The organism is Cyclobacterium roseum (genome assembly GCF_010119225.1).
Lineage (GTDB): Bacteria > Bacteroidota > Bacteroidia > Cytophagales > Cyclobacteriaceae > Cyclobacterium > Cyclobacterium roseum.
Genome location: NZ_WNKF01000016.1, coordinates 1 through 57,671 on the forward strand (window position 1 = coordinate 1; position 57,671 = coordinate 57,671).

Below are 57,671 nucleotides of genomic sequence, written 5' to 3' on the forward strand. Positions count from 1 at the left end.
AAACATTACCTGCTATAATTCCTACCTAATTCTAATGGGTTCCTCGGATGGATACATTTATGGGAGCGATCAGCTAAAATGAGTAGGTGCTACATCGGGCAGCTCTAAAAAAAATTGAATTTAGTAAACACATTTAAAATTGCTCTTTGTGATGGAACACCAGATTTAATTGTTATGGGACGTTAAACAGTTATCTATGCGACTTCTTGTCGCACCTTGGTGGTGTGAGAGCCTCAACCTGAGCTATTTGGCTCAGGTCGGGCTCGATTGTGGCACGTTGTTGATTATGAAACTTTCTCTGCCGTAATTGTTACGTCAGGGTCTGATAGTTTAAGCCCTTTAACTTTGCCATCCTGAATATCAAAAGTTATGATGACAGAAGGTGCTCCATTATAAGTAAATCTGTTATCTCCTATTTTATATAATGCTCCGCCAAATCCGCCAATTGGGCCTAGCGAAAGCAATTTCCTCATATTTACATCAATAGTAAAACCTTCTTTTTCTCCATACCCATATTTGTAATCACCAAGGTATTTCTTTTGTTCTTCTGGACTTACTTCGATATATTTTTCACCGTCTGCGTTTCCTAATGAGGTTAAATAATCAATGGTTTTTTCCAAGTTTTCAATTTCGGATTTGGTCATTTTGTCTTTCATACGTCTCCCCGCATAAGCGTGGTCCAACAGGCTAATTCCGTGTGGTCCTGTAACTTCTTGTATTCCTTTTGACGCTTCTGCAATAGACTTAATGACTTGAAAGTGTCCTAACATTGCAAAAGTAAAAACTGTTGGTCGTGCACCTTTGCTCATAAGGTATAACGCTATATCTCTTCGCCCTACGTGCGATGCAGCACCAATAGCCGATTCAAAATCACCAAATCGCCATTCCCAAACAGACCTAGAAAGTTCGGGTCGTTTTTCTACAAGTTCTTTTACACGGTCTAAATCAAAGTGAGATTTGCCTACAACCTCTTCTATAATTTCAGGCGTAATATTTGGGAATTGTTCAGGTACAGTATCGTTTTCTGTCAGTTTCAAAACCCTATTTGTACTTTGACTTGCTAATGAAAAATTGGGGATAGCTAAACCTAATGCTGCCAATGAACCAATCTTTAATGAAGTTCTTCTATCAATGTTATTGTTTTTTTTCATTGGATTTTGTTTTTAATGTGCCACAACGGTGGCGGTATGAGTAGTGCGGGATTTCGAAGCACTTACCTACCAAACCGTTGCAATGTTTACTAATTGTACTCATGTTCAAATTACCACATCACCCCGCATTACTTATGACCGCGTGTTGTGCGTAGCCATCTATTAAGCAACTTCAATTTCTTCAATTTTCATTTTGACCTCAGCGATATTATTCCTCGTTTGTTCCAATAAAGTAAAGGATGGATTTATAGAGTTTTCTTTTAAAAGCTTAGATTGTTTTAATAATATATTCTTATTAAAAGTTATATTATTTAATACCTTAGAACATATAGACTTGTATTTATTTAGAGCTTCGCTATATTGTAATAAATACTGTTTAAATTCTTTCTCCTTGTTTACTAAAGTCTTATGTAAAGAATAATTATTAACGTTGAATTTTTCGGATAAAATCATTGTCAAGATCTCATTTGATTGAGACTGTAAATATTGAAAAATTTCATCTTTATGGTCACTTGATAGTTTGACTTTGAATTCTTCAAAATCATTCTTAAGTTGTTTAATTACAATATCCTTTTTACTACTATTTAACTTATTTTTTGCCTCTTCTTGTTTTAGATCATGCTTATCTCTCTTTATGCTAATAAATGCACTAATCAAAAAACTAGACACGTTAATTAACAAGCCAAGTAACCATTGAAGACCTACTGTTAAATTGTTGGTTAAGTTGTATTTAGGCAAAAAATAAAACAACAATACTGTAATAATTAAAATCAAACCAAAAGGCACAAACTTTTTTAAATAATAAAACATTCGTTGTCGTTTTAACTCTTTTAAAACATTCTCTTTTTCAATTTCAAGTATTGCTAAATTTGAGTTTATGGATTGAATCTTTTCCGAATAATAGTTTTTTACTTTATGTTTAATCTCTTGACTTAATGCTTCAAACTTTAAACTGTAAGAATCTAATATTTTTTTCTCATCATTTTTAATATGGACTGAGTCTATACTAATATCAATGATAGGGTTATCATAAGTTATCATATTTAGTTTCTCGAAGACCTGTGAGCATACTTGTTCAAAATCTTTACTTGCATCATTATATTCCAAAAAAATCTCATATTCTGCATCTTTTAAATATGATTCGATATTGGGTTCTTCAATATCGATTAAATCAAGTTGGTCACTTAATCCCAAATTTTTAATGTAACTTTTTGCTTCAACTGAAAATGCTGCGACTGTATATATTTTAACTGCATTTTTATAGGTTTCAAATATCTCGCTCAAAGCCTGCTTTCCTTCAATAATAAGCTTAGAAGTTGAATCAATAGGGTTATGATTCTTGGTTCTACTTTTGAGTGAATCTATTTGTCTTTTTAATTCAGAATAGGGAAAGAAATCTAAGTATTCAAAAGTATTTTGGATATTTTTTGAATATACTTCAACTATATCATTTTCAATATTATTATTAAAAATAAATTTCTCCATTTGAGAATCAATAAGTTTATGTATCGCTTCTGCACTTATCGATTCATTGTTATCAATTAGCTTATAAATGCTTGTTTGAATAGTTTCTTTTAAATCTATTAGTTCTGATTTAATTTGAAGTTGGTATTCATTTACCTTTTGTTTATTAGTGGAGGATCTTAAGTCCAATTGTGTTTTCCGGAAATCTTTTATCGGACTGAGATCTACAAATTCAAAGGGTGTACTAATACTTTTATGGACTATATTATTTTGATTTATTGAACCATCAAATACTTGTTTTATTTTATCATCTATGGTTCTCCATGAGTTAACCATTTTATCAGTTCCTATTATTGTTTTTTGTTCATATTCTTCAAGCTTGACTTTTGCCTGTTTGAAATATTTCTCAATAGTATCCAGCTTGGTTTTTATTAACTGCATAAAATACATTTTGATCTCCTTTGAAGTTTTCGTAAAGAAATCAATTTTATGATCGTGTAATCTTAATATATTGTCATAGTTTTTAGGATTACAATATTTGTCGATTTCTGTCTCCAATAAATTAATATTAAATTGTTCTTTATTGTCAATTAAAATAAAATCTTCGTAATCCAAGCTAATTGTTTCTATAACTTGATTTATTCTTGCAGCAAGTTGCGCTGCAAATTTTTCATATTTTGGTTTATTGAAATTAGATTTATCCAACTCCTTCAAATCATCTGCTTTAAATTCATTGCCTCTTGTTATTAAAAATACTGTTGGAATATTTGAAAGATGTTTTTCTTTTTCTTGTAATAACGGTATGTCCGAATTTGTAAATGGATGAGTCGCAGCCATACAATAAATAATTAAATCACAAAGAGGTAAAGAGTCCCTTACAATTTCTTCATATGTTGAAGGATCTCCAGATCCAGGAGTGTCCATAATTACTTTGTCTTTTAATGCTCCATTACCCTCGATTTGTGATATAACGACGGGTACCTTTCCGCTTCGAGTTAATTTAATTACATCATTATTGTTGTTAATACTTGTAATTAAAGTTATTTGATCATCTGTAGGATTATGATCGGATAACTTTTCATCTATAGTTCCATGGAGCTTCAATATTGAATTAATTGTACTACTTTTTCCAGATGAAAAGTGACCGAGAAAACCTATGTAAAAAAGATTGTTTGTTCTTTTTCGATATTGGTCTGTAGTTCTTTCTATTCTTTCAAGTTGGTTAAAATATTCTATACTTTTAAAATTTGTTGATAATTCTAAAACCTTTTCAGCCAAATCATGTTGAAACTCTTTTTTTAATTTCTTTATTCCTTCGAGTAATTGACTACTTCTTAAGTCTTTTATTTCTTCACTCATGTTTCTTCGATCTAGTATTCTATTTGGTTATGGAGTAGTTTCTCTGGTTACGCACAACTTGTTTATTGTTACTATTTTATCTGCCTTATTTTCAAAATAGGGTTGCATAAAAACCAGTTTATCGTCCTTATTTTAAACTAGCCTATCAGGTATAAATTACTTCCGGGATACCGTACATGGCGCCAACTTCTTTCGATCCCTTTTGCTTACTAATACCTACTGTAGGTTTGGATAGTGCTGTTCCCCTTTGTACACCACAGTATAAAAGCAGGCAATTACCAGCCCCTAACGTATTCTCTTCCGGAATCCGACTTTCATTCCTTTGAAAAAACGCCTTTCCCTAAAAACACAAATCCAATATACCGGAAAAATACCATTTCACCAACGGTTGGTTTAGGATATGCGCTTGATTGGGGTTTAAAAATCTCTTGGGAAGTTTGGCCGGAGAATCCGGAGTTTTAGAGAAAAAGTAACGAATGGATCCTCCATTTTCGGTAATTTGCTCCTGTCATGGGATTCTGTCAGTGGATTCAGGTTCAAGAAAATTACCCGGTACAGAACGGGAATTCATCTTTGGTGAAATTGCTGTAAAAAATAGTAACAAGCCTAAGCCTTTCTTGATTATCCTGTTCCCGACACGCTAAAAGCTCCTTAAGAAGGCTGGGAGGAAATTCCCGAATTTTTGAAAAAGAGGGAAGGAGGTGATTGGAATGTAAACCATCCGGTTGGCGAGGCAACTTCTCCTACGCCGACTTGATTGGTAAATACTTCTATTAATTCAAGATTCTTTTTGGAATTCGTGCTGTTTTCTGCTCCAAATACTAGTTCAGCAAGCGAAATTTCAGAAATAGCAACGTTTTCCGTTCCTATCTCCTGAAAGGTTTCTATTAACCCATACTTCCCTCTTAAAAAATGGATGCAGACGTTGGTGTCTAAAAGGTACTTCATTCGAAACCAGTATTTTCTGCTTTTTCAATTCTGGATTCTCTGATTTCTTTAATGATTTCATCGGAACTTTTAGCATCTTCCCATGCTCCAAAAAGCGTTCGTAAATCCACCTTCTCTTCATTCACATCAAGAGACTCGGTCAATTTAATGATTAGTTTTTTCTTGGAAAGATTATCCAAACCTTTCAATAGACCGAAATACTTTTCCAATGTCTTGTTGTTTACTGTCAGGTTTGCCATGCTTTTTTTATTCAATTTACGAAATTAGTGGATGGGTGGTCAAAAAATTTGAATAATTAAATCCCTGATTTTCTTAATTTAATTAAATCGCCCATGGCACTCAAATCAGTAGTAAATCCACCTGCAGTACTCACATCATCTCAGCAACGTAGTTACTATAACTCTATTTCCTGAAAATCAACAAAGGGGGTAGAAACTGTTCGTCCTCCTGTGCCTATTCCATCACCTTCTCCACAAAAGGAAGCGTGCCATCTCCCATTTTGGGTAGGATCTGCCGCTCGGAAGGTGAAAGCGCCAACAGGTATTGTTTTGATGCTGTTTAATGCATCCCTGGCAGTTAAGAGGATAGATAGAAAAAAATAAAGAAAATAGGGTTTTAAGACTCCGCTTCTTTACGCATAAACCTGACTAAGAGGTTAGCTATCTGCTGGCATTAGATTCAGTCCTGAAATAAATCGATTCCTACTACGGGATTGACTAATTTCCCATTGATGCTGTTTTGATTTGCGGTTAACAGGTCCCAGGGCTCCATTCTGGGTTCGTCCGATAAGTCAAACGTCCCGAAATGCATGGGAATAAAATAGCTGCCTCCCAGCGTATTAAAAGCCTTGATCGCATCGGTTGGGCTGATATGGGCTTGCGCCATAAACCATTCCGGTTTGTAGGCACCTACACCCATCAGGCAGTATTGAGGCTTGCCCATGATGTCTGAAATATCTCCGAAATGGGCTCCGTATCCGCTGTCTCCCATAAAGTAGACGGTCTTGTCCGGACCGGTCAAATAAAAGCCTCCCCATAAATTTTCATTCAGATCCCAAAGCCACCTTCTGGACCAGTGACGGGCTGGCAGGTAGGTGATGCTAAGTCCTTCGGTCTTAAATTCCTGGTACCAGCCGGCTTCCTGAATTTCCTGGCCGTTTGTCCATCCCCCAATGACTTCTCCTAGCTTTAAGCCGGTGAGAATTTTCATATGGGGATGATTATCCGATAAAAATCGAATGGTTTTTTTGTCACAATGATCCCGGTGATTGTGAGAAAGGAGTAAGTAATCGATCGGCGGGAGGGATTCGGGTGAAAATGGTAGTTTGCTTTCTCTTTTCAGAAAAATGTTATCGAATAATACCGGATCGGTTAAAATCACCTTCCCGTTAATTCGTATCAGGTAGCTGGCATGCCCCAGCCAGATTAGAAAATCACCATCTCCTTCTGGTAGGGTAGCTTCTTCTTTGACGTTCAGGGTGCGTGTCTCTGCTTCCTTTTCCTCCTTTTGCGGGTTTTTGGAGGTTTGCCATTTCCACAAGTCCCCAAAACTAGACTCAAATTCATGGTATAGGTTGGTAAATTGACCTTTTCCGTTGACCGGATTTCCTTTCCAATCCGGCGAGGGGTGTACGGTCTTCAATTCGGGGTTTTGCATGTAAGTGGTTTTATTGGATTCCTTTGAAGAACTGCACCCAATAGTTAGAAAATAAACCGTGCTTGCCAGGATAAAGAGTCCTATTTTCACTTCGGTCTTTGTTTTATAATCCATTTGCTTATTGGGTATTCAAGACGGCTTCAACTAGTAAGGAATGCGCTTTGCTGCGTCTGGCAAATGTAAAACCACCTCGCTGGTAAATAGGTTTTAATCCTGGCTAACCATGACATGGTTACTGCTCCAATTTATCAGGATCGGGAAGTAATAGCTTCTCCAGCTCTTTCCAGGAGCTTACCCGAACATGTTTTCCCGGAGAAGTGGTCTCATTATGGGGTTGGCTGAAAAGATAGGTTTCTCCGCTGAAATGATCCAGGTTTTTAAAATGATCGTCGATCATTATATCCGTTTTGATAATTTCTTTTGAGCCACAAAACACCATTTGCCGCCAATGAATAAAGGGGAAATGCTTGTTCAGCCATCGGTGTTTTTCATACAAACTTAGCGGGAATTCGGTGGCTGCTGAGACAATAAATAGCTTATAATGAGCACTTATTTTTTTCAAGGAATCCTGCGCCCCTGGAATTAAGGGAGCATTTTCAAAAAAGCCCGGTGAATGCACGTGCTTTTTAAGTAGTGGAAAGGCCTCTGCTTCTTTTAGGCCCCGGATGGCCTCCGGACTTATTTTTTCTCCTGTATCCTGAAAATGCATTTCTAAAAATTGGCGGTAAACATCAGCAAGCACACCATCCATATCCACGGCAATGCTCTTCATGAGTCTTTGTTATTTAAGGCATCTACCAATTGCCTGTTGAGTTTTCGTTCCCTTTCCAGGGTATTGCGGCGGTGTTGATCAAATTCCTCCCGAAGATCTTCCAGGGTCTGTTGCGTTTCGGACGTAATTTTATGACCGCGTTTGAATTGAATAAACGAAATAATCAGAACAAGGAGTAGAAGTACGATGATTCCCCATACCAGATTGTTGTAAAATTGCTTGTGCAAAAGGAACCCAAAAATACTGAAGCTGTCTCTTTCGTCAATGGCACGGGCCAGCTCCTCCCTGGTTTCGGACAATTCACTGTTTAATTGGGTAATCTGGTTATTGTTTTCCGAAAGGCTCCTTTTTAACTCCTGAATTTCATCCTGATACCGCTGCGTAGAATCAAGGATGGTTGCCTGAAGTTGGTCCAATTCCGCTCTTTTGATTACCTTATATTCCTGATAATTGGAAGAAATCCGTTTCAGGTTTTCAAATTGTTCCTGAATGGTGCCGATTTCTCCGGTTTCCGTTTCCGGGCTTTCACTTTGAGCGAAGGTTGCTGCCTGAAAGGCTACAAAAAGCGTAAATAAAAAATAGGTAAATTTCATAATAGGGCTGTTTTATAATGCTGATTCGTATTGCTTCCCTCAACAATATTCATGCAAAACTAAAAAATAATACACGAATTCAGCTTATTTTTTTCAAAGAGATCGGCTTTTTATGTTTTTTCTTTGAAATCCATGGAGATTGAATTTATACAATACCGGGTACCTCCCTTGTCTGACGGGCCATCTGGAAAGCGATGTCCTAAATGGCCGCCACAGACGGCACAACAAATCTCCTCCCGCACCATGCCGTGCGAATAATCCATGGTAACGGTAATGGCATCTTTTGAAACCGGATGGGTAAAACTGGGCCAGCCGCATCCACTGTCGTATTTATCACGGCTGTGGAATATTTCATTCCCGCAGCCACGACATTCGTAAATACCTGTGGCCTTATTGAGATAATATTCTCCGGAAAAAGCCCTTTCTGTTCCTTTTTCCCTTAACACCCGGTAGGCATCCGGATCCAACTTGCTTTTCCAATCTTCTTCACTCAGCTTTTTTGCGGCGTCATTTTCCATACGATCCTTTCTTTATTTCTATACCATAACTCCTATTTAGCCGGAATGGTTTCGCTACGAATCGATGGATCGAATAATCTGGGAACAGGCAAATTCAATTTCCGAGCGACTAATTGTCAGGGGAGGGGCAATGCGCATGGCATTGTCACAAAACAAAAACCAATCGGTGATCACGCCATTATCTATGCACCGGTCAATGATCGGTTTCAGGACTTCAAAAGACTCGAAACTCAGGGCCATCATTAGTCCTTTGTTTCGAATACCGGTTATTTTTGGATGCACCAGAAGCTTTTTGAACAAGTTGGCTTTATCGGCCACAGCCGCGACCAATGCCTCGTCCTGAATAACCTGAATGGTGGCCAGGGAAGCGGCAGCACTTACCGGATGTCCCCCAAAGGTGGTGATATGCCCCAAAAGAGGATTATTCTTTAATACTGACATGATCTCTCTGGACGAAATAAAAGCACCGATGGGCATGCCGCCGCCCATACCCTTGGCGCAGACCAGGATATCCGGTTGGATTCCAACATCCTCAAAAGCCCAGAATGTACCGGTTCTTCCGAATCCGGCCTGTATCTCGTCCAATATGAGAAGGGTTCCTGTTTCGTTGCACTTTTTTCTCAAGGCCTGAAAATAAGCCCTGTCAGCCACCCGTACGCCTGCCTCTCCCTGTACGGTTTCCAGGATTATGGCTGCTGTATCGGTCGTAATCGCTTCCAGGTGATCCTGATTTCCGTAAGCAATTTGGCGTATTCCGGGAACAAGCGGACGATAGGCTCGCTTAAATAGCTCATTTCCGCCGACGGAAAGTGCCCCATGGGAGGAGCCATGGTAGGCATTTTCACAGGACAGTATTTCCCGGCGATTGGTGTACCTTTTAGCCAGTTTCAAGCCTCCTTCCACCGCCTCACTGCCACTGTTTACCAGGTAAACGTTGTCTAGGGGGTTGGGTAAGGTCTGTGTCAGTGCCTGCGCCAATAGGGCCTGGGGTTGTTGCACGTATTCGCCGTACACCATCAGGTGAAGGTACTTGTCCAGTTGTGCCTGTATGGCTGCGAGGACCTTTGGGTGCCGGTGGCCCACGTTACTTACCCCGATACCGGAAATCAGATCCAGGTACTGCTTTCCGTCCGGGCCGTAGAGAAAAACCCCCTCGGCTTTCTCTATTTCGATCATAAGCGGGAAATCGGTTGTCTGGGCTAAATGAGCAAGAAATAGTTGACGATTATTCATGGATTGCGATGCAGTTTATTGGTCGTATCGGGTCGGGTTTACGAATGCTGCAAAAGTACACATAGGACAGCGTTAAATAAAACCGAAACGAATCCCCGTCGGTTCACACTGAATTGGCCGCAAACTTTAAATAATTTCCCCGGGATGAAGGATTATTTCATTCAAATCCCTTAATTTGATCCTTCAATAAACCATAAACTAAAAAAAACCTATGAAATTTAAATGCCTTAGCTTGTTGTTACTGCTGGGATCAGTCAGTTCATTTTCCCTTTTTGCCCAGCAAAATGAAACCAAATTACCACCGGAAGCAACTGAATTCTACGAACCAAAAGTAAAGCCTGTCAGCCCGGGTAGCGAAAACCACCTTCCGCCTGCAGATGCGATCGTACTCTTCGGAGGAAACGACTTGAATGCCTGGGTAAGTGAAAGAGATGGAAGTTTTCCCAAATGGAACGTGGAAGATGGGATTCTGACAGTAGCTCCCAGAACCGGCGGTATAAAGACCAAAGAAGCGTTTGGAGATGTTCAGGTACATATCGAATGGCGTGCACCTAGCGAAGTGGTAGGAAACGGACAGGGAAGAGGTAATTCCGGATTTTTCTTTATGGGAAAATACGAGCTGCAAATTTTAGATTCCTACGATAACGAAACCTATTCGAACGGTCAGGCTGCCAGCATTTACAAGCAACATCCCCCCCTCGTTAACGCCATGCGTGCTCCCGGGGAGTGGAATACCTACGACGCCGTATTCACGGCTCCCAGGTTCAATGAAGATGGAATGTTGATTTCACCGGCACGGATAACCGTTTTTCATAATGGCATTTTGGTACAAAATAATGTAGAGCTGAAAGGTCCTACCGAATACATCGGGATTCCTCATTATGTAGCCCATGCCGAAAAATTACCCTTCCATATTCAGGATCATAGTAATCCTGTTAGCTTTAGAAATATCTGGGTGAGAAAACTGGACTGAAGTACTCGCTGGAATAACCCCATTAAATCATGAATTCAAGAAGAAAATTTTTACACCGGTCTTTACTGGCTTCGGCCGGAATGGCGGCTTTTCCCGCTGCGTTATCCGCAGGAGGATTGAATGCACCGTTTAGAAAAGTCGGCGCCAATGATCAGATCAACTTCGGCCTTATTGGATGTAAGGGCATGGGTTGGTCCAATATGAACAGCCATTTGCTTTTACCAGAAGTCAATTGCGTAGCATTGGCAGATGTGGATCAGAATGTACTCGATCAACGCACCGAAGATGTCTATAAACTGAGGGGAAAGAGACCCAAACAATACAAGGATTACCGGCAGCTATTGGAAGACCCGGATATCGATGCCGTCATCATCGGAACGCCCGATCATTGGCATTGCCTGAACCTGATAGACAGCTTATCTGCCGGTAAACACGCCTATACCGAAAAGCCATTGGCTAACAGTATAGAAGAGTGTAAGCTGATGGTAAAAGCGGCGGATCGTTACGGGAAGCTGGTGCAAGTAGGACAGTGGCAACGTAGCGGATCCCAATACGCCCAGGCCATCGATATGGTTAAATCCGGAAAACTGGGAAATATTCGTCTGGTGAAAACCTGGGCCTACCAGGGCTGGATGAAGCCCGTGCCTGTAGTGCCTAACGCACAGCCTCCGGCGGGAGTCGATTATCAAATGTGGCTTGGCCCTGCTCCTGACAGGCCTTTTAATCCGAATCGGTTTCACTTTAATTTCCGCTGGTTTTGGGATTATGCCGGAGGGCTTATGACTGACTGGGGAGTACACGAGATTGACATTGCCCTGTTCGCCATGGGAGTCTCTGCCCCCAAGTCCATCATGGCTTCGGGTGGTAAATTGGCTTATCCGGATGATGCTTCGGAAACACCCGATACCCTGCAAACCGTTTACGAATACGATGGGTTTAACATGCTGTGGGAGCATGCTACGGGTATCGACGGAGGAAATTATGGAACCACGGAAGGAATCGCCTTTATTGGGAATAACGGAACCCTGGTGGTCAACAGGGGTGGCTGGAAAGTCATTGCGGAAACAGAAAATGTGAATGGCCAGCGAAAAGAGAAAATTGAAGCCATGGAGCTGGTCCGACCCGAAGGAAATGCCCAGCGCATCCACTGCAAGAACTTTGTAGAATCCATCAAAGCAAACGACCCAACCATGCTTAATTGTGGCATAAAAACCGGGTCGGTGGCAGCCATCAATGCCCATATGGGAAATGTCGCCTATAAACTAGGTGAAAAGATCTACTGGGATGCTGCCAAGGATCAGTTTACGAATAAAAAAGCCAATAAAATGATGAAGGCAGACTATCATAACGGCTGGAAACTCCCCAGCGTTTAATAGTTCTAAATAAAAAAAGGGGCCAATTGGCCCCTTTTTTATTAGTAATTTTCCAGCATGCGTTTTATGTGCGCTTTGGCATCCAGCATGTTTTGAAAAACATCCTTGATGTGATGATCCGCATCCAGCAGGTAGGTGATTCGCTTTGGAATTCGAATAAGCGGAACCAAGGCATCGTATTTTTCGCATACTTTGCCTGACGTATCGGAGAGCAATTCAAACGGTAGATCATGCTCTTTCTTGAAGCGGAGATGGGTGGGCATATCGTCCCGGCTAATTCCAATTACGGGTAGTTCCAATCCCCGGAAATCCTCAAACTGATCTCTGAATTCACACGCTTGAGCGGTACATCCACCGGTAAAATCCTTTGGATAAAAATAAACCACACAGGCTTTGCCTTTTAGATCATTTGATAGTGAAAATAACTTGCCGGACGTCGATGGCAAAGTGAAATCAGGTGCTTTTTGACCAATTTTTAATCCCATTTCTTTTTTGATTTATTACTTCAAATCCGCTACCTAATCCTATATTCAACTTATAAATAAAGGGTTAAACCTGTCAGGTTTCATCTACGCAACGTTTATTGTTGGCTGAATAGCAACAAAAACCTGACAGGTTTGCGGATGTTAGGTAGTAACAAAACGAGGGGAAATTAGTTTAGAAACAGCCTGAAATATTCGGTTGAAAGGAACCAAAAGCAGTAATTTTCACTTATCCTAAAAGTTTTCTCACGAAGTAAATCGATTGGTTTGAGCAATGATAGCGTCCGGCACATGTTGCTGGCTGGATTTTTTTTCGCCCTTATGAATGTGACGGTCAAATATTTGCCGCACATCCCTGCAATTGAAATCATTCTTTTCCGCTCTGTTTTTAGTTTTATATTCAGCTATATTTTGTTGAAAAAGCAGCGAGTACCCGTGATGGGGAATAACAAAAAACTGTTGATACTAAGGGGAGTGGTGGGCTCTATTGGCCTGATTACGTTTTTTTATACCTTGCAAAACATTCCGCTTGCCAGCGCGGTGACGATCCAATACCTGGGGCCTGTGTTTACCAGCATTTTGGGGATTTTTATCGTCAGAGAAAGAGTCTTGCCGGTACAGTTTCTCTATTTTGCCGTGGCTTTTTCGGGTGTATTGATGATTGAGGGCTTTGATTCCCGAATTGATCCGGTGTTTTTAGGAATTGGGATTACCTCAGCCCTGTTTTCCGGCCTGGCCTATAATGTGATCCGCAAGCTGAAAAACACCGAACATCCCTTGGTAATCGTTTTTTATTTCCCATTGGTTACTACCCCGTTTGCCGGGTTGATCAGCTATTATTTCTGGGTAACTCCTCAAGGCTGGGATTGGGGCTTGCTGTTGTTGATTGGCGTTTTGACTCAGTTTGCACAGTATTTTATGACCATGGCCTATCAAAATGCCAACCTGGCGAAGGTAGCCAGCCTGAACTATGTGGGAATCTTGTATGCCTTGGGATTCGGCTATGTTTTATTTGAAGAGACCTATAATCTATGGACGTATGGAGGCATGCTGCTGGTCCTTTCCGGGGTCATACTAAACTTGCTTCACTCAAGAGGGGTTCCTTCAAATAAATAGGTCAAAATATGGCATAAGAAGTCGAATCCTGTAAATTTGGGTTTTATACCTACGTTTTTATGAAAATCACCAAAGATCTCTACCAAAGCTCGCTGACTTTACTGACCGATTATTACCAATTTACCATGGCCTATGCTTACTGGAAGGCCGGTAAAGCGGAAGAAGAAGCCATATTTAATCTTTTTTTTAGAAAAAACCCTTTTCAGAGCGGATTCACCGTTGCCGCAGGGTTGGACTATATCATAGATTATTGTCGAAACATGACCTTTGGCGACAAGGAATTGGCATTTTTAGCGGAAATGGTAGATAAAAAAGGTGAAAAAGTGTTTGAAGCGGAATTTATCAGCTACTTGAAACACATGACCTTTAGCTGCGATATAGATGCCGTGGAAGAGGGGGAAGTGGTCTTTCCAAACATGCCGCTTGTTCGGGTAAAAGGCCCGCTGATTCAGTGCCAGCTTCTGGAGACACCTTTATTGAATATCATAAATTTTCAGACGCTGATTGCCACCAAGGCTTCTCGGATTGTGCTGGCCGCAAATGGCGATCCGGTGATGGAATTTGGTTTGAGAAGGGCTCAGGGGATAGATGGAGCGTTAGCGGCCAGCCGGGCTTCTTACATTGGTGGTTGTACCTCCACCTCTAATGTCATGGCTGCGAAGCTTTTTGATATTCCGGTCTCAGGCACGCATGCCCATAGCTGGATCATGTCTTTTGAAAACGAAATGGAGGCTTTTGAGGCTTATGCAGCGACGTTTCCAGATAATACGACACTATTGGTGGACACCTATGATGTCATTCAGGGCGTTAAAAATGCCATTACCCTGGCCGGGAGATTAAGGGAAAATGGAAAACAACTGCAAGGGATCCGGATTGATTCTGGTGATTTGGCCTATTTCAGCAATCAGGCACGGGAAATGCTGGATGCAGCCGGATTTCCGGAGGTTAAGATAGTGGCCAGTAATGACCTGGACGAGCATATCATCACCTCCCTCAAAATGCAGGAGGCCTCTATAGATATTTGGGGCGTAGGGACCAAACTCGTTACGGCCTATGATCAACCAGCCCTTGGGGCGGTTTACAAACTTTCTGCCCTTAAAAATCCTCAGGGAGAATGGGTGCCAAAAATTAAGTTATCCCAACAGTCGATTAAGATCAACATTCCCGGGTATCATAACGTAATGCGTTTTACTTCCCGTGGAAAAGCCATGGCGGATATGATTTACCTGGAAGGAATGGAACATGGCAATTCCGTAACCATTATTGACCCCATTGATCCTACCCGAAGAAAAAAGATCTCGGTGGAGAACGCCAGCACGGAAGTTTTGCTGAAACCCATATTCAAGAATGGAGAAAAAGTGTACCCCAGACCCACCATTCACCAAATTCGTGAGAAGGCTCAAAATAGATTGGAAGCTTTTGATAAAACCCACAAGCGGCTTATTAACCCTCATATTTATCCGGTCGGTTTAGAGGCCGGATTATATGAATTCAGAACGAATCTGGTATTGAAGTTAAAATCCATGGACAATGGTACTTGATCAAAAAAAGTGTATGGTTAAAAAGGGGCGCAGCCTAACTTTTTTTCTTTTCTAAATTTCACCATCGGGGCAATGGGGTACCTAATGCCACTATTTTGGGAAATGTGAAAGGATGATTTTGACCCTCATCCAGTTTTTTCATTTTCATGATTTCCAGATTCCCACAAGAAAATGAAAGGACTCCCTCCTCATCAATTTCAAACGTATGTGCCGACTTGAGTACGGTTAGGAAAATGTCTTCCCCATCCCCTTCACACCATTTCTCGGTCATTCCCATAAATCCGAGCACATCGATTCCATTTCCTTCCAGGTAGGTAAGAATGCTGAAAATGTTGCATCCAGTATGTCCAATAGCGGTCTTATTAGCCGTGTCAAAATAAAGGGTAGGCTTCTTATCCGGAAATAGTTCTTCAAAGGGCTTGAACTTGTCGTAGATGTAACTCAATTCCCACAAGCCTTCCAGGTCTTTTTGAGAGGTGTTTTTATGGGACTTTTCGGGAAACGGTTCGATTTCTATGGTATCCGGCATTTGCGCAAATCCTAAACCTGCCAGCATTGAAAACAATACTATCCATATCGGGAATATTTTTATCATGGTTATAGGGTTCAATGTCAAGTGAAATATAACAATTAATTGATAAGATTAAAATGAAAAGCGCAAATATTAAGCCACTTTCAATTTGCATTAGATTAAACCCTATCAAAAAGTAAAAACCCTTTAGAAATAAGATTCTAAAGGGTTTTTCATTGCTAAATCAGCCTAAAGACCGTCGGTAGTGGCATGAAGCTTTCCTAGTTCCTGGTCTATGGTCCATAGCCCTATGCCTTCTTCTCCGATAATTTCAAATATCTCCAAGGCCCTCCTCGCAAGGGTTTCTTCCTCCCTTTGCTCCGTCACATACCACTGCATAAAGCTGAAAGTGGCAAAGTCCTTTACATTAAAACAGTGGTCTACGATCAGATTGATGGATTTCGTTACCTCAATTTCATGTTCCAGAATCAATTCGAAGACCTCTCGAAGCGAGTTGAAGTTATGCCGAATGTTCGTAATTTCCGGTTGAACAGCATGCCCGCCAGCCTCATTGATGTATCGGAATAATTTCAGCATGTGCCCACGCTCTTCTTCGGCATGGTCGTATAAAAACCGTGCGGAATTCGTAAAGCCTTGCATTTCGGCCCAGGAGGCCATTGATAAGTAGTAGGCGGAAGACTTTCCTTCCATTTCTACCTGCTTGTTGAGCTTTTGCTCTGTATCGGTAAGTAAGGACCTTTTTAAGGTTACAATTTCTCTTTCAACTGTTTTCATAGCGTGTATATAGTTACATCTTTAACTTAAAAATAACGATTTTTTCATTAAAACAAGCCACTTTGAGAATGGAATTGACCATCTAAGACCTGCTAGTTGGATTTAGGCAAAACCATCAGGTTGATTTTACTAGGGTAATTCTCCGAATGAAATACTTTATGTATGGCTTTCACAAAATCATCCTCCTCCGCTTCGAAAATGTTCTCCACGTATTTTTGTGGATTTCTGTCGATTAAAGGAAACCAGGTGCTTTGGATCTGAATTTGGATCTTGTGCCCTTTTTTAAAGGTATGGTAAATATCCTGCAATTGAAAATCCACATCTGTAATCTGATCCGGAATGAATGGCCGGGGCGATTCAAAACTTTCTCTGTATCGGCCTCGTATCACTTCTGACCTCACCATCAGGTGGTAATTACCCATGTCCACACCATCCAATACGTATTCGTGGTTGGGGTAGTCCCCGGGGAAAACATCTACCACTTTCACTATCCAGTCGGCGTCGGTTTGAGAGGTGGCCACTTTTAATTGGGCCATGATTTCACCGGCCACTGTTAGATCGTCTTCCAGCACAGAGGATTCAAATGTTAGTACATCCGGGCGCCTGGCAGCAAATCGCTGGTCATCGGCCATGTATTTTCTGGGAGTGAAATTGAGTTTGATGTCCTGGCTGTAAGGAACCGGGTTTTCGGGATCGGATTCAAATTTGGAAAACCGGTTGCCACTGGGTTCCTCCCTAGACAAGCCCCCGTTTTCCTGTAAGTAAAAACTCGTCCATTCGCTTTCTTTTGGAGGCCAATTTTCAAATTTATCCCATTGGTTCTTACCGGTATCAAATAGGTAGGCTTCGGGTAATCCGGTATTCCCATTTCCTTCTCCTTTGAGGAAATGGTTGAAAAATGTAAACTCTACCTCTTTTTGGTACCAGGTAGAAATGGAATCACCAAAGTACATGTTGGAAACGGTTTGAACGCCTCTTTCTCTGGACCAATCTCCATGGGACCAGGGTCCCATTACCAAGGTATTGTAGGTATCTGGGTTGTTTTTTTCGATGGTTTTATAAATGGTAAGGGGCCCGTAGAGATCTTCTGCGTCAAACCAGCCTCCGACTACCATCACGGCAGGAGAAACATCGGTTAAATGCGGAATGATACTCCGCTCTTGCCAAAACTCATTGTAATTCGGGTTGGATTTCAGTTGTTGCCAGAAAAAATTATCCTCCCCGTAGTAGGCATCGGCGTTTTTCAGTGGTCCCATATCCATAAAAAACTGGTAGCCGTCATTCGTTCCGGGGTTCACCATTTCGTACCAGGCCTCGTCTGTCGGGCCGTCTTTTTGGTACCCGAATACAGTGGTAGCCAACCAGTAGCTCAGAAAGTAGGCTCCATTGTGATGGAAGTCGTCAAAATAGAAATCGCCGATGGGAGCCTGAGGTGAAACCGCTAGCAGATTAGGATGGGCGTAGGGAAGGGCGGCGGCACTATAAAACCCCGGGTAACTGATGCCCCATTGACCGACTTTACCATTGTGATTTTCCAAATTTTCCAGAAGCCACTCAATGGTATCATAGGTATCCGTGCTCTCGTCGATTTCGTTAGGATCTCCAGTTCGGATACCGACGGTTGGCCGCATGTTGTCGTACAATCCCTCCGACATCCACCTTCCCCGGACATCCTGATAAACAAAAATATACCCGTCTTTCATCAAAAAAGGAGAGGGACCGAGGGCATTTCGCATGTTCCCTTCCCCGTAAGGTCCCGCATTGTAGGGAGTACGTTGCATCAGAATGGGATAATCCACCGATTGATCTTTTGGATGGTAGACAACGGTGTGAAGCGTTACACCGTCACGCATGGGGATGTCGTATTCCGTTTTGACATAATTTTCCTTAACGTAATTTTCGTTTTGTGCTTGCACTAATGAAAACGTTGAAAGGATCCAGAATCCCAGCAGGTAGCGAATTATTTTTTTAGGTTGCATCTTTACTTCTTTGGTTGCGCTTATGTAAACTTTTTATAATTTGAAAGGTTAAAACTTCATTTGGGTAAAAAATGAGTAGTTTTGTTTTTTAGTTTTGTCCCTTTCCCCGAGTCATTGGTTACCGGAGAGTAGAACAGTGTTCGGACGAATAAAGTTAAAACAGTAATTTGAATAAATGAAAACAGTAGCATTAATTCCCGCAAGATTTGGCGCTACCCGCTTTCCAGCGAAGTTGCTGGCCGATCTAAGGGGAAAGCCTCTGATTGCCCGAACCTACCTCAGTACCCTGAATACCGGAGTATTTGATGAAGTAATGGTGGTTACCGATCACCAGGATATAGCTGCTGCCATTCAGCAGGAGGGAGGAAAGGTATTTATTAGTAAAAAGGAACACGAAAGCGGATCAGACCGAATCGCGGAAGCAGCCGCCTCCCTGGATGCCGAAATAATCGTGAATGTTCAGGGGGACGAACCTTTTCAGGATGAAAAATCCCTTTCGGATTTAGTAGCGGTATTTGAGGACGATCAAGTACAGGTAGCTTCTTTAATGACGCCTATCTCCGGGGATGCCTTGATTCAAAACCCGAATATTGTAAAAGTGGTCACCGATTCTGATAATTTTTCTCTTTACTTCAGCCGGTCGCCCATACCCTTTCAACGAAACGATAACAGCCAACCGAATTATTTCAGGCACATAGGTATTTATGCCTACAAAAAGTCATTGCTGATGAAATTCACCGGTTGGGAGAAGTCAGCACTTGAGAAGGCCGAAATGCTGGAGCAATTGCGACTGCTGGAAAACGGTTATCAGGTGAAGATGGTCGAAACCAGCCACCAGGCGGTGGCCATCGATGTACCGGAAGATCTGGAAAGAGCCCTTCGGTATTACGATGCTATCAACCCACGGTAAAACCGTATCCGCCCCATCCCTTTGCCAATGGTTTGAATAGAAAATTTTGACTCAGTTTCCCCTTTATTTTTCAGGTAGGTTAACCAGGTTCAACGAATGAACCGCGGCGAGGCCAGCTGTTTCGGTTCTGAGGCGGTGTTTTCCCAGGGAGCAGGGGTGGAAGCCTTTTTCCAACGCCAGGCTGATCTCACCCGGACTGAAATCTCCTTCCGGTCCGATTAAGACCAGGTAGGATCGGTTAGGCGTTGCCAATTGCATCAAGTGTTGGGTATTGTCTTTATCCAGATAAGCAATGTACCGATCGTAGGTAGCAAACGTTTTGTCCGCAACAAAATCTTCAAAGGGAGTGATTTCATTCATTTGCGGCAGCCAGGCTTTAAAACTTTGTTTGCAGGCTGCAATGAGTTTTTTTGTAAGTCGATCCAGGTTTACCTGACTTCGTTCGATATGGGTGGTCTTCAGAAAAGTGATTTCGTTAAATCCGATTTCAGTAATTTTTTCCACCATCCACTCCATGCGATCCGTGTTTTTAGTAGGGGCCACAGCAAGATGAATGTGAAACGTTTCCTGAGGATTAAACTCCTGCTCGATTATTTTTAACTTACATTTTTTCGGATGGTTTTCCGCAATCATGCAGGTAAAAAACGATCCCTTTCCATTGGTGAAAAGTACGGTGTCACCTATATTTTTTCGTAAAACCTTGACCAGGTGGTGGGATTCTTTATCACTCAGTGTAAACGCCTCCCCGTTGATTTGTTCTTCAAAAAAAAGTTGCATCCTTAATTTATTGTTTGGTCGAATTTATAAAAATTCATTCAGAATGAAGGGAGAAAATACGTAATATTGCATGCATATTCAATAATAAACCTCCTGAAACCATGACATCTGAAGACTTGATCGAATCCATAAAGTCAACCAAAAATCCGGATTGGCAGCAATGGCTGGAACAAACGCTACAGCTATTTGACTGCGTGACGGGTACCTTGCACGTGTTGAATCCTACCACCACTATTTTGGAGTTAAAGGCAAAGCAGGGAATCCCCGATTTTTTATTACCCAAAATGACCCAAATCCCGGTGGGAAAAGGAATGGCAGGGATCGCTGCTGAACGAAAGGAGGCCGTACAAGTTTGCAACCTTCAGACGGATGCCTCCGGGGTGGTCCGCCCTGGAGCAAAAGATACCAAGGTGGAGGGCGCTATCACGGCTCCCATGCTTTTAGACGGCAAACTTTATGGAACCTTGGGAATAGCCAAAAAGGAGCCTTATGAATTCACCGAAAGTGAAACCGATACGCTGATGGCCATTGCCGCTTCCATGGCAGCATTGGTAAAGGATTCCGAGCGCTAGACCTTTACGAATATTTTCAGTCGGTAGAGCAGGTACAGAAACACCCAAACCAACAGGAATGCCCCAAATGCCTGGAATACGGGGTACCAATCCTCAGGCAAAGGAGCGTACAGTCCTGAAAATAATTTTTTGCTTGTATACCCAAAATCGATGAAACTGTAAGCGAAGTAGATGGTTAGGGAATTCAGTCCGATAACCTGAAAGAAGAACGCCCACTTTCGGATATGCCATACATCGATAATCCAATAGAACATCAGTAAAAACAAAAAGGCCATTCCTGTAGTCAGCAGGATAAAGGAGCTGGTCCAGAGGTGCTTATTGATGGGAAAATGCAAACTCCAAAGTAAACCAAGGGCAATTCCCGCTACTCCTGCGATAGCCAAATACTGGCCCTTTCGCTTATCCAGCCAGGCTTTACCTAGTATTTCACCGGCAAGAGTCCCAAATAGGGTCAAACACAGGGAGGGTATTTGGGTCAATATACCCAATTCGTCATAAGTGCCCTGCAGCAATCGGCCGGGTAGGAAGGTTCTGTCAAACCACCCAACCAGGTTTCCTTCAAAGCTCAGGTCACCTGCTCCGTATCCCGGCACAGGAATTAAATACAAGGCCGCGTAGTAAAGCAACAAGATAGCCAACCCGGAAGCCAATCGTTTGTAAAAATCCATATTCAGATAAAACAGCGTAGCGACAAAGGTCGCCAGGCCAATCCTTCCCAGCACACTTCCCAACCTGATCTGGGAAGGTTCGAAAAAGGGGATGGGGGAATTTTTATATACGATGCCTAAAAGTATCAGGATAAGCATACGGATAAAGGTTTTTCGATACAAGGTGGAATTGGGCAAGCCCATAGCCTTTCCCTTATTCAAAGAAAAGGTGAGGGAAACCCCGGCGATAAATAGAAATAAAGGGAAAATGAAATCGTAAAAGGTAAAGCCATTCCATGCAGGATGTGTTAGTTGGTTGGCCATCCAATCGATGGCTCCGATTCCAGTCTTGCCTTCAAGCAAGAAGAGAAAAGTACCCCCTCCTGCAATCAATAACATGTCAAATCCCCTCAGGGCATCTATGGAAAGTAAACGTTTGGATGAAGAAGGAGCGGCAGATACTGGCGATCCTAGTTCAGGATCTTTTCGTTGTTCACTGGAAGTAGTAGTACTCATGATTACTTTATTAGGTGATTTGGGGTTTTATATCCGAAAATCCCTTGATTTGACGGATTCCTACCAATTTATTTTATTTATTTGGAATTTAAAAGTATTTTTAATTTCTCCATCTTTAAAAAACCACAGGACAGATGGAAATATTTTCGAAATCAACGACAAGATACAGGTATGAAAAAGAATCGAAGAGATTTCATTAAAATAGGAAGTTTAGCAGGTCTTTCTGCCCTATCCGGCTGGCCTACAGAATCAAACGGATCTCCTAACCCCGGCAATATCCCGGTCAGGCCGGCAGGATTTAATATGAGCGGTTATGCCGCACCCGCCCTGGACAAAGTGAGGATAGGGTTTGTTGGACTGGGAAACAGGGGCCCGGGAGCCGTCGTCAGAATGAGTAAAATAGAGGGGGTGGAGATAGCAGCGTTATGTGATCTAAGGCCGGAGCGAATCAGCCACGTGAAAGAACGCATCAAAGAAACTCCACACGACCCTGCTGTCTATACGGGTTCAGAAGATGCCTGGAAGGAAATGTGTGAGCGAGAGGATCTGGATCTGATATACATTGCAACCCCCTGGTACCTACACACCCCAATGGCTGTCTATGCCATGGAGCAGGGCAAGCATGCTGCCACCGAGGTGCCTGCGGCGATCACACTGGATGAATGCTGGCAATTGGTGGAAGTCTCCGAAAAGACCCGGAAACATTGCATGATGCTGGAAAATACCTGCTACGATTTTTTCGAATTGCTGACATTGAACCTGGCAAGGCAGGGGTATTTTGGGGAAATTATCCATGGAGAAGGGGCTTATATTCACGATATTCTGGAGGGCAACTTTTCTAAAACGAAGTATTACGACATGTGGCGCCTTAAGCAAAACATGCGCAATGGAAGCCTTTACCCAACGCATGGATTAGGTCCTGTGGCGCAGGTGATGAATATCAATCGGGGTGATCGGATGGATTATCTTGTTTCGGTGTCCAGTCGGGATTTTATGATGGGAAAGAAAGCGAAGGCTCTGGCTGCCGAGGATGCCTTTTACCAGCCGTTTGCGGGTAAAAATTTTCGCGGCAATATGAATACCACCACCATCAAGACCGAGCAGGGAAGAACCATCCTGCTACAGCACGATGTCACTTCTCCCAGACCCTACTCCAGGTTGCATACCATCAGTGGCACGGAAGCCTATGCCCAGAAATATCCGCTGCCGGGCAAAATTTCCGAAGGACACGAAGGCTGGTTATCCGAAGAGGATATGCAGACCCTGGAAGAAAATCACCAACCCCCCATCGTCAAAAAAATCGGGGAATTGGCCAAGCAAATTGGCGGCCATGGTGGTATGGATTTTTTGATGGATTGGCGAATGATTGATTGCCTCAGAAATGGGATTCCATTGGATATGGACGTGTACGATGCCGCAGCATGGAGTTCCATAGGACCATTAAGCGAATGGTCGGTAGCCAATAGGAGTGGAGCGATCGATGTGCCCGACTTTACCCGTGGTGCCTGGAAAAATAATGCTCCGGTAGATGTGGAATTGAGTAAGGGAGGAACCACCAAAATTCTAACTGCCTAGAAGGGGTATTCACAAAGAAAAAGGACCAGGTATTTAATTCTATTTGGAAATTCATCGAATTTCTCTCACATTCAGGCTAAACCCTAAAAAAAAATTGTTGAATGAAAATCTATAAACGTAAAACCCCGGCGGATCTTGGAAAAGCTGCCGGTGAGGAAGCGGCCCTTGCCATCCAAGCTGCCATTAAGAATCAAGGTGAAGCAAACATTATTCTGGCCACCGGAACCAGCCAGTTTGAGACGATCAAGGGCCTGTTGGCGCATCAGGAGATCGATTGGAAGAAAGTAAGGATGTTTCACCTGGACGAATACCTGGGCTTGGACATCTCACACCCGGCTAGCTTCAGAAAATACCTGAAAGAACGATTCGTCGATAAAGTAGCGCCCTTGAAAGCCTTTCATTTCATAGACGGGGAAAGGGATCCGGAGAAGGAAACGGAGCGATTAGGCGACTTGATCCGGGAAAATCCGATTGATGTGGCCTTGGTAGGGATTGGTGAAAATGGCCACCTTGCCTTTAACGATCCGCCTGCCGACTTTGATACCGAGGAGCCGTATCTGGTGGTGGATCTGGACGAGGCTTGCAGGAAGCAGCAGTTTAATGAAGGCTGGTTTCCGGACCTGAATGCCGTTCCCACCCGGGCGATCAGCATGTCCATACGGCAGATCATGAAGTCTAAAAAAATTATTTGTTCTGTACCGGATGCCCGGAAAGCAGCAGCAGTGAAGTCCTGCCTGGAGAATGAGCCCAGTCCGGAATTCCCTGCCAGCATTCTACAGGAGCATGCGGATTGTTCCCTGTACCTGGATGAGGCTTCTGCCTCCCTTCTGGATTCATCCACTGCTGTAAACGAATAGCCAAGCCCAACCATGCCCAAAACCCAAACCGTAGAAATCGGAACGCTCAACCAACGGCAAACCTATCAGTCCATTGCCATCATCGGGGGCTTGTTTTTCATCTTTGGATTCGTGTCCTGGGTGAATGCCATTTTGATACCGTATTTCAAAATAGCCTGTGAGCTGAATAATTTCCAGTCCTATCTGGTAGCTTTTGCTTTCTACATCTCTTACTTTATTTTCTCGGTTCCATCCTCTTATTTGCTCAAAGCAGTAGGGTTTAAAAAGGGAATGATGGTCGGTTTTTGGGTCATGGCGTTGGGTGCCTTTGTGTTTTTGCCGGCAGCAATGGTCCGGACCTACGAGCTCTTTCTGTTGGGACTGTTTTTGATAGGTGCGGGTTTGGCGGTGTTGCAGACGGCCGCAAATCCTTACATCACGATTTTGGGACCAAAAGAGAGTGCTGCCCAACGGATAAGCATCATGGGAATCTTAAACAAAGGGGCTGGAATATTGGCCCCTTTGCTATTTGCAGCCGTCATTCTCCGGGTTTCAGACGATCAAATCATTTCGCAGTTGCCCCTTATGGAAGCTTCTGAAAGAGAAAGTTTTCTGGATGAACTGGTCCGCAGGGTCATGGTGCCCTATGCGATCGTAGGCACGGTGCTGGTGCTTTTGGGTATTTTGGTGAGAATTTCGCCGCTACCAGAGATCAATACCGAAGCAGAAAATGAAACGGTCTCTCAGGCGAATGCCAGCAAATCCTATATCCTTCAGTTTCCCCATTTGATATTGGGTGCTGTAGCCATTTTTTTACATGTAGGCACGCAGGTGATTGCGATCGATACCATTATGAGCTATGCCATTTCCATGGATATTTCCTTGCTGGATGCCAAAGTGTTTCCCTCCTATACCCTGGCAGCCATGATTGCAGGCTATATCTTTGGCATCATCGTTATTCCCAAATTCCTTTCACAGGTGACGGTACTTAAAGCTTTTACCACCATGGGGCTGTTGTTTACCTTTTGTATCCTTTGGTGGGGAGGAGCGGTTTCATTTTTGGGAATGGAGGTAGACATTTCCATCTGGTTTGTGGTGTTGCTTGGACTGGCAAACTCCCTGGTTTGGGCGGGAATATGGCCCCTGGCGTTGGACGGATTAGGGAAATTCACCAAACTGGGTGCTTCCATTTTGATAATGGGACTGTGTGGCAATGCGATCCTACCCATGGTTTATGGGTATTTTGCCGATACGGCCGGATTAAGGGAGGCTTATTGGGTGCTGGTTCCCTGCTATCTGTATCTCATGTTTTATGCTTTTAAAGGATACCGGATCAGAAAATGGAGCCGGAATTAGTCAAAATGACTCCAATTGGAGTCATTTAATGCCTGTAGGTCATCTGGCGTATCGATGTCAATCTTTGCAACTTCAAGCGATACCAGCCCAACCTGCTCCGGATGGGTGTGAAATATGTTTTTAGCGCCCTGTTTGTCTTCGAGTGAAAGCAAACTGGAAAAACAACTTTTATCAAAAAGAGCGGGCACCCCCGGGACTCTTTTATAAAAGGAAGCAATCATAGGAAGGGCCGTTTCCTTTTTTTTATCCAATAGGGCTTTTAGATGAGTTGTGGTGATCAACGGCTGATCAGAAAGGAGTATGAGGAGCTGATCGATGGTTGCGATTTTTTCAAGGGAGGCCAACCCCAGTTTGATGGAGCTACCCATGCCGCTTTTCCATTCGCTGTTTCGGATGGTATGCAACCCTGGCTCAACAGAGAGGTCAAAGGTATAAGCCCCCTCGACCAGCATAACTGGCCCCACATGCAGTTCCAGAGCCATTTTTATGGTGTTTTCTAATAACGACCTTCCCTGGAATTCCACCAGCTGTTTGGGATGTCCCAACCGGCTTGAATTTCCCGCTGCAAGAATGACAATACCCGTTACCATAGGCTATCTGGGCAAATCATTTCCCATGAAGGCGTTGGGATTAACCTTTGGAATGGTGCTTCCCCATTTGGCCTCAATGGCCTCAATAAAGTAATTGGCAAGAAACGCATTGGCACGGGCATTGGTATGCACGCCATCCACCGAAAAACCGCCGTTCGGAGGTACAATAGAGTTGGTCAGCGGTACCGATCCCGCATTGACAGTTCCTGCAGCCACCTGATCCAAAAAGGCCTTGACATCCACCAGGACAAGGCGATCGCTTTGTGACGCAACAGCCGCTTCAATGAACCCATTGAAGGTATTGATTTTTTCTTCCAAAATTTCCTGTTCGGATGGCAGGAGCACGTACTGATCTTCAACGGGAACTGTCACCCCCCTGATAGCACTGTTATTACCTCCTACGGGTTCACCCAGGACCGTGGCAAGCGTCAAGGCTACCTTGTCGTTGGCGTTGCTTAGCCGAATAGAGGGGATACCTGAGGCACTCAGGTCGGTTAGGGTTTTGTCTTCCATTACAAAACCGTTAAAGCCAGGTTGAAAAGTAATGGTCCGCAGGTTTCTTTCAGTATCGGTGATCAGCCCGGCTTGCGCCACCTCATTCAAGGCCTGGTTGTATTGAGTATAAGCGCCATTGGCCAAACCCGCCAAACTTTGGTTTAGGGGGAGAGCGTTCCAGCTTATCGTGCTGAAAAAAGGAAGGCTGTTTAAACTGGGAATGTTTGCAACGACTCCTTTGGCATCCGGATTGGCCTGAAGGAGGGTATTCAGAGCAGTGTTGTATAGTTGCTCAAAGGTTTCGTCCGCTGGCAATAGGGCAGGGTTGGCCCCTCCCTGGAGTGCATAAGGCAGGACATCATTTTTACCTAGCCAGAAAATCAGAAACGTACCGCCATCTGCCAGTGCTGCTGCGGCATCAGCTACCAAGGTGGAGGTGCCCGGGTTGCTCGCAAAACGAGCATAATGGAGGTTAAACAGGGGATGTTCCGGAGCATTTATATTACCGGTTTCCGGGGACAAGGCGGCTGCCAAATTCATTCCATTCACCCCAAAATTGTTGATTTCTGCCCGGTTTCCATCAAACGGAAGCAGGGGATTTCCCGGAACGATCGGGGAGGGGATGACGGACCCGGAATTGGCGTCTACCCTTAATATCAGCCTTCCGATGGTGGTACCCGGAGGGCTTAAAACATAAGACCCCACCTCAGCGTCCACATCCGGAAGATTGAATTCTCCTCCGCCAGCTTCTTTTAGCTGTTCTGCCAAAATGACCGCATAAGAATTTTGTTGGCTCCGATTATACAGGGCACCGTCCATAACGCCGGCAGTGACCGAGCTTCCAATCGCAATGGTTTTACTGAAATCGACTTGCCCGGGGCTTGGTTCGGGATTTTCTATTTCCGGGAACTCATAAAAACCATCACAGGCACCTAACAAAAGAAAGGCTACTAAATACAGGAAATTTTCAGTCCGTTTCATTTTTTTGCAGGGTTTAATTTAGCAATTCATCAAAAGTGATGGAAAGGTAGTAAATGGCCCCAATGGTAGGCCCACCGAAATTCAGAAAATAACGGTTGTTGAAAACGTTCGACCCGCCCAGTTTTACGACCGATTTCAATTGCTTTAGCTTATACGATACCTGTGCATCGACATTGTGTACTTCCGGAACGTCCCCTTGGGCAAAGGAGGATTCCCAACGAAATGCTGTTTGGTACCTGTAGGCGACATTAAAACCCAGGTTTTCAGTGAGTTTTCGGTTGCCGAAGGTAATGTTGTATTTGTGCTCAGGGGTGTTGAATTCGGATAAAAATCCTTCCTCGAAAGCGGTGATCATGCGGTTGAAATTGTAGTTTCCTCCAATGCTGTAATTATTAGGCAAGTTGTATGTGAGGCCAATAACCGCTCCATGGGCCTCTACCTCCCGATCAACGATATTGGTGTAGGTTTGAAAGGTATTTTCCTGACCGGGGATGGTGACGGGTGTCAACAGGGTAGGGGCATTGATGGCATTGATAGCACCCTGATCGGTAGCGGGCGAAGCTCCCGGATACACCGGTCCCGGGGCTTTACGTATGGCTGTTTGGGAGATAAAATCATCGTAACTATTGTAGTAATAAGCGAGGTCAATCAATAAACGATTGTCGGCGAGTAGTCCTTTATAACCCAGCTCGATGGAATTGACTTTTTCTGGCCTGAGGGCCGGCAAATCCGTCACTTGCTCCAATAAGTTGGTGGCGGAGGCAGCTACCGGACTTGCTCCAGCTGCCACCGCTTCTGTATACGCCTGAACAGAAGCAAGGGAAAAAGCATTTTCAAACACATTGTATTTTTCTCTGTAATAGGGCAGGCCGGCGATCAATCGTGCGGAAACCACATTTAAATCAATGTGTTGGGCCTGGGTGGTAGGCATCCGGAACCCCGTTTGGTAAGAAAGCCGAAAGTTGCTGTTCCCCTCCGTAAATACCCCCGAAATCCGTGGGCTAAACTGGCCTTCAAAATTCTCATTTTTATCATACCGGACCGAACCGGTAATTTTTAATTTTTCCTGCAAAACCCGTTTGGAAGCTTGCGCATAGCCACCAAATTCGGTCACCGATATGTCATTCCCTTCTACGTCTGCGAAAATGGTCCCGTTGGACCTTAGGTCATAAACCCGGTAAGAGGCACCTACCTGAAGGTCCATAAAATCAATTTCATTTTTGAAATTGTATTGTCCTTCGGTCATATACATTCGGGAGCGGTCATTGAACAAAGAGCCCTGCGGGATAAAATCTGCCCGGATGTTCCGTTCTGCATTTTCAAATTCTGGCGTTCCCGGAAGAAACCTGCCTTGATCGGCCTGGTTTCTGGCAAACCGATGGGCTTCCGTTTGTTGGCTGGCTGTCCCCATGCTGCCGGGAGCTACCTGCTGCAAGGCAAGGGCTCCCAGGTAATTCAATGTATATTCTCCAAACCACTGGGCATTGCCTTTCCACTGTTCGTTGATATTCACTCCCGTCAGGTCAGCAATGTAGGAGTCCCCGGAATCTTCCCGCGTGGTGTAGGCTCTCAAAAAATAGCTGTCTGACGTTAACTCCAATTTATGTTGCGTGATGTTAAAATTATTCAATGAGTAACGCTGAGCTCCCGTATAAACGGAAGTTCCGGAACCGTAATTCAGCGTATAGGATAATTCTGCCTGGTCATTTACCCGGTAATGAAGGGCGCCGCTTACCTTGTAGTTTTTGGCCCCATAGTCTACCAGGTCGCGTTCGTCGTAACCTGTTCTCGACACGACCTGATCTGGAATGCTGCCAATATAGCCCCCCAATCCAAATGCATTGGCTTGCTGCTGAATGGCCCCCACATTTCTCAGTAATCCGATATTATTGGCCACCTCATCCCCAAACACGTGCACCCGGTTTTCGCCGGGGTTGAAGGATAGATCTCCTTGTGCTCCCTGATTGAGATCGGTCTGGTCCGTTCCGTACCAGTCTTCTGCTTCCATAAAAGAGGCACTTATTTTAAAGGCCCATTTGTTATTAAAGGCCTTGGCATACCGTATGGAGCCTTCAAACATGGGTTGGGGGGAAGCGGGCTCTCCTGCTCTTCCTCCTATATGGTTGATGCCCTGCTTGTAGAAGGCACTTAGGCCCTGGTACTCAAAAGGACTCTTGCTGTTGATCAATAATATTCCATTAAAGGCATTGGGGCCGTAAAGGGCAGAAGCGGCTCCCGGGATAAACTCCACGCTTTCCACATCCAATTCTGAAGGTCCGTTGAGGTTGCCTATGGGGAAATTTAAGGCAGGAGCCTGGGTATCCATGCCATCGGTCAACTGGACAAATCGGGTATTACCCGTGGAATTGAAACCCCGGGCATTCAGGATCTGAAAATTGATGGAAGTGCTGGTAACGTCCACTCCTTTGAGATTGGCAATGGCTTTATAGTAGGTATCACTGGCAGTTTCCCGGATGTCCAGGATGTCCATCTTCTCAATGGTCACCGGGGACTGGAGAATGCTTTCTTCTACCCTGGAGGCGGAAACCACTACTTCCTGCCCCAGCATGGTTTGTTCTTCTAATTCAACCTGTAGGCCGGTAACCTCATTTTCGGTAATTTGAATTTCCTGGCTGGCAAAGCCGATCATTGAAAATACCAGGGTAAGAGGTGGGGGTTGGCTGACGGTTAAATTAAAGTTACCGTTTAGGTCTGTGATGGTTCCGATAACCTTTCCTTTTACCAGAATGTTGACTCCGATTAACGCTTCGTTGGTTTCGGATTCCGTCACTTTTCCCGAAATAGAGGTGGTACTTTGGGCGTTTAATTGGGAAAAAGAAATGAAAAACCCCAGAATTAGCGACCAAAAGCCTGGCCTGAAATACATTGTAACGTTTTCCATAACATGATGAGCTAGGGTTAATATTTATTGTTTTATGGATTTTATTCTGATAGTCCCCTTCCAAATTATCCAAACAATTGAATGATTTGGGTATTAATTTACAATTGGTCTTTTGATTGTTTAACGAAAAGTTTTCGCTTAAGGTAATAAAAATCCAATATAGTTTTAATGTAGATGACTCCTGAGGGGAATTAAAAAGCCCCAAAAAAACAGGGGCTTTGAAATTTGGGCCTTTTCGGCATGTTACTTTGATTTGTTTTCTTCGTTGACATGCGTCACCAAGCGGTCGCAAAGTGCTTTGATTTCTTCCGAAAAATACTCGTCTCCGGTACTGTTCAGGATGGTTTGGCCCATGCCACCTAAGATATCGATGTAGAAACGCTTCATTTCGGCCACTGACATTTCATTGGTCCAGAGATCGATTCGCAAGGTGCTTTGATTTAAGTTATCCCAAACATTCACGCTAATGCTTCTGGTGGATTCCATTCCTTCCGCTTCTTTATCAGAAGCATCCCATTCAATACTTTTAGGGAGGTTTTTATCGTCCAGGGATACAGTGAATTTGATTTCGGATTTTTTCATTTTTGTATGTTTACCTTTTGAGGAGGCAAAACTAACAAAGAATAGCGAAAGTTGGATACGATTATTATTGAAAGCCCGTCATTTCGGGAATTTCGCCCTTGATCACCAACCTTCCCTCGGTTTTCTTTCGGATTTCATCCGGGTCCACACCCGGTGCGTGTTCCAATAGTTTGAATCCACCTTCCGGAAGAATGCTAAATACGCCCAGGTCTGTAAAAATCTTATGTACGCAACGCACGCCGGTTACGGGGAATTTGCATTGTTTACGCAATTTGGAACTACCATCCTTGTGGCAATGTAGCATGGCCACCAGTAGTTTGGCATCTGAAGCTACCAGATCCAGTGCTCCACCTACCCCTTTTATGAGTCCGGAGGCTATTTTCCAGTTGCTGATATCTCCATTTTCGGACACTTCAAGTGCTCCCAAAATGGCCATGTCTATATGCCCTCCCCGGATCATGGCAAAAGCATCAGCCGAATCAAACAAGGAGGAACCTTTGACCATGGAGATGGTTTCTTTGCCGGCATTGACCAGGTCAGGATTGATATCCGAAGACTGCGGATAGGGACCGATACCCAGCAATCCATTTTCAGATTGGAGGACTACCTGTAGGTGGTCGGGTATGTAGTTGGCGACCAGCGTAGGGATGCCAATCCCCAAATTGATGTACTGTCCATCTTTAATTTCTCTGGCTATTCGGCGGGCTATTTGTTCTTTGCTAAGCATGGGTAAAAATTACGGAGAAACGGTGATGTTTTCAATTCTTTTTTCGTAACCGGCTCCCTCAAATATGCGCTGTACATAAATCCCCGGGGTGTGAATTTGATTGGGGTCCAGTTCTCCTGCAGGTACCAATTGCTCCACCTCTGCTATGGTTGTTTTTCCCGCGGCTGCCATTAAAGGATTGAAATTTCTGGCTGTACCCTTGTAAATCAAATTCCCGGCGGTGTCTCCTTTCCAGGCTTTGACCAGGGCAAAATCTGCCTTGATCCAGCGTTCCAGCAAGTACAATCGGCCGTCAAATTCGCGGATTTCTTTTCCTTCTGCCAATTCTGAACCGATGCCTGCTGGCGTGAAAAAAGCAGGGATTCCTGCACCCCCGGCACGAATGCGTTCTGCCAGCGTCCCCTGGGGGATGAGTTCCAGCTCCAGTTCACCCGCCCGATACTGGTCTTCGAATTCTTTATTCTCACCGACATAACTGGCGATCAGCTTCTTGAGCATTCGTTTTTTCAGCAACAAGCCAACACCAAAATCATCGACACCTGCATTATTGGAGATACAGGTAAGCCCTTTTAGATTTTTTCTGACAAGTGCCTGTATTCCTGCTTCCGGAATGCCGCAAAGCCCAAAACCTCCCAAAAGGAGCACCGATCCATCGGTGATGTCCCTGATGGCATCTTCGGCATCTCTTACTTCTTTATTTATCATGCGGTTTGATTTTATCCGGTCCGAAATAGGCGAGCGCTTGTTGTCGGTCTTTTTGCAATTGATCTTTCAAGGCCTCTAAATTTCCGAATTTTTTTTCCGGCCTCAAAAATTCCAGAAACGCAACTTCAATGGTTTTTCCATATAAATCACCGTCGAAATTTAAAATGTTCACTTCTATGTTTTTAGCTTCACCCGAAACAGTAGGCCTTTTGCCTATATTCAGCATTCCTCCAAAGCTCTCAGATCCTGTATTTACACGAACAAGATAGGCCCCATCCATAGGAATCAGCTTGTCCGGTTCTTCAATTTTGATATTGGCAGTAGGAAATCCCAGGGTACGGCCGATTTGATCTCCACGAATCACCACGCCTTCCAGAAAATACGGTTTTCCAAGAAATTCATTGGCGGTGGCAATATCACCTGACTCCAGTGCTCTTCTTATTTTGGTGCTGCTGATACCTACATTATCGATGTCCTGCCGCGGGATTTCCTCCAACTCAAAATGATAGTCCTTTTGCCGGGCTTTCAAATGCTCAAAACTTCCCTCCCTACCTTTTCCAAATCGATGGTCGTATCCGATTACCAAAATTTTTGTCCGAATCGTTTCTACCAGCACCGAACGGATAAATTCTTCGGAGGGCATTTTTGAAAAATCCTTCGTAAATGGAATGAATAACAAATGATCTATTCCATAAGAAGCCAGTAAGCGGGATTTTTCTTCAAAGGTGCTTAGCAACTTAATACCGTGCTCTTCCGGAAATAATACCATCCGGGGATGCGGCCAAAAGGTCACCAGGACAGTTTCGCCGTCCATTTTCTGAGCGATCTTATGTATTCTTTTGAGGATTTTTTGATGGCCGAGATGAACACCATCAAAGGTACCTATGGTGACCACGGGACGCGTCACTACTGGAAAATCATCAAGAGATTTATAAATTTTCATTTCGCTCTTTATTGATTTTTTCTACCAATTCATCCAATTCCCAGGCATTTTCCAGCCTGAACTCACCGATTGCGGTTCGTTTTAGAGAAGATAGGTAAGCACCTACCCCCAGTATTTCCCCCATATCCCGGGCCAAACTTCGGATATAGGTTCCTTTGGAACACTGTATCCGGAAATGCACTTCCGGAAGGGAAATGCGGACCACTTCGAATGTCTTAACCGTCACCGGTCTTGGGTCTAATGTAACAGTGATACCTTTGCGGGCCGATTCATAAACCCTTTTTCCATCTTTTTTGATGGCTGAGTGACTGGGAGGAATTTGCATGATTTCCCCGGTGAGTGCTTCAGCGGCTCTTAGAATAGCAGATTCATCCAGAAACGAAGGATCTGCCACGTCCACTACCTCTCTCTCCAGGTCAAAAGACTCGGTGGTTTTGCCTAAAACAAAGCTTCCCTCATATTCTTTTTCCTGAGCCTGATACCCTTCAATGTTTTTAGTTTCTTTTCCCGCACAGATGATCAGCAGCCCGGTGGCCAGCGGGTCCAGCGTGCCGGCATGGCCGACTTTTTTTACTTTGACCGCATTTCTGATTTTTTTGACTACATCGAAGGAGGTCCACCGGTAAGGTTTGTTAACTAAAAATACGGCTCTATATGCTTGGTCTTTCGGCCCCATCAAAATACCCAGCCGGAGAGTATGGCCAAAAGGCCTACAATGGTACAATACACCGAAAAATAACTGAGCTTACTTCTCCGTACCAATTGAATCATCCAGGTGCAGGCGACCATTCCAGCAATGAAGGCCGCTAAAAACGCCACCACCATGGTTCCAAATTGCTCGTTTTGATAACTAAGGGCTCCATCGAGAATGTCTTTTCCGATTTTACCCAAAATCAAGGGAACTACCATCAGAAATGAAAAGCGTGCGGCCCGGTTTTTATCGATCCCCAACATCACAGAAGTGGATATGGTAGCCCCAGAGCGGGATATTCCCGGTAGCATGGCGAACGCCTGGGAAAGTCCAATAATAAGGGCATGGAGGTAGGATACCGGCTTTCCGGTACTTTTTGCGCGATCGGCCAGAAATAGTAGTAAGGCCGTTACCAACAACATAAACCCCACGAAAACCACCTTTCCTCCAAAAAGCTGCTCCAATTCCTCCTCAAAAAACAATCCAATACAGACCGCTGGAATCATGGACAGAATAATTTTGAACGAAAACTGCGTTTCTTCGTTGTTTTGAAATTGGAAAAGCCCTCGAATGATCTCATAGACATCCTTTCTGAAAACCACCAGGGTGCTCAGTGCGGTGGCAAAATGGACCACCACGGTAAAAAGTAAACTTTCCTCAGGAACAGAATCTCCTCCAAGAAGGGCAGAGGCAATCTCCAAATGGCCACTGGAGGAAACAGGTAAAAATTCGGTCAGCCCCTGAACGATGCCCAGAATTACTGCTTCAAAGAATGTCATTAATTGTTCTTTTTATAAAAGATGGCGTAAAATTGAAAAAGGAATCCGGACAGTACTACGATCGGGCCCAACGTTAATCCCATAAAACCGAATCCATGCGGCTGCTGATCCAATCCCATGATGACAAAACCCAACACGATAATCGCAATGCCAGTCAACATCAATTGGTAATTTTTTTTTGTAAAAGGCAAATGGTTATTTTTCATAATGTTAATATAATTCGTCCAGGGACATGTTCAGGTATTTGTTTATAGACCGAAAGGTGCTAATCCAGGACATAAAGGCCCCCAATAAAATCAAACTTCCGAAAAGTAAGGCTAATAATTCCGCATCGTATAGTAATTGAAGCCCTTCAATAAAATTTTTCCCATATTGCATCAAGCCAAAAATGATCCCGGATGCCAATATGCCCGCCAACGCCCCGTAAAGAAATGAGCGCCATAAAAACGGGCGCCTGATAAAACTCTTGGTAGCACCGACCAGTTGCATGCTTCGGATCAAAAAACGCTGGGAAAATAATGCCAACTTAATCGTATTACTAATTAAGATCACTACGGTCACCAATAAAATCATTATCAGCGTCCCCATTATCAGGCTTACCTTCAATAAGTTCTCATTAATAGAGGCGACCATATCCTGCATGTAGGTAACTTCAAAAACGTCAGGGATCGCTTCCAATTCCCCGACAATGGTAGCAATGCCCTCCGATGTCTGAAAATCTTCGTGAATGGAAAAGGTAAAGGAGTCTCTCAGTGGGTTTTCATCTAGAAATTGCGTAAAATCTTCTCCCACTTCCTCCAGAAAAAGACTGGCGGCCTCCTCTTTTGAAGTAAAGTGCATCACCGGCTCTTCTGCTCTTCTGAGTACATAAGGTTTATTTTCTATTTGCCGGAGCATTTGATCAATAGCATCTTTTTGTACGTTTTTGGCTAAGAAAACTTGTACCTCTATATTTTCCCTGATCAGGGTGGTCAGCTTTTTGGCCTGAATCATGACGACACCGAAAATCCCAATCATCAGCAACGAAAGGGTAATGCTGAAAAGCACACTGGCAAATTTATAGCTCCCCAGCCTTGTTTTTTTTCTTGGTTTTCCGCTCATGACAGGTAGATATTCGAATCAAAATTAATCAGGTAAATTTACTTAACCAACCTTATTATTTAATTTGATTGGAATCACTGCCTCCCCTGTGGTCACCATGATACAGGTAGCTTTGTCCTGAGCAATTGTCATCAAACCAGTGAACGTACCAAAAGCGGGCATCACCAGGCAATTTTCCCTGTAGAAAAAACAAGGTAAACTAATTCGCTGCTTGCTTTTACCCTTGATGCTAACCCCGGGATGCAGGTGACCGCAAACGTTCAGATATCCTTCCGGAATTTGATCCTGAGGCTCGTGGCTTAACAATAGCTTGCCCAAAACCAGGCATTCTGAATGGATGGTGAATTGACTGTTTTGGTACAATTTCTCCGGCAAAACATCATGATTCCCCTTGATTAAATGAAAGGAAATGGCATCATTTAATTTCATGAAGTCAAGAATCTGAACCCAGGATTGGTTGTACTCGCTATGAAACAAATCACCTAAAAAAATAAATTGCCTGGGCTTGTAGGCTACTATTAATCGCTGCATGATAGTGAAATCTTCCCCGTGTACGGATTCCGGGATAGGAATACCCGATTTTCGAAAATGGCCTGCCTTTCCGAAATGAGTATCTGCCACCAAAAGGCATTTTTCTTCCTCCAGCCAAAGGGCTTTTTCTTTAAGCAAGTGCAGCTGCTTCCCCCGCCACTCCCAGGTGCAATGTTCTTTTGTTTCTTTGGTCAATGCTCATCTCCCGATTCAGCTTCAAAGGTAAGCGGAAAAGTGATGATAGGAAAAGGAAAACCAATGTTCGTCTTTAAAAGTGGTCATCACCTCCTCCCAATCTCCTCTGGAGAATATGTTTTTGGAATAAAAATTGCACCTGCGGAAATCAGCATTCGTGCAATGTGAGTAATCCAAACCCAAAACTAACGTGTAATCGACATCTGTCTATGAAGCTACTTTCAATAATCGCATTCCATTTGGTATTTCTGACGGGATCAATGGGTCATGCTCAGGAATTGGAGCTTAGTGCCGGGCTGACCTACAAGTCTTTATTGGGTAAACAGCGTCAGCTTTATGCACCCGTTTTTGGCTTTGAAATGGGAGCCGCCCGGCAGGAACAGGCACCTTTTTCAGCAGATATGATTGCCTGGGGGGCCAATGTGGGCGTTTTCAGGATGCATCGCTCGGATACGGAAGGTGTTGGTCAATCTCAACAAATTGTGGAAACCAAAGCCACTTTTCGGTACGACCATTATTACAATGATTATTTCTCCTTTTTTTATGGAGCCGAGGCAGGGTTTTCCTTTACCACACTCCAAAGCGACCAGCCAATGATGTCCTCAGAAACCAATTCCACCCAACTCTTTACCCGGGGAATCATTGCTCCAAATGGGGGGATAAACTTTGAAATAAATCGTTACCTCGCCCTTTACTACAAATTGCAATACGATTTAGGTCACTATTTTGGACCCCAACCAAGCTGGGGCAACCCTTCCTCCAAATGGAATCACCTGGTGACTCAGACCGCCGGTCTTCGGGTAAGGATTTGGTAAAATGACTATTCTCAATCGAGTTGCTGTTGGGTTTGCAGATAGGCCATCAAATCAACCACTTCCTGGTTGGACAATGGCTCAAATAATCCCGGTGGCATCAAGGACACATCGGTAATCTCTTTGTTTTGAATGGAGGATTTATTGATCAGGACCGGATCTTGTCCGGCTATTTTCAGGGTAAGTTGCCGGGGTGTCTCTGCTACTACATTTCCAGTATACGTGCGGCCATCCATGGTGGTGATCACTACCAAACGGTAAGCCTCCTGAATCTCCGCACTTGGCTCCAATACATTTAGCAATATGTAATCGGGATCTTGCCGGTTCGAACCCGTCAGGTCGGGTCCGATTTCTGCCCCCTCAGCAAACATTTTGTGGCAACTCCCACAGGATTGCATAAATAGTCGCTTTCCTTCCTGCAGGTTTGCCGCTGACAATGCTTCTTCTGTCAGCAGGCTTCTGTATCGTTGGTAAGCCGCTTCATCATTGGGAACATGCTCTATGGGGCCCCAAATTTCAATGAAACCGCTACCAATCACCCGATGCAATTGCCTGGCTAAGGTCACTGGAATCTCTTTTTTGGAAATGGTTCCGGATTTAATTTCATCCATCAAAAGGTTGCCGTAAACCGGTCTGGAAGCCAGGGATTGCAGGATCGCCGTTTTCTGCGCTGCCGATGCCTGGGGATAGAGGCGAAGCAGCTTGGATCCCAAATCTGCCCGATTGTAACTGGCAACAGCCTTTATGGCCTCTAATCTCAACGCTTCTTCATCCAGTAATTTTGGTAGCAGGGGAATTAATTCTTGCTTTTGCTGCGCCGAAAGCATTTGCAGAGCCTGGACTTTATCTTCCTTATTTGCTGTTGGTGCCGTTAAAGTACGGATTGCTTCCTGGGTAGCCTCTGCATCCCCAAATTGAGCCGTAATTTGGGCTGCAAGCCGCTCCATTTCTCCATTTCCTTTCATCTGCCCGGCTAACGACCGCCAGGCATCCGGCATGGAAAGATCCGTTCTGCCTTCCATTCCCTGTAGCATTCCGTTTAGCAAAGCCTCCCTGTTTTGTTCAAATTGTTGGATGGTGGAAATCAAGACATCCAATTGATCCCCGTCCACCGCTCTTCTGGCCATAAAGGTCGTCAATTGCGGAATATTTGAATGGCTTGCTACCCTTAAAAACCGTTTAGGGTCTTTGTCAATCAGGTATTCGGTCCCGAACCAGACCATTTTGGGCAGGTTATGATCATTCCGATCTTCCTCCCGGCTCATCAATGCCGCTGCCAAATCCCATTTCCATGCTTCAGGAATGCGTTGCAAGGCAGCGGCCAGGTAAAGCCTAACCCTCGCCGAAGGATCCGTTTTTGCCAGTTGGGTAAATCTTTCCCGGGCATCCACAGGTGGGTTCCGGTCTTCACAAAGCAGTTGAATACCCCAGGCCCGGACATTCGGGTCCTGGTCGTCCAGCAAGGCCAAAAGGTCTGCTTGTTGCCAACCGTTTACCTGGTGTAAGGTCCACAGCGCGCGAAGGCGGTAATCGCCATTTTTATGGTTGTTGAATATGTCTTTTAATTCGGAAATACTTTCGTTATTTAGCGTATTGCCAGCAGCCCTTTTCTGTAGGATACCCCTTGCCCTTCGGGAATGCCAGTCACTTTTACTGGTTTGGAGTCGTACCAGCTCGGAATCGGATAGGGTATTCAGATCTTCGTACCGGCCTTCCCATTCTTCAGCGCGGGACGTTTCGGGCATGATGCGGAAGATTCTGCCTGTTTCTCCATGCAGCACTTCCTGCCCGCATATATCGGCATCGTGCCAGTCCAACACATATACCCCGCCCTCCGGGCCTATTTCCATGCTGAAGCCTACCCACTGGGCATTGTTGGCCATTAAAAAATCGTCCCCATGCTTTCCGGTAAATCCGGAGCCAGTTGGAATGAGATTATCTGTCAATACGGCGTGCTCGTGAATATTTGCCATAAACACCCGACCCCATTCCTCGTCAGGAAAGGCATCGGATTGATAGATACGGGCACCACCGTGGGCAGACCGATGACTATGGTCGGTGATGGTTTTGATGTCTTCGTATACGTAGGGATTGAAATGTTGGCCACCCTGCCGGTGATAAATTCCACCGGGAACCACATGCCACAGGTGTGGGATCACACAGGCGCTCATGATCCATTGCCCTTTAGGGTCATAATCGATTCCCCAGGGATTGCTAAAGCCATGGGCTACCACCTCAAATTCGTGTTTTACGGGATGATACCGCCAGACACCGCCATTGATGTCCACACCATCAGCCTCCAATAAGTCCTCCGGAAAAGGATCCTTGTGGTAGTACAATTTACTTTTTTCTTCTCCGACGGGTTTTCTGATCTTGGAGGGGGTGGCAAACCCCTGCAATCCATACAGCCATCCGTCAGGACCCCAATGAAGGCTGTTTAAGGTTTCGTGCCGGTCCCGAATGCCCCAGCCGGTCAGTAAAACTTCAATATCATCAATATCAGCCCGGTCGTCACCATCCCGGTCCGGTATAAATAGCAGATTGGGTGGGGCACCCACATACACCCCGTCAAACCCGACCGCTAATGCCGCAGGAAATGCCAAGCCTTCCATAAATACTTTTTTTTGATCGGCTTGCCCGTCCCCATCGGTATCTTCCAGAATCAGAATTCTACTATCGCCGGCATTCGAAAAACCATCTCCCCGGGATTCATAATCCCTGTTTTCTGCAACCCACAATCGGCCCTTATCATCCCAGCAAAAGGCCATGGGCTGCGTAATCATGGGCTCGGAAGCAAAGACATTGACCTGGAAACCTTCTTTAATGGTCATTTCTTCCACGGCCTCTTCCGGAGAGAGGAATTTGGCTTTTCTCCCCTCTTCCTGTGCAATGCGCCAAAGAGCGGTGGTATTATACATTCCTGAATTTCCAGTATACTCGCCCCAGGCTTCGGTTAAGGCCAGGTCCTCAAATTCATCGGTATAAAAGAGAAGCCGGTGCTTCAGAACCAATTTTTCGCCGGCTGCCAGGTTCCAGTCCGCATCCCGGGTGTAGGCCGGTCCAACACCAAACTGATTGTCTACCCGCCATTTTTGAGGATAGCCTTTATTATCAGGGTGATCAAATAAAGCAATGTTTGCCCGGTCCTCCCTGCCTTCTACCTGCATGCCAATATTCAACCACATGGAAGGCTGGCCTTCAGCCATTTCGTTTTGCTGTCTGGCGGTGTTGACAACCCCGGCATCCATTCCTTCTGACCAGGGCATCCTTAGAAACAGACCTCCGTAATCGTATTTACCAATGGTAAGCACCTCTTCCGCCTGTCCCACCCATTCCAGGTCCAGCAAATATTTTTGATCTTCCATTCGAAGCGACCAGTTTTGGGTTTCGGTTAGGAGGGGCTTGCCCAGGCTGTCCAGCATTTCGTACACCGTCTGCCATTCCACTTGTTCTCCTTCTTCCTGAAGTACATTGGCTGCTACCTTTCGCCAATGGCTTTGGTCCGGGTTGTGAAAATAATCCCGGCCGTTTACCCGGGTAAAACCCCAATAAAGCCCGGTTTGGTGCTGGTGGTGGTCCGGGCTGTATTCGGTTAACTGTCCGTCCCCATCCGGGGAACGTATGGGATGAATATAGGGCCGAAACCCTTCTTTCGTTTCCTGTACGAGCAGGGGCTCGTCCGGCAGGTCCTTTCTGAAGACCTGAAGCTGCCCGGTGGATTCATTTCGGGTAATTTTCAAATCTACCGGTCCTTCTGCGGTACGTGCGTTTTCTCCCTCTTTACTTCCTCCACATCCGAAGGTCAGCAGCAGGAGAAGTAGGACAAGGTTATTTCGCATGGGTTTTGTTTGGTTAATAATCACTTTTAGGATGGATGACTCCATATTGCCGTTTTATTCGCTTAAAGCGGTCAGTCAGATGACTTTGTATGGAATCGTACTCAGGATGATTGTAAATATTGTTCATTTCCATGGGGTCTTCCTGAAGATCGTACATTTCCCACTCGTCCAGTTCGTAGAAATGCATGAGTTTGAACCTTTCTCCTGTAATGCCTTCGTGTTTATTCACGCTATGTACGGCAGGGAATTCATAATAATGATAATACAAATAATCCCTCCAGTTTTCTGGCGTATTTCCGGTCATTAAGGGAAGCAGACTTCTGCCCTGCATCCGATCAGGAGCTTCAATGTCAGCTATATCCAAAAACGTCTGCGCGAAATCCAGGTTGGAAACCAGGTCTTCGTTGACCGTTCCTGCTGGAATTTTGCCCTGCCATTGCATTAATAGCGGCGTTCGAAAGGATTCCTCGTACATAAAGCGCTTGTCAAACCATCCATGCTCTCCCAGGTAAAAACCCTGGTCTGAGGTATACACAATCAGGGTGTTTTCATCCAGCCCGTTTTCCTCCAAATAATCCAGTACCCTGCCCACATTATCATCGACGGAACGGATGGTGGCCAGGTAATCGCGCATGTATCGCTGGTATTTCCAGCGGACCAATGCTTCTCCCTCAAGATCCTTCTCCTTAAATTCCTGAATAATGGGATCGTAAACAGCATCCCAGGCGGCTCGCTGCTCCTCATTCATGCGACCGTAGGTACGGTTAAAACTGCCTTTGTTCTTGTTTTCTTCCGTCCATAACTTCAAATCGGAATCTAACTGCATGGTTTCCCGAATGGTCATGTCCTGCTCTTTTGCGGCGGTTCCCCGGGTCTCGTAATCATCAAAAAGGTTGGAAGGCTCTGGAAATGCTACGTCTTCGTACAGTTCCAGATGATCCGGTCCTTTTTCCCATTCCCGATGGGGCGCCTTGTGCTGGAGCATCAACATAAAGGGTTTGCCATTGTCTTTATTGGCCTCCAGCCATGCCAGGGATTTGTCAGTGATCAGGTCGGTGACATAGCCCTCTACTGCTCCAGTGTCGGAGTCGGAAATAAAATCGGGATTGTAATAATGGCCCTGCCCCGGAAGGATTTCCCAATGGTCAAAACCCGTGGGTTTGGAGCGCAAATGCCATTTTCCAATCAGAGCGGTGGTATAACCATTTTCCCTCAGTACCTTGGGGAAGGTGATTTGTTCTCCGTCAAAGATATCGCCATTGGTCCGGTGGCCGTTTACATGGCTGTGTGCCCCGGTTAAAATCGTGGCCCTGGAAGGCGCACAGATGGAGTTCGTCACATAGGCCCTGTCAAAGCGCATCCCCCTGTTGGCAATTCGATCAATATTGGGAGTGGGAGCAAGTTGGGAAAAGCGATCCTCATAGGCACTAATGGCCTGAAAGGCATGGTCATCGGAAAAAATAAATACAATATTGGGAGGACCGGATGCGGTGGTTTCGGCTGTTTCTTTTTCGGAGCAGGCAACCATGGCAAGGCTAACAAACAAAATAAAGATCAGGGTTTTTAAGGGTAAGGAATTGACTTTTCTCATCATACGATTCTAATAAATAATAGGGGTTGAATTTTAAATGTAATGCAAACGATAACGGAAACAATATAAACACATTTCCGCGCACAAAGAAATTTGTTCGCAGCAAAACCCAACGTTGTTTACCGAAGGGGTTGTTTTTTATAAAAAATGGAAGTTCTTTTAGGGTACTGTTTCGCCAGGAATGCAATGGGTGTTCCGGATAGAATGGTTTCGTAATCTTGCATTTACAAAAAATGTAATTACCCAAAATGCTGCTTCAAAGGCTTTAATTGTGAAAGGAAATGGTTAAGTCAACAGTTTATCAGCTTCCTGTATTTCTATTTTTTATGCTGGCCCAGATAGGGTTTGGCAGACAGGACCCCATGCAGGTGTTGACTGCAAAAAGGGGATTGGTGGCACTTTGGGATTTTAAAGAGCCTGCTGGAATGCCCAGGAAAGCGGTAGGGAAGGGAGACTTTCCCCTCAATGAAAGGAACGGCCCGATCGCGCGAATGGAGGAGGGGCCGCTCTCCGGTTTTTCCTCCCATTTTGAGAAAAATGCTTTTTTGGCACTTCCTTTCGAGAAGACAGGTGCGCTCAATATTCACGGAAAAGGACAGGAAATTACGGTCATGGCCTGGGTGAAATGGTTCGGTAAAACCGGTTTTGTAGGAGGTATGTGGAATGAATTTACAGACGGAGGGAAAAGACAATACGGACTTTTTGTCGACCTCCCCCATTACAACGGGGGCAATCAGGTATGCGGTCATGTATCAGCCAGCGGGGGTCCCACTCCTCCCTTTCCGTATAGCTGTGACTACTCGGCCAGCAAACAGGAACTGACCCGAGGAAAATGGCATTTTATCGCTTTTACTTATGATGGTACGTATATTAAATCCTATCTGGATGGGGAGTTTAAGGAAAGAGCGCCAGAGCCTATAAAAAATACCCAGGGTTTTCCCGGAGTTCCCAACGGTTTGGTGCATTCCAAAAATCCCTATTATTTTCCGGATGGGTTAGGGAATAATGGTTCGGATTTCACCGTTGGGGCAGTGGTATTGCAGCGGGGCATGGGGAATTTTTTCAACGGCCTTATTGGGGGCCTTGCCGTTTTTGACCGGGTTCTGGACGAAGGAGAGTTGCAGGAAATTAACCGGCTGACGATGAATCAAACGGCTACCCCTTAAGTTTTGAAGACCTAGTCATTCCTATTGAGTTTCATTCAATGATTTCAACCTGAATGGGATTCAATAAATCATTTTGGATGCTTTCAATAACGTTTTCGTTGGGTTCTCCCTGATGTACGTAATACCGAAAGCTGCTTTTAAACGTTTCTCCCGGAGCGATGGTAAATTCGCCATCGACCATGGGAGCGTAGACCCAATAAGGCATGGTGGGATGAACGCGTATGGCTTGCGGGTATCGGAAATTGTCCGGATAACCAAACACGGTAGCCCCGGCGGTCTCACCTTCCACCACTCCGAAGGCCGTTACCCAGGACGCATGGGTGTGGTTGGCGTTTTCTCCGGTATAGCCTTCCGAAGTTAAGATGTTCCAGGTGTTGGTATAATGAACCGAGTCCACGGAATTCCATTCTTTGGAGCCCCGAAACCCCATGCCCCCATAGTGGTAATCCAAAATAAACAAGGTATCACTGCTGGTGTTGGTTTGCTCTGACATCAGGTCAAACAGGTAATAATCGGAAGTGGGGTAAACCATTACTTTCCAGGTTTCGGCTAGTACTTCGCCGTGCTTCAGACTAATATGACTTAGCAGACTTTCGAATAAAGCGGCATTAACCCCCTCTTCCACATGCACCAATTCCACATGCTCCACGGTTCCGGTTTCTTGGTGCTGATTCCAGAAATCTACTTTTTCTCCCTTGAACTGCGTATTTACCCAGGCGTTGAAGACAGCATGCTGGTGGGTATGGCCCACCGGGAAGGCATCTGTCAGGACCTGGCCTTCCGGACTATAGAGCGGGTGGATCATCCCGCTTCGTTTGTAATATTCGGGAAGCCCTTCATAGGGCATGGCGGTAGCCGTCTGGTAAAATAAAACCGGTTGTTCGTTCACTGCCAATTCCACTCCTTCTTCGGATTGGTTTACGGATACCCGGTTAGAAACCGTTCCCTTGGCCTGCCGCAATCCAAAATCGCCGGTCGTTCCGGCTGGCATCTCGTCAATGATGACCAACAGTTCTCCCGATGCCAACACCTGCGCCGGATAGGCCTTTCCGCTTTTTTCATTCACCAGTTCATAGTCACTTCCAGCCGGCAAATCCTTGTTTAAGGGGATTAATAGGGGGCTGTTTTTTCGATCCACTTCTCCCGCATCCAATACGACGCTCATAATAGGCGAGGAAGAGCAGCCCATTTGAGCAAATAAAAGTACACTGATGTAAAAATAAGCTTTTAACATAGATTATATGAGTTGAAAGACAGAATCCAATGGTAAGATCGTAAGGGGAAAGTGGAATTCCAATTTGCCGCGCTAAAATTTTGAAATGGCAGCCAAACAAATGTAGGGCCATGCCATTTTAACCGTAATATTTTTCAATTTGGCTTTTTATTCACCATATTGTTCGTCTTAATATCGTCTATTATCGTTTTCAATTTCTTATGAAGGAAAAATTTCAGTTCCTAGCCCTTTGGTTTTGTTTTTCTGTCGGCCTTTCTTATGGTCAATTTGCCCCTACGGATAAGGTCCCTTTGGATTCCAGGGTGAAAACAGGGCAGTTGGACAATGGTATGCAGTACTATATCCAGCAAAACCCCAAACCAGAAAACAAACTGGAGCTTCGGCTGGCGATCAAAGCAGGTTCCATGCAGGAACGGGAAGACCAACTGGGCCTCGCTCATTTTGTGGAACACATGGCTTTCAACGGATCGGAGCATTTCGAAAAAAACGAACTTATCAGTTATTTACAATCCATTGGTGTGGCATTTGGAAGTGATCTGAATGCCTATACCAGTTTTGATGAAACGGTGTACATACTGCCCATTCCTACCGATGACGAAGAGAAAATACAAAATGGGTTTCAGGTGATGCGCGATTGGGCAGGAGGGCTGTTGCTGAATTCAGAAGACATTGATGCGGAACGAGGAATAGTAGTGGAGGAATGGCGTACAGGTCAGGGAGTAGATCAGCGGATGAGAGATGCTTATTTGCCCGTTTTGTTACACGAAAGCCGCTATGCAAATAGATTGCCTATTGGCGATATGGACATCATCCGGGAGGCGGAGGAAGGAGTGATCCGGGATTTTTACAGGGATTGGTACCGTCCGGAACTGATGGGAGTAGTAGCAGTGGGGGATGTGGCACCCGAAAAAGTAGAAGCCCTGATTAAAGACTATTTTGGAGACCTTGAAAATCCCGTGCAGGCACCCGAGCGGGTGTATTATGAAGTGCCGGAACACGAGGAGAATTTTGTGAAAATCATTACCGATGAAGAAGCCCCCGGTATTCAGGTGCAATTGTACTACAAACACCAACCGGTAGCTACCGAGACTTACGATGACTATAAAGGCCGGATTCTGAGAACCATGGTGGGTGGCATGCTCACGCAGCGGCTGGATGAAATCAGGCAAAAGCCCGATGCGCCTTTTATTTTTGCAGGTGCCAGGTATGGCAAATTAGTGAAAGGGCTGGAGTTTTTTACTACCTCCGGCGTGGTGGGTCCGGGCAAAACCCGGGAAGGGTTGCGTTCCTTTCTGGAAGAAAACAGGAGAGCCGTCCAGCATGGATATACAGAAGGGGAACTGGAACGCGTGAAGCGTTCGCTTTTAAATAGCGCAGAACGATCCTTTAAGGAAATGGATAAAGCGGAGTCCCGTTCGCTGGTAGGGCGGTATGTTTCCCACTTTCTAAACGAATCCTTTGCCGATAATCCGGCTCACCGAAATCGTTTTTACCAGGAAGTAATCCCCGAAATCACCCTGGATGAAGTGAATGCCATGGTCGATAAGTTGGTTCGGGATAATAACATCGTCGTGGTGGTCACCGCACCGGAAAAGGACAAGGAATCTTTGCCAACAGAATCCGAACTGGCGGACGCGCTTAATGAAGCAAAAGAAATGGAGACCAGTCCCTACCAGGAAAAGGAACTGAGGGAAGAGTTAATGCTGGCCATACCCGAATCGGGCAAGGTGGTGAAGGTGCAGGAAGTGGAAGAGGTCGGCATCACGGTTATCGAAATGGACAATGGACTTAAAGTCCATTTCAAACCCACCGATTTTAAAAACGATGAAATCCTGTTTACCGGGTCCAGCAAAGGGGGCACTTCCCTATATCCGGACAAAGACCATATCCATGCCAGCTACGCGGGAACAGCTGTAAACGTCATGGGAGTAGGAGATTTTTCTCCCTCCGATTTGAGAAAGGTGCTGGCAGGAAAAAACGTTCAGGTAACGCCGAACATTGGCAGGTATTCCGAAAACATATCCGGGAGTACTTCTCCGGAGGATCTGGAGTTGGCCTTGCAGCTTATTCATCTTTATTTTACAGCCCCCAGAGTAGATTTAGAGCTTTGGGAGGTATTTCTTGCCAATCAAAAAAATCAACTGGAAAGTGCGCAGGTTAATCCTGATTTTCAGTTTAATAAGCGGGTCAATGAAATAATCAGTAACGGAAATCCCAGGGGGATGGGGATTTTTTCCCCTGAAAAATTGGATTCCATTGACCTGGAAAGAAGTTTGGAGATTTTCACCGAACGTTTTGCCAATGTGGCCGATTTTGAGGTTTTGTTTACCGGTAATATAGATTTAGACCTGGTAATCCCCATGGTCGAGCGATACCTGGGAAGTTTACCCGGAAATCTTGTAGACGGAAAAGAGCAATTCCGGGATTTAGGCATCAAAGCTCCGCAGGAACAGACGGAGTTGATAAAAGTCGGCGTAGACGAAAAAAGTCAGGTGATCCTGTATTTTAATGGGGATACCGCCTATGACCTGGAAAAATCCCAGCAGTTATCCTATCTGGGGGAAATTTTAACCATTAAATTGATCGAATCCTTACGCGAACAAATTGGCGGGGTCTATGGTGTCGGTGCCAGAGGAAGCTTAAGCAAGGTTCCGGATGAACGATTTAGCTTTGTGATCAACTTTCCATGCGCCCCGGAATCTGTCCCGGAGTTGACCGCCGCTGTCTGGGAGGAAATCGAGAAAATTCAAACCAATGGTCCCGAAGCGGAGGACTTGGAAAAAGTAAGGGAAACCAAACGGATATCCCTGGAAGAAAATCTGCGAAGGAATGGTTTCTGGCATGGACAGATTAGCGCAGCCATCAGCGGCAATATGCCCTTGGATACCGTACTGGGAGCAACGGATCGGGTGTTGGGTGTCACCGGACCACAGGTTCAGGCGCTCGCTAATGAATTCCTAAAAACAGAATTTTTACTAAAAATCATTCGGTATCCGGCCAACTATCAGGAAGAAAAAGACAAGATATAAAGGCGCTGCCGAAGCAAATCAATACGCTGTTAACCAATAGTTTAAAATTATGCTGATTCCCTTTTTAACGTACTTTATGAGTTTATTTCCCTTCCTGCTGGCAGAAGGGGTCTCTGTTCCTGCTACAATAGACCAGGAGGAAGTAGCCCTGTTTGTAAGTGGAGAGGATGGATACCATACCTATAGGATTCCGTCCCTTCTGGTGGCGCAAGATGGCACTTTGCTGGCTTTTGCCGAAGGCAGAAAATCCGGAAGTGGCGATACCGGAGACATTGACCTTGTGCTTAAAAGGTCAGAGGACGGGGGGCATACCTGGTCCGAACAAATGGTGCTCTGGGATGATGGATCAAATGTCTGTGGAAACCCAAGCCCGGTGCTGGATGAAACCACCGGAGAAATTCACTTGCTGCTTACCTGGAATAGGGGAGATGACCACGAAGGGGATATCATCCTAAAAAAGAGTCAGGATACCCGCCGTGTATTTGTTATGAAATCCACCGATCATGGCCAAACCTGGACGGAACCAAGGGACATTACCCCTGGCACCAAAAACCCGGAATGGGGCTGGTATGCCACTGGTCCGGGAATGGGCATTCAAATCCAACATGGCCCCGATAAAGGCCGTTTGGTGATTCCATCGGATCACAGTTACGATGATCCAAATGGGGATGTCAGGGGAGGCCCCTTTGAATACGGTTCGCATGTGATCTATAGTGACGATCAGGGTAAAAGCTGGAACCTGGGCGGAACCATTAGACCCAAAATGAACGAATGCCAGGTCGTGGAAATGGCGGATGGGAAAGGCAGCCTTTTGATGAACATGCGTTCGTATTTTGGAAAAAACCGGCGGGCCTTATCGGTCAGCAGGGATGGGGGAAATTCCTGGTCGGATCCCGTGGAAGCCGTGACATTGGTAGATCCGGTTTGTCAGGCGGCACTTCTCCGGTATTCCTGGCCCAAGGATCCGGAGGGAGATGTCGTCTTGTTCTCAAATCCCGCAAGCACGAAAAGGGAAAACATGACGGTAAAATTGAGTAGGGATAGTGGGAAAAACTGGGTGGGTTCCAATACCCTGCATACCGGACCTGCTGCTTATTCTGCTTTGGCCCGATTGCCAAATGGGGAAATCCTCTGCCTTTATGAAAAAGGAGATCAACATCCGTATGAAAAAATTAGCCTGGCCCGGTTAAGCCTGGATGATTTTCACTGACGGGCGAAATTTTTCGGGTTTCAAATCAAACAAATAGGATAATGGACAAGTCTGGACTGGCAAGATGGCTGAAATGGAGTTTTTTGATAACCGTTTTAATGTTTTCCCCAATGCTGCTTTTCGGACAATTGCCAACCTTACCCCCAGATCCGGATGTAATTCCAATTGACGGCCCGGGCTATTTCGGTAAAGAAGGCAGCACCTATGTACTGACCCGGGATATTCGTGCTGAAAAGAGCGCCCTTTTTCTGGGAAAAGACCTGACGCTGGACCTGAATGGCCATACCATTACGTTTGCCGACGGAACCTATGATAGCCTGCAAAACGGAGGCTTTGAAAGCGGGCTGGAAGGCTGGGATCTCTCGAAAGCACCGGGTGCAGCGTTGTTGGAAACCAATAAAACACGACCGTTTGTAGGTGAGAAATTGCTCGGATTACAAAAAGGAGACGAAATTGTATCTGCTTATATCGATTTACCCTATGCCCATAGGTCTTATTATGCGATCTGTGGCATTACGGGAAGGGTTTTTAGGGATATGGGAGGGGATCTTGCCAATGAAATGAAAATCAGCTTATTTGTGGAAGATGAACAGGGGAAGGTGGTAGAAGTGATGACGGATTATGGGTCCGGACCAGAAAGAAGCAGCCCTGTTTTTCAAAAAAGCCCTCGCTTGGGTGGCGGTTTTATAGTGGCTCATCTTCAGGGGCTTCCCGCAGGGAAATACCGGATCCGGGTGAAGGCCGAAACCGACTGCCTGGTAGACGAAATCGGTATTTTTCCGGCATTTGACGTGGGTATAGCGATCGTAGGTAAGACCCATCCCAAAGGTCATTACGATCATTTGTATGAAAACGAGCATGCGGCCTTTTACGATTATACAGCTGATTTTCAAACCGGAAACCCGCTGTCAGAGGTTCCTCAGGCGAGTGGAAAGGGAACAGTTACCATAAAAAACGGCACTATAAAAGCCGGATTCCGTGGAGTGATGAGTTGGGGTATCCAATCTACGGCCGAAGATGTTGAGTTGATATTGGATAGCGTGACCATTATTAACCAGGGAATCAATGCGACGGCTGTGGACGTTCCGCAGGCCAGCATCAGTCATTGCCGGTTTGAGGTGAGCAATCCTCAATTGATTCACCGTCATGGTTCCCAGCATTATGCCGTGGACCTGAGAGGTAGGGACGCGTCTGAAGTTGCCTATTCGGCGTTTTACGGCGGACAAGGATGCCTGGTTTTTAAGGGAAAAAAGTCTTCCATCCATCATAATACCTTCGTCAACCAACAATTGGTAACCAACCATTACAGCATCATGGCCATGGGGGATAGCTCTCTGATTTATGAAAATGACATTGTCCCTGAGGTGGGTTCCGGAATAGAGATTTTTCGTCACAAGGGAATCGAAATATTCAATAACCGAATTAAAATTGAAGCTTCACCACCTACCACTGAATACGGGAAGGAGGAATTCAGCACTGCTGCGATACGAATTGCTGACTACCGCGACAGCCCCGGGTCGCCTACGGGTGCCTTTGGTAATAAAGTGTATAACAATACCATCGAAGTGCGCGGGCGTTCCTTTCCGGAATATCCGGAGTACACTCCGATGGCATGGGCCATATTTTACAGTGCCAGCGCCGGAGATAATTTCATTTTTGGAAACCATATCACCGTGGAGCACCCAACTCCCTCTTCCCGTTCCGAAGCGGCTGCTTTCTACATTGGCGGAGGCCTAACAGGGTATGGAGGAGAATTTCGGGACAATACGGTTTACACCAATGTTCCTGCTGCCTGGATAGGCTGCCGGTATGGGGGAACGGTAAATACCAGATTGGCTTTTAACCATTTTATCAACACCAGTTCCGGAGCGTTACAACCGTTTCGTATGGGTTGGGAATCCTGCGACAGCTGCTATGCCAAAGAGGTAACTTTTGTAGGCAATACTTTTCACCAAATGGACTTTGGGATCCTAATGACGGAGCAGCCTCATTCTTATCGGGTAATGATGCCTGTTGAGGTTCTTTGGCAGGGAAATAAGATGGATATGCCGGTAATTCAAGTGGAGGATAAAGACGGCACGCTCATTCAGACCGCCCAATTTAACAAGGAAGGCCTTTGGCAGGGGGAACTACTTTTGGAAACCTACCAGCATCTACAAAGTAACCGAAAGGAGGGATATTGGCTGTTGGTAGGAACAGAAAAACGCTTTGTGACCAGAGAATCTTTCCAGCCCATCGTCTTTGGAGCTGAGGAATAACGGTTACTTTAAAAATAATTGCTCAATAAAGACGGCCCTTGGTATGGAGATGCTTTTTCCGGTGGGCGCAGGGATGCCGGTTTGGTCCTGAATCCTGAAAATTACGACATTGTCGGATTCCATATTCGCAACCAGAAGTAGCTCCCCCTTCTCATCCACTTTAAAATTGCGCGGATGCTGACCGCCGGTAGGGACATGTCCTATTAGCTTTAGCAGTCCGGTTTCCTGGTCTACCTGGTAGATGGCCAGGTTATCCTGACCCCGGTTACTGGCATATAGCCACTTGCCATCTACCGAGAGATGGATATCTGCAGCGGCATTGTAATCCGATTGAATCTCCGGCGAAAGCATTTCGACGCGGTCCAATAATAAAAGGTCCCCGCTTTTTGGTTCAACCGTGTAAATCCCCACCGTGTTGCTCAGTTCCTCTACAGAGTACGCGTAGGGAAGGTCTGGGTGGATGACAAAATGTCGCGGGCCGGAACCTGCTTTCACAGGAAAAATCTCTGGATCCTTTTTCACGCTGCCTTTTTTGGGATTCACTTCGTATTTCAATATCTGGTCAATGCCCAGGTCCGATGCGTATACCCATTTGCTGTCCAAGGAAGGAATCATGGAATGCATATGGGGTTTGGTTTGGTTTGGGTGAATACTGCTTCCCTCATGCTGGACGACTGAAACAGCCTTGCTGATAGCACCGGAACTGGCCACCTTAAACGTAGATAAATTCCCTCCCTGGTAATGTGAAACAAATACTACCTTCCCAGTAGGGTCCACGCTGATATGGCAGGGGCTGGCTCCGGCAGAAGATACCTGATTAATCAGCGTAAGCCGTCCGGTGTTCTGATCCACTGCATAGGAACTAATGGTCCCATTGGGATCGTCCGCGTCTTTTCCCTCCCGGTAGGCTGCGTACAAATATTTTTGCGAAGGGTGCAGAGCCAAAAAAGTCGGATTTTTTTTGTCATGAACAGTTTGTAGGATGGAGGCCGATAGGGTGGACCGGTCAAAATTTAGCACATAGATACCTTTACTTTCGTTTTGGCTGTAGGTACCTATGTATAGGATTTCGTTAGTGGATTGAGCCATGGTTTTTCGGGGAAAATGCAATAACGGAATAATGAGTAGAAGAAATAAAATGATTCTCCTTAAATTGAAATAAAGGGAAGGTGTACATAGGTGCCTGTTCATTCTTTGAATATAGCATAATTTCCGTTAAAAACAGAAACAGGCCAAGAGATGGCTACCCTTATCTGGCTGGATCCAGGCGGAGAGCCTTTAGTAGCTTACTGAAAATTTCCGTGTTTTCATACACGCCTCTGAATTCCTGCGAATGAGGTCCGTAAGCAAAAACAGGAACCATCAATCCCGTATGGTCTTCTGTGGAGAATTCCAGTTCCACGGTATTTGCGGCTACATTTCCCTGGGGGATGGTGACACCCCCCGTTTCATGATCCGCAGTGATTAGTACCAGGGTGTGGCCATCCCTGTCAGCAAACCGAAGTGCCTCCGCAACAGCCTGATCAAAGTCAATCCCTTCCTTAATAACGGTGCCTACCTCGTTGGCGTGTCCGCCGGAATCAATGTACGCACTCTCGATCATTAAGAAAAAGGGTTGTTCTTTGGAATCAAGGAATTCGATTCCGGCTTTGGTGGCTCTTGCGAGAAAATCCTTCCGCCCCTGACTTATTTTTGGCAGGCCTTGATTGGATCCAAAATAACCTGTTTTATCCCCGGAATAAGAAGCCAATGCTTCTAAAGAGCCGCTTAGCAAAAAGCCAGCGTTTTCCAGATTTTTGAGTTCATGGGGGGTGCCAACCAGAAAGTCCGATTTCCCTCCGCCGATAAACAGGGACAGCGGACTTTTTGCCAGGTCCTCAGCGATATTCCGGGTCAGATCCCGCTCGGGTTGATGGGCATAAAAGGCAGCCGGGGTGGCCCCTGTCACATGATCCGTAGTGATAATTCCCGAGTTAAATCCGTAGGGCGCCAGGTACTCCGGTAGATTTGTTGCCGGTCTGCCATCGGGTAGCATGCCAATGCTTCGGTTTTTCACCCTTTTGCCAGAGGCCAGGGCAGTACCCGCTGCAGCAGAGTCGGTCGTGAAATCGTCGGCCGACTGGGTTTTGATCAAGCCCAGGTTTTTTAAGTTTGTCAGTGTTAATTGATTATTGTTGGCATACATGGCCGCAGATATTTGGGCCAGCCCATTTCCGTCGCCAATTAGTAAAATGACATTTCTGACTTTTTGATCGGTGCCGTCTGATTCGTAGGTAGGCCGGTATACTTCCTGTGGCGTGGGATGGGTGTACCATCTGTTTTGAAGGCTGGACAGATAGCTTTTCGCCGCGGCAGGATGATCGGTATTGATATAATCGACGCCAAGTTCATGCAATGCTTTCCAGGCAGTTTTACTGTCCGGGGTGGCCCAAAACCGAAAGGGTTTTCCGTGTTTATGTGCCACATCTATGGCTTCCTTTAGTTGCTCAATATCCGAATCAATAAGGCGTCCTTTCCCGTTCCATTTCGAAAAATTTCGAAAGCTTAGGCTAAATAACTCTATTTTGTCCAAGGGAAGGTTTTCGGTTGCTTCTACGCTTTGGTAATCAAAGAATATCGGAAAGGGATACTGATGGTAATCCTCTTTTTCTGGCCGGTTGCCGGAAATTACAATCTTCACGAACGGGTTTTCCCGGTCCTCCCAAAGCTCCCCATAGGGCTCCAAATCTGTAAGAAGTTGATTTAGGGTAGCATAGGCTTCCGTTTTAAAATCCACCAAAAGAATAAAAGGATGCAGGTTGCCAAGCTGTAGCCGTTTGGCCCGGAGAATGGGCTCCAGGTAAAGGCTCGTTAAGGTATGTCCTTGTCGGATGCTCTCTTTTTCATGGGCCACAAATAGGGTGTCACGTTGCAGGATCACATCTGCTTCTATGGAAGCGGCCCCATTGGCATATGCCTCCCAAAAAGGGACTTGTTGCAAGTAATCGTTATGGCTGTGAATGTTGATTTCCTGGGCACTCAAAGGGGCCGGGAAGCCAGCCATTAGGCAACAAACAATCGTTAATAAAGACGCAATGGTCGATAATTTCATACATTTTTTAATTTCTCCAAAAATAGCGCAAACGGGCGACTTCCTTCGTTTCGATTGGTTAAATTAGGGTTAATTTTGAAGGTAATTACCATGTTTTTTGACAAAACCGCCGGTTATCGGACTCAATATTGGATTATGGAAGAGAAAATTGGAAAAATCAGAACTTTGGTATAAATGTTGTTGTAACCTAAGTATAGAATATCTTCTGAAATGAAGATTTGTTTTTCATAATTTAAACCATTAATACCAGATAGTATGAATTCAACAAAAGTTATTTTAAGCGCATTGGCAGGAGTAGCAGTAGGAGTACAAATAGGTCTGTTGATTGCTCCGGAGAAGGGCGAAGATACTCGCAAAAAGTTAACCAAGAAAGGGGAAGCGTACTTGAAGGACATCAATGGTCAAATCGATGGCCTTCTCAAGGGTATGAATGAGAAAATGGACAAAATGAATAAGAACATTGCTACGGTAGCTGAAGAAACCAAAGCCAGGGGAAAAGAACTTCTTGCTGAGGCCAAAGAAAAGTCGAAATAAGACAATCTTTACTGTTTGGGCCAATGATTTTTCATTGGCCTTTTTTATTTTAATCCACAAGTAGCAATTATGTCATTAAAAAATACAACTGCCATCGTAACCGGTGGCAATACGGGAATTGGCTTCGGTATAGCAGAAGCCCTGGCAGCTGAAGGGGTGAATGTAGCCATCAGTAGTCGTAGTCTTCAGCGAGCAGAAGAAGCAGCCGAAAAAATCCGCAAAAATGCCCAAACCAAAGGAGAGGTTCTTCCATTGGAAATGGATGTTCGGGACTTTGACGCACAAAAGAAAGGCGTGCAGGATGTACTCAGAAAATGGGGTAAGTTAGATTACTTTGTTGCCAATGCAGGTGTGGGGCACTTTGCATCGATTCAGGAGATGACTCCCGAAAAGTGGCACGAAACCGTTGATACGAATCTGACGGGCGTATTTTATGGGATAAAAGCATCCGTGGATGCTTTAAAATCCACCAGAGGCTTTTTCCTCACCATATCCAGCCTGGCTGGTACCAACTTCTTTGCAGGCGGATCGGCTTATAATGCTAGCAAGTTTGGCTTGACTGGTTTCTCTCAGGCGATCATGTTAGATCTGAGGCAGGAAGGGGTGCGGGTAAGTACCATCATGCCCGGGTCAGTGGCCACGGGGTTTAACGATCACGAAGTAAACGAAAAGGATGCCTGGAAAATCCAGAAAGAAGATATCGGCGAAATGGTCGTCGGACTATTCAACCTGGATCCTCGAACGCTCCCCAGTAAAATAGAGGTAAGACCCAGCATGCCTCCCAAAAAATAGGGTTTCCTACACCGCAACAGGTCGTTTATTTACCGGTAGACTTTTTTAGCTACCGGTTTTTTTTGCTTAAAAAATCCAGCAGTACCATTCCGCAAAAAGCATAGGCGGCATCGAATGCAAAAAAGGGTCAGCATCAACTGCGTTATTCACCTTGTTTTTGAGCCAGCCTCTTTTCTTTTTGTTTGGTTTTTTGAGTACGTTCATCAGCAAGGTGCTTCCGTTCATGAAAATCTGCAGCTACCCGTAGGATAAAGGGAGTACCTGCTAATTAAATCACTTTTAAGGTTTTAACCTGTTCATAGGTCGTCAGAGACGGTGTCCTGGATGCAGGGATGCAGGGAATTTTGCGGTTCGTGGAATAGTCATGAGCACTTTTTTAATTTTTTTGTTAAATTGACCCATTAACCAGTAATTAATCTTAATAATAATCCAGAAACCAATCAATAATTTTGTAAACGCATTCCAACATCATTTATGGACTCAGCACTAAACAGAAGAAATTTTATGGAAAAGGCAGCACTGGCAGGCCTGGGCATAAGCCTGGCACCTGGTTTTACGTTTGCTCGCCCCAGAAACGAAAAGCGAGTAGGCATTATCGGCCTGGACACCTCCCATAGCATCGCCTTTACCAAGGCCTTTAATGCCACGGATGCGGCAGCAGACCTGGGAGGCTATAAAGTGGTGGCCGCCTATCCCCATGGCAGCAAAGATATACCCTCCTCGGTAGAACGAATTCCGGGATATACGGAGGAAATTCAAACCTTGGGCGTGGAAATCGTCGAATCCATTTCCTCTCTTCTGGACAAAGTGGATGTGGTGCTTTTGGAGACCAATGACGGCAGGCTTCACCTGGAGCAGGCCCTGGAAGTCTTTAAATCCGGAAAAACCGTTTTTATAGACAAACCCATTTCGGCATCCCTGGTGGATGCCATTGCCATTTTTGAAGCGGCAAAAAAATATAAGGTGCCGGTGTTTTCCAGCAGCTCGCTGCGGTATATGGAAAACGCCGTTGCCGTCAGAAATGGAAAAATAGGAAAGGTAATGGGAGCCGATGCCTTTAGCCCGGCAAAACTGGAACCTACCCATCCCGATTTATTTTGGTATGGTATACACGGAGTAGAAACGCTCTATACGCTTATGGGGACCGGTTGCGAAACCGTTCAGCGGACGTTTACGCCCGGCGCAGATGTAGTGGTGGGCACCTGGGACGGAGGCCGAATTGGCACCTTCAGGGGCACCC

49 protein-coding genes (1 of these 49 running past the window's edge) are annotated in these 57,671 nt (G+C 45.1%); 17 read left to right on the forward strand and 32 right to left on the reverse strand.

What is annotated here, in order from left to right; genetic code table 11:
- Positions 1 to 284: 284 nt before the first annotated feature.
- From GJQ68_RS23235 to GJQ68_RS18305, 9 genes are all read right to left on the reverse strand, one after another.
- A complete protein-coding gene (locus tag GJQ68_RS23235; protein WP_202927969.1) occupies positions 285 to 1,151 on the reverse strand; it encodes a hypothetical protein in 867 nt (288 codons plus the stop codon).
- A gap of 162 nt (positions 1,152 to 1,313) precedes the next feature.
- Positions 1,314 to 3,974, reverse strand: a complete 2,661-nt coding sequence (locus GJQ68_RS18270) for a P-loop NTPase family protein (RefSeq protein ID WP_162418725.1) — start codon at positions 3,972 to 3,974, stop codon at positions 1,314 to 1,316.
- A 651-nt stretch (positions 3,975 to 4,625) separates the two neighbouring features.
- Complete coding sequence (locus GJQ68_RS18275) at positions 4,626 to 4,922, reverse strand: PIN domain-containing protein (RefSeq protein WP_162418726.1); 297 nt, start codon at positions 4,920 to 4,922, stop codon at positions 4,626 to 4,628.
- On the reverse strand, positions 4,919 to 5,161 hold the full coding sequence (locus tag GJQ68_RS18280; RefSeq protein WP_162418727.1) for a hypothetical protein: 243 nt from the start codon (positions 5,159 to 5,161) through the stop codon (positions 4,919 to 4,921). The genes GJQ68_RS18275 and GJQ68_RS18280 overlap by 4 nt, the downstream gene beginning before the upstream one ends.
- Before the next feature lie 439 nt (positions 5,162 to 5,600).
- A complete protein-coding gene (locus GJQ68_RS18285; RefSeq protein ID WP_162418728.1) occupies positions 5,601 to 6,692 on the reverse strand; it encodes an MBL fold metallo-hydrolase in 1,092 nt (363 codons plus the stop codon).
- Positions 6,693 to 6,810: 118 nt separating this feature from the next.
- Entirely contained in the window at positions 6,811 to 7,350 is a 540-nt protein-coding gene (locus GJQ68_RS18290; protein WP_162418729.1) for a 5' nucleotidase, NT5C type, read from the reverse strand.
- Complete coding sequence (locus GJQ68_RS18295) at positions 7,347 to 7,943, reverse strand: hypothetical protein (protein ID WP_235941744.1); 597 nt, start codon at positions 7,941 to 7,943, stop codon at positions 7,347 to 7,349. Before GJQ68_RS18295 ends, GJQ68_RS18290 begins: the two co-directional genes overlap by 4 nt.
- A gap of 110 nt (positions 7,944 to 8,053) precedes the next feature.
- On the reverse strand, positions 8,054 to 8,461 hold the full coding sequence (gene msrB / locus GJQ68_RS18300; protein ID WP_162418730.1) for a peptide-methionine (R)-S-oxide reductase MsrB: 408 nt from the start codon (positions 8,459 to 8,461) through the stop codon (positions 8,054 to 8,056).
- Between the two features lie 54 nt (positions 8,462 to 8,515).
- On the reverse strand, positions 8,516 to 9,694 hold the full coding sequence (locus GJQ68_RS18305; RefSeq protein WP_162418731.1) for an aspartate aminotransferase family protein: 1,179 nt from the start codon (positions 9,692 to 9,694) through the stop codon (positions 8,516 to 8,518).
- 211 nt (positions 9,695 to 9,905) lie between these two features.
- Here GJQ68_RS18305 and GJQ68_RS18310 point away from each other — a divergent pair, with 211 nt between their 5' ends.
- Entirely contained in the window at positions 9,906 to 10,667 is a 762-nt protein-coding gene (locus GJQ68_RS18310; RefSeq protein ID WP_162418732.1) for a 3-keto-disaccharide hydrolase, read from the forward strand.
- 29 nt (positions 10,668 to 10,696) lie between these two features.
- Positions 10,697 to 12,040: a Gfo/Idh/MocA family protein gene (locus tag GJQ68_RS18315; protein WP_162418733.1), complete on the forward strand. Its 1,344-nt coding sequence runs from the start codon at positions 10,697 to 10,699 to the stop codon at positions 12,038 to 12,040.
- Positions 12,041 to 12,081: 41 nt separating this feature from the next.
- Here the strand turns inward: GJQ68_RS18315 and GJQ68_RS18320 are convergent, their stop codons facing one another.
- Positions 12,082 to 12,525 (reverse strand): peroxiredoxin, encoded by a 444-nt coding sequence (locus GJQ68_RS18320; protein ID WP_162418734.1) that lies wholly within the window; start codon positions 12,523 to 12,525, stop codon positions 12,082 to 12,084.
- A 288-nt stretch (positions 12,526 to 12,813) separates the two neighbouring features.
- Here GJQ68_RS18320 and GJQ68_RS18325 point away from each other — a divergent pair, with 288 nt between their 5' ends.
- Positions 12,814 to 13,638, forward strand: a complete 825-nt coding sequence (locus tag GJQ68_RS18325; protein WP_162418810.1) for a DMT family transporter — start codon at positions 12,814 to 12,816, stop codon at positions 13,636 to 13,638.
- Between the two features lie 59 nt (positions 13,639 to 13,697).
- Complete coding sequence (locus tag GJQ68_RS18330; protein ID WP_162418735.1) at positions 13,698 to 15,179, forward strand: nicotinate phosphoribosyltransferase; 1,482 nt, start codon at positions 13,698 to 13,700, stop codon at positions 15,177 to 15,179.
- A gap of 58 nt (positions 15,180 to 15,237) precedes the next feature.
- Here the strand turns inward: GJQ68_RS18330 and GJQ68_RS18335 are convergent, their stop codons facing one another.
- The 3 genes from GJQ68_RS18335 to GJQ68_RS18345 all read right to left on the reverse strand — a co-directional run bounded on the left by GJQ68_RS18335 (position 15,238) and on the right by GJQ68_RS18345 (position 18,464).
- The gene (locus GJQ68_RS18335; protein ID WP_162418736.1) at positions 15,238 to 15,774 is read right to left on the reverse strand and encodes an META domain-containing protein; all 537 of its coding nucleotides are present in this window, start codon (positions 15,772 to 15,774) and stop codon (positions 15,238 to 15,240) included.
- Between the two features lie 165 nt (positions 15,775 to 15,939).
- Positions 15,940 to 16,485 carry a ferritin gene (locus GJQ68_RS18340; RefSeq protein WP_162343816.1) on the reverse strand — a complete coding sequence of 182 codons (546 nt, stop codon included), beginning with the start codon at positions 16,483 to 16,485 and terminating at the stop codon, positions 15,940 to 15,942.
- A gap of 92 nt (positions 16,486 to 16,577) precedes the next feature.
- A complete protein-coding gene (locus GJQ68_RS18345; RefSeq protein WP_162418737.1) occupies positions 16,578 to 18,464 on the reverse strand; it encodes a CocE/NonD family hydrolase in 1,887 nt (628 codons plus the stop codon).
- Positions 18,465 to 18,639: 175 nt separating this feature from the next.
- Between GJQ68_RS18345 and kdsB the strand changes: the two genes are divergently transcribed.
- A complete protein-coding gene (kdsB, locus tag GJQ68_RS18350; RefSeq protein ID WP_162418738.1) occupies positions 18,640 to 19,374 on the forward strand; it encodes a 3-deoxy-manno-octulosonate cytidylyltransferase in 735 nt (244 codons plus the stop codon).
- A 63-nt stretch (positions 19,375 to 19,437) separates the two neighbouring features.
- Here kdsB and GJQ68_RS18355 read toward each other — a convergent pair whose 3' ends face one another.
- Positions 19,438 to 20,151 carry a 16S rRNA (uracil(1498)-N(3))-methyltransferase gene (locus GJQ68_RS18355; RefSeq protein WP_162418739.1) on the reverse strand — a complete coding sequence of 238 codons (714 nt, stop codon included), beginning with the start codon at positions 20,149 to 20,151 and terminating at the stop codon, positions 19,438 to 19,440.
- 101 nt (positions 20,152 to 20,252) lie between these two features.
- Between GJQ68_RS18355 and GJQ68_RS18360 the strand changes: the two genes are divergently transcribed.
- Positions 20,253 to 20,723 carry a GAF domain-containing protein gene (locus GJQ68_RS18360; RefSeq protein WP_162418740.1) on the forward strand — a complete coding sequence of 157 codons (471 nt, stop codon included), beginning with the start codon at positions 20,253 to 20,255 and terminating at the stop codon, positions 20,721 to 20,723.
- Here GJQ68_RS18360 and GJQ68_RS18365 read toward each other — a convergent pair.
- The gene (locus tag GJQ68_RS18365; RefSeq protein WP_162418741.1) at positions 20,720 to 21,886 is read right to left on the reverse strand and encodes an acyltransferase family protein; all 1,167 of its coding nucleotides are present in this window, start codon (positions 21,884 to 21,886) and stop codon (positions 20,720 to 20,722) included. The genes GJQ68_RS18360 and GJQ68_RS18365 overlap by 4 nt on opposite strands.
- A gap of 171 nt (positions 21,887 to 22,057) precedes the next feature.
- On the opposite strand from GJQ68_RS18365, the gene GJQ68_RS18370 reads away from it, so the two are divergent.
- The 3 genes from GJQ68_RS18370 (at position 22,058) to GJQ68_RS18380 (ending at position 25,653) form a co-directional block, all read left to right on the forward strand.
- Positions 22,058 to 23,461, forward strand: coding sequence for a Gfo/Idh/MocA family protein (locus tag GJQ68_RS18370; protein ID WP_162418742.1), 1,404 nt, complete (start codon positions 22,058 to 22,060; stop codon positions 23,459 to 23,461).
- Between the two features lie 101 nt (positions 23,462 to 23,562).
- Entirely contained in the window at positions 23,563 to 24,318 is a 756-nt protein-coding gene (locus tag GJQ68_RS18375) for a glucosamine-6-phosphate deaminase (RefSeq protein ID WP_162418743.1), read from the forward strand.
- A 12-nt stretch (positions 24,319 to 24,330) separates the two neighbouring features.
- Positions 24,331 to 25,653: a sugar MFS transporter gene (locus GJQ68_RS18380; RefSeq protein ID WP_162418744.1), complete on the forward strand. Its 1,323-nt coding sequence runs from the start codon at positions 24,331 to 24,333 to the stop codon at positions 25,651 to 25,653.
- Here GJQ68_RS18380 and GJQ68_RS18385 read toward each other — a convergent pair.
- From GJQ68_RS18385 to pdeM, 12 genes are all read right to left on the reverse strand, one after another.
- Positions 25,650 to 26,243 carry a nucleotidyltransferase family protein gene (locus tag GJQ68_RS18385; RefSeq protein ID WP_162418745.1) on the reverse strand — a complete coding sequence of 198 codons (594 nt, stop codon included), beginning with the start codon at positions 26,241 to 26,243 and terminating at the stop codon, positions 25,650 to 25,652. The genes GJQ68_RS18380 and GJQ68_RS18385 overlap by 4 nt on opposite strands.
- A 3-nt stretch (positions 26,244 to 26,246) precedes the next feature.
- Complete coding sequence (locus GJQ68_RS18390) at positions 26,247 to 27,719, reverse strand: hypothetical protein (protein WP_162418746.1); 1,473 nt, start codon at positions 27,717 to 27,719, stop codon at positions 26,247 to 26,249.
- A 13-nt stretch (positions 27,720 to 27,732) separates the two neighbouring features.
- The gene (locus GJQ68_RS18395; RefSeq protein ID WP_235941772.1) at positions 27,733 to 30,621 is read right to left on the reverse strand and encodes a TonB-dependent receptor; all 2,889 of its coding nucleotides are present in this window, start codon (positions 30,619 to 30,621) and stop codon (positions 27,733 to 27,735) included.
- 243 nt (positions 30,622 to 30,864) lie between these two features.
- The gene (gene gldC / locus GJQ68_RS18400; RefSeq protein ID WP_162343805.1) at positions 30,865 to 31,203 is read right to left on the reverse strand and encodes a gliding motility protein GldC; all 339 of its coding nucleotides are present in this window, start codon (positions 31,201 to 31,203) and stop codon (positions 30,865 to 30,867) included.
- Positions 31,204 to 31,267: 64 nt separating this feature from the next.
- Complete coding sequence (locus tag GJQ68_RS18405) at positions 31,268 to 31,930, reverse strand: 3-oxoacid CoA-transferase subunit B (protein WP_162418747.1); 663 nt, start codon at positions 31,928 to 31,930, stop codon at positions 31,268 to 31,270.
- Between the two features lie 9 nt (positions 31,931 to 31,939).
- Complete coding sequence (locus GJQ68_RS18410; protein WP_162418748.1) at positions 31,940 to 32,635, reverse strand: CoA transferase subunit A; 696 nt, start codon at positions 32,633 to 32,635, stop codon at positions 31,940 to 31,942.
- A complete protein-coding gene (locus GJQ68_RS18415) occupies positions 32,625 to 33,578 on the reverse strand; it encodes a bifunctional riboflavin kinase/FAD synthetase (RefSeq protein ID WP_162418749.1) in 954 nt (317 codons plus the stop codon). Before GJQ68_RS18415 ends, GJQ68_RS18410 begins: the two co-directional genes overlap by 11 nt.
- Positions 33,565 to 34,254 (reverse strand): tRNA pseudouridine(55) synthase TruB, encoded by a 690-nt coding sequence (gene truB, locus GJQ68_RS18420; protein WP_162418750.1) that lies wholly within the window; start codon positions 34,252 to 34,254, stop codon positions 33,565 to 33,567. Before truB ends, GJQ68_RS18415 begins: the two co-directional genes overlap by 14 nt.
- Positions 34,254 to 35,048 (reverse strand): undecaprenyl-diphosphate phosphatase, encoded by a 795-nt coding sequence (locus GJQ68_RS18425; protein WP_162418751.1) that lies wholly within the window; start codon positions 35,046 to 35,048, stop codon positions 34,254 to 34,256. The genes truB and GJQ68_RS18425 overlap by 1 nt, the downstream gene beginning before the upstream one ends.
- Entirely contained in the window at positions 35,048 to 35,254 is a 207-nt protein-coding gene (locus GJQ68_RS18430; protein ID WP_162418752.1) for a DUF3098 domain-containing protein, read from the reverse strand. Before GJQ68_RS18430 ends, GJQ68_RS18425 begins: the two co-directional genes overlap by 1 nt.
- Before the next feature lie 4 nt (positions 35,255 to 35,258).
- Positions 35,259 to 36,149, reverse strand: a complete 891-nt coding sequence (locus GJQ68_RS18435; RefSeq protein ID WP_162418753.1) for a cell division protein FtsX — start codon at positions 36,147 to 36,149, stop codon at positions 35,259 to 35,261.
- A 42-nt stretch (positions 36,150 to 36,191) separates the two neighbouring features.
- On the reverse strand, positions 36,192 to 36,875 hold the full coding sequence (pdeM, locus tag GJQ68_RS18440) for a ligase-associated DNA damage response endonuclease PdeM (protein ID WP_162418754.1): 684 nt from the start codon (positions 36,873 to 36,875) through the stop codon (positions 36,192 to 36,194).
- A 209-nt stretch (positions 36,876 to 37,084) separates the two neighbouring features.
- Between pdeM and GJQ68_RS18445 the strand changes: the two genes are divergently transcribed.
- On the forward strand, positions 37,085 to 37,690 hold the full coding sequence (locus GJQ68_RS18445; RefSeq protein WP_162418755.1) for a hypothetical protein: 606 nt from the start codon (positions 37,085 to 37,087) through the stop codon (positions 37,688 to 37,690).
- An 11-nt stretch (positions 37,691 to 37,701) separates the two neighbouring features.
- On the opposite strand, the gene GJQ68_RS18450 is transcribed toward GJQ68_RS18445, so the two are convergent.
- Both GJQ68_RS18450 and GJQ68_RS18455 read right to left on the reverse strand, forming a co-directional pair.
- A complete protein-coding gene (locus GJQ68_RS18450) occupies positions 37,702 to 41,526 on the reverse strand; it encodes a PVC-type heme-binding CxxCH protein (RefSeq protein WP_162418756.1) in 3,825 nt (1,274 codons plus the stop codon).
- A 13-nt stretch (positions 41,527 to 41,539) separates the two neighbouring features.
- On the reverse strand, positions 41,540 to 43,120 hold the full coding sequence (locus GJQ68_RS18455; protein WP_202927970.1) for a sulfatase family protein: 1,581 nt from the start codon (positions 43,118 to 43,120) through the stop codon (positions 41,540 to 41,542).
- 278 nt (positions 43,121 to 43,398) lie between these two features.
- Here GJQ68_RS18455 and GJQ68_RS18460 point away from each other — a divergent pair, with 278 nt between their 5' ends.
- The gene (locus GJQ68_RS18460) at positions 43,399 to 44,283 is read left to right on the forward strand and encodes a LamG domain-containing protein (RefSeq protein WP_162418757.1); all 885 of its coding nucleotides are present in this window, start codon (positions 43,399 to 43,401) and stop codon (positions 44,281 to 44,283) included.
- Between the two features lie 31 nt (positions 44,284 to 44,314).
- Here GJQ68_RS18460 and GJQ68_RS18465 read toward each other — a convergent pair whose 3' ends face one another.
- Entirely contained in the window at positions 44,315 to 45,517 is a 1,203-nt protein-coding gene (locus tag GJQ68_RS18465; protein ID WP_162418758.1) for a DUF6807 domain-containing protein, read from the reverse strand.
- A gap of 200 nt (positions 45,518 to 45,717) precedes the next feature.
- Between GJQ68_RS18465 and GJQ68_RS18470 the strand changes: the two genes are divergently transcribed.
- The 3 genes from GJQ68_RS18470 (at position 45,718) to GJQ68_RS18480 (ending at position 52,014) form a co-directional block, all read left to right on the forward strand.
- Complete coding sequence (locus GJQ68_RS18470; RefSeq protein ID WP_162418759.1) at positions 45,718 to 48,546, forward strand: M16 family metallopeptidase; 2,829 nt, start codon at positions 45,718 to 45,720, stop codon at positions 48,544 to 48,546.
- A 76-nt stretch (positions 48,547 to 48,622) separates the two neighbouring features.
- Entirely contained in the window at positions 48,623 to 49,756 is a 1,134-nt protein-coding gene (locus GJQ68_RS18475) for a sialidase family protein (RefSeq protein WP_235941779.1), read from the forward strand.
- A 41-nt stretch (positions 49,757 to 49,797) separates the two neighbouring features.
- Positions 49,798 to 52,014 carry a right-handed parallel beta-helix repeat-containing protein gene (locus tag GJQ68_RS18480; protein ID WP_162418760.1) on the forward strand — a complete coding sequence of 739 codons (2,217 nt, stop codon included), beginning with the start codon at positions 49,798 to 49,800 and terminating at the stop codon, positions 52,012 to 52,014.
- 3 nt (positions 52,015 to 52,017) lie between these two features.
- Here GJQ68_RS18480 and GJQ68_RS18485 read toward each other — a convergent pair whose 3' ends face one another.
- Together GJQ68_RS18485 and GJQ68_RS18490 are read right to left on the reverse strand one after the other, a co-directional pair.
- Positions 52,018 to 53,103 carry a lactonase family protein gene (locus tag GJQ68_RS18485; RefSeq protein ID WP_162418761.1) on the reverse strand — a complete coding sequence of 362 codons (1,086 nt, stop codon included), beginning with the start codon at positions 53,101 to 53,103 and terminating at the stop codon, positions 52,018 to 52,020.
- Positions 53,104 to 53,263: 160 nt separating this feature from the next.
- Complete coding sequence (locus tag GJQ68_RS18490) at positions 53,264 to 55,105, reverse strand: alkaline phosphatase (protein WP_162418762.1); 1,842 nt, start codon at positions 55,103 to 55,105, stop codon at positions 53,264 to 53,266.
- Positions 55,106 to 55,360: 255 nt separating this feature from the next.
- On the opposite strand from GJQ68_RS18490, the gene GJQ68_RS18495 reads away from it, so the two are divergent.
- The 3 genes from GJQ68_RS18495 to GJQ68_RS18505 form a co-directional block, all read left to right on the forward strand.
- A complete protein-coding gene (locus GJQ68_RS18495; protein ID WP_162418763.1) occupies positions 55,361 to 55,639 on the forward strand; it encodes a YtxH domain-containing protein in 279 nt (92 codons plus the stop codon).
- Positions 55,640 to 55,708: 69 nt separating this feature from the next.
- Positions 55,709 to 56,431, forward strand: a complete 723-nt coding sequence (locus GJQ68_RS18500; protein ID WP_162418764.1) for an SDR family oxidoreductase — start codon at positions 55,709 to 55,711, stop codon at positions 56,429 to 56,431.
- A gap of 504 nt (positions 56,432 to 56,935) precedes the next feature.
- Positions 56,936 to 57,671 carry the 5' portion of a Gfo/Idh/MocA family protein gene (locus GJQ68_RS18505; RefSeq protein ID WP_202927972.1) on the forward strand. It continues 266 nt past the right edge of the window, so only the first 736 of its 1,002 coding nucleotides appear in the window; it begins with the start codon at positions 56,936 to 56,938; the stop codon falls past the right edge of the window.

Coding starts and splice junctions, on each gene's coding strand:
- GJQ68_RS18295 (WP_235941744.1), bottom strand. CDS start 7,943: ATGAAATTTACCTATTTTTTATTTACGCTTTTTGTAGCCTTTCAGGCA.
- GJQ68_RS18425 (WP_162418751.1), bottom strand. CDS start 35,048: ATGACATTCTTTGAAGCAGTAATTCTGGGCATCGTTCAGGGGCTGACC.
- GJQ68_RS18445 (WP_162418755.1), top strand. CDS start 37,085: ATGAAGCTACTTTCAATAATCGCATTCCATTTGGTATTTCTGACGGGA.
- GJQ68_RS18415 (WP_162418749.1), bottom strand. CDS start 33,578: ATGAAAATTTATAAATCTCTTGATGATTTTCCAGTAGTGACGCGTCCC.
- GJQ68_RS18410 (WP_162418748.1), bottom strand. CDS start 32,635: ATGATAAATAAAGAAGTAAGAGATGCCGAAGATGCCATCAGGGACATC.
- GJQ68_RS18355 (WP_162418739.1), bottom strand. CDS start 20,151: ATGCAACTTTTTTTTGAAGAACAAATCAACGGGGAGGCGTTTACACTG.
- GJQ68_RS18320 (WP_162418734.1), bottom strand. CDS start 12,525: ATGGGATTAAAAATTGGTCAAAAAGCACCTGATTTCACTTTGCCATCG.
- GJQ68_RS18430 (WP_162418752.1), bottom strand. CDS start 35,254: ATGAAAAATAACCATTTGCCTTTTACAAAAAAAAATTACCAATTGATG.
- GJQ68_RS18345 (WP_162418737.1), bottom strand. CDS start 18,464: ATGCAACCTAAAAAAATAATTCGCTACCTGCTGGGATTCTGGATCCTT.
- GJQ68_RS18405 (WP_162418747.1), bottom strand. CDS start 31,930: ATGCTTAGCAAAGAACAAATAGCCCGCCGAATAGCCAGAGAAATTAAA.
- GJQ68_RS18465 (WP_162418758.1), bottom strand. CDS start 45,517: ATGTTAAAAGCTTATTTTTACATCAGTGTACTTTTATTTGCTCAAATG.
- GJQ68_RS18305 (WP_162418731.1), bottom strand. CDS start 9,694: ATGAATAATCGTCAACTATTTCTTGCTCATTTAGCCCAGACAACCGAT.
- GJQ68_RS23235 (WP_202927969.1), bottom strand. CDS start 1,151: ATGAAAAAAAACAATAACATTGATAGAAGAACTTCATTAAAGATTGGT.
- GJQ68_RS18365 (WP_162418741.1), bottom strand. CDS start 21,886: ATGAGTACTACTACTTCCAGTGAACAACGAAAAGATCCTGAACTAGGA.
- GJQ68_RS18370 (WP_162418742.1), top strand. CDS start 22,058: ATGAAAAAGAATCGAAGAGATTTCATTAAAATAGGAAGTTTAGCAGGT.
- GJQ68_RS18470 (WP_162418759.1), top strand. CDS start 45,718: ATGAAGGAAAAATTTCAGTTCCTAGCCCTTTGGTTTTGTTTTTCTGTC.
- GJQ68_RS18280 (WP_162418727.1), bottom strand. CDS start 5,161: ATGGCAAACCTGACAGTAAACAACAAGACATTGGAAAAGTATTTCGGT.
- GJQ68_RS18380 (WP_162418744.1), top strand. CDS start 24,331: ATGCCCAAAACCCAAACCGTAGAAATCGGAACGCTCAACCAACGGCAA.
- GJQ68_RS18490 (WP_162418762.1), bottom strand. CDS start 55,105: ATGAAATTATCGACCATTGCGTCTTTATTAACGATTGTTTGTTGCCTA.
- GJQ68_RS18495 (WP_162418763.1), top strand. CDS start 55,361: ATGAATTCAACAAAAGTTATTTTAAGCGCATTGGCAGGAGTAGCAGTA.
- GJQ68_RS18475 (WP_235941779.1), top strand. CDS start 48,623: ATGAGTTTATTTCCCTTCCTGCTGGCAGAAGGGGTCTCTGTTCCTGCT.
- msrB (WP_162418730.1), bottom strand. CDS start 8,461: ATGGAAAATGACGCCGCAAAAAAGCTGAGTGAAGAAGATTGGAAAAGC.
- GJQ68_RS18270 (WP_162418725.1), bottom strand. CDS start 3,974: ATGAGTGAAGAAATAAAAGACTTAAGAAGTAGTCAATTACTCGAAGGA.
- GJQ68_RS18330 (WP_162418735.1), top strand. CDS start 13,698: ATGAAAATCACCAAAGATCTCTACCAAAGCTCGCTGACTTTACTGACC.
- GJQ68_RS18310 (WP_162418732.1), top strand. CDS start 9,906: ATGAAATTTAAATGCCTTAGCTTGTTGTTACTGCTGGGATCAGTCAGT.
- GJQ68_RS18435 (WP_162418753.1), bottom strand. CDS start 36,149: ATGAGCGGAAAACCAAGAAAAAAAACAAGGCTGGGGAGCTATAAATTT.
- GJQ68_RS18480 (WP_162418760.1), top strand. CDS start 49,798: ATGGACAAGTCTGGACTGGCAAGATGGCTGAAATGGAGTTTTTTGATA.
- GJQ68_RS18385 (WP_162418745.1), bottom strand. CDS start 26,243: ATGGTAACGGGTATTGTCATTCTTGCAGCGGGAAATTCAAGCCGGTTG.
- GJQ68_RS18285 (WP_162418728.1), bottom strand. CDS start 6,692: ATGGATTATAAAACAAAGACCGAAGTGAAAATAGGACTCTTTATCCTG.
- GJQ68_RS18315 (WP_162418733.1), top strand. CDS start 10,697: ATGAATTCAAGAAGAAAATTTTTACACCGGTCTTTACTGGCTTCGGCC.
- GJQ68_RS18375 (WP_162418743.1), top strand. CDS start 23,563: ATGAAAATCTATAAACGTAAAACCCCGGCGGATCTTGGAAAAGCTGCC.
- GJQ68_RS18335 (WP_162418736.1), bottom strand. CDS start 15,774: ATGATAAAAATATTCCCGATATGGATAGTATTGTTTTCAATGCTGGCA.
- GJQ68_RS18325 (WP_162418810.1), top strand. CDS start 12,814: ATGTTGCTGGCTGGATTTTTTTTCGCCCTTATGAATGTGACGGTCAAA.
- GJQ68_RS18275 (WP_162418726.1), bottom strand. CDS start 4,922: ATGAAGTACCTTTTAGACACCAACGTCTGCATCCATTTTTTAAGAGGG.
- GJQ68_RS18360 (WP_162418740.1), top strand. CDS start 20,253: ATGACATCTGAAGACTTGATCGAATCCATAAAGTCAACCAAAAATCCG.
- GJQ68_RS18390 (WP_162418746.1), bottom strand. CDS start 27,719: ATGAAACGGACTGAAAATTTCCTGTATTTAGTAGCCTTTCTTTTGTTA.
- GJQ68_RS18460 (WP_162418757.1), top strand. CDS start 43,399: ATGGTTAAGTCAACAGTTTATCAGCTTCCTGTATTTCTATTTTTTATG.
- GJQ68_RS18450 (WP_162418756.1), bottom strand. CDS start 41,526: ATGCGAAATAACCTTGTCCTACTTCTCCTGCTGCTGACCTTCGGATGT.
- kdsB (WP_162418738.1), top strand. CDS start 18,640: ATGAAAACAGTAGCATTAATTCCCGCAAGATTTGGCGCTACCCGCTTT.
- GJQ68_RS18500 (WP_162418764.1), top strand. CDS start 55,709: ATGTCATTAAAAAATACAACTGCCATCGTAACCGGTGGCAATACGGGA.
- GJQ68_RS18485 (WP_162418761.1), bottom strand. CDS start 53,103: ATGGCTCAATCCACTAACGAAATCCTATACATAGGTACCTACAGCCAA.
- truB (WP_162418750.1), bottom strand. CDS start 34,254: ATGGGGCCGAAAGACCAAGCATATAGAGCCGTATTTTTAGTTAACAAA.
- GJQ68_RS18340 (WP_162343816.1), bottom strand. CDS start 16,485: ATGAAAACAGTTGAAAGAGAAATTGTAACCTTAAAAAGGTCCTTACTT.
- GJQ68_RS18395 (WP_235941772.1), bottom strand. CDS start 30,621: ATGGAAAACGTTACAATGTATTTCAGGCCAGGCTTTTGGTCGCTAATT.
- GJQ68_RS18290 (WP_162418729.1), bottom strand. CDS start 7,350: ATGAAGAGCATTGCCGTGGATATGGATGGTGTGCTTGCTGATGTTTAC.
- gldC (WP_162343805.1), bottom strand. CDS start 31,203: ATGAAAAAATCCGAAATCAAATTCACTGTATCCCTGGACGATAAAAAC.
- GJQ68_RS18455 (WP_202927970.1), bottom strand. CDS start 43,120: ATGATGAGAAAAGTCAATTCCTTACCCTTAAAAACCCTGATCTTTATT.